This window comes from Listeria marthii (assembly GCF_014227425.1).
GTDB classification, from domain to species: domain Bacteria; phylum Bacillota; class Bacilli; order Lactobacillales; family Listeriaceae; genus Listeria; species Listeria marthii.
The window spans coordinates 1-56623 of sequence record NZ_JAASWB010000007.1; the positions used below are offsets into that span (position 1 = coordinate 1).

The 56623-nt window shown below is 38.3% G+C and carries 61 protein-coding genes, 1 tRNA gene and 1 riboswitch (1 of these 63 cut by a window edge); of the genes, 22 read left to right on the forward strand and 40 right to left on the reverse strand.

Annotated features, from left to right (window positions below; translation table 11 throughout):
* The 3 genes from HCJ55_RS12160 to HCJ55_RS12170 form a co-directional block, all read right to left on the reverse strand.
* Window positions 1–1823, reverse strand: a 1823-nt coding sequence (locus HCJ55_RS12160) for a LapB repeat-containing protein (RefSeq protein WP_185518381.1), incomplete at its 3' end; no start/stop codon positions are given.
* Window positions 1824–2033: 210 nt separating this feature from the next.
* Window positions 2034–2663 (reverse strand): endonuclease III domain-containing protein, encoded by a 630-nt coding sequence (locus HCJ55_RS12165; protein WP_185518383.1) that lies wholly within the window; start codon window positions 2661–2663, stop codon window positions 2034–2036.
* A 33-nt stretch (window positions 2664–2696) separates the two neighbouring features.
* Window positions 2697–3113: a hypothetical protein gene (locus tag HCJ55_RS12170; RefSeq protein WP_185518385.1), complete on the reverse strand. Its 417-nt coding sequence runs from the start codon at window positions 3111–3113 to the stop codon at window positions 2697–2699.
* A 120-nt stretch (window positions 3114–3233) separates the two neighbouring features.
* Here HCJ55_RS12170 and HCJ55_RS12175 point away from each other — a divergent pair, with 120 nt between their 5' ends.
* On the forward strand, window positions 3234–3797 hold the full coding sequence (locus HCJ55_RS12175) for a DUF420 domain-containing protein (RefSeq protein ID WP_008947079.1): 564 nt from the start codon (window positions 3234–3236) through the stop codon (window positions 3795–3797).
* Window positions 3798–3841: 44 nt separating this feature from the next.
* On the opposite strand, the gene HCJ55_RS12180 is transcribed toward HCJ55_RS12175, so the two are convergent.
* Both HCJ55_RS12180 and HCJ55_RS12185 read right to left on the reverse strand, forming a co-directional pair.
* Complete coding sequence (locus HCJ55_RS12180; protein ID WP_185518387.1) at window positions 3842–4549, reverse strand: metallophosphoesterase family protein; 708 nt, start codon at window positions 4547–4549, stop codon at window positions 3842–3844.
* A 67-nt stretch (window positions 4550–4616) separates the two neighbouring features.
* Window positions 4617–4826 (reverse strand): Lmo0654 family protein, encoded by a 210-nt coding sequence (locus HCJ55_RS12185; protein ID WP_008947077.1) that lies wholly within the window; start codon window positions 4824–4826, stop codon window positions 4617–4619.
* Window positions 4827–5015: 189 nt separating this feature from the next.
* On the opposite strand from HCJ55_RS12185, the gene HCJ55_RS12190 reads away from it, so the two are divergent.
* Window positions 5016–6014 carry a DUF975 family protein gene (locus tag HCJ55_RS12190; protein ID WP_185518517.1) on the forward strand — a complete coding sequence of 333 codons (999 nt, stop codon included), beginning with the start codon at window positions 5016–5018 and terminating at the stop codon, window positions 6012–6014.
* Entirely contained in the window at window positions 6001–6534 is a 534-nt protein-coding gene (locus HCJ55_RS12195; protein WP_185518389.1) for a GNAT family N-acetyltransferase, read from the forward strand. The genes HCJ55_RS12190 and HCJ55_RS12195 overlap by 14 nt, the downstream gene beginning before the upstream one ends.
* A gap of 11 nt (window positions 6535–6545) precedes the next feature.
* Here the strand turns inward: HCJ55_RS12195 and HCJ55_RS12200 are convergent, their stop codons facing one another.
* From HCJ55_RS12200 to HCJ55_RS12215, 4 genes are read right to left on the reverse strand one after another with little or no spacing between them, the layout of a single operon-like run.
* Complete coding sequence (locus HCJ55_RS12200) at window positions 6546–7193, reverse strand: GntR family transcriptional regulator (protein WP_008947074.1); 648 nt, start codon at window positions 7191–7193, stop codon at window positions 6546–6548.
* 46 nt (window positions 7194–7239) lie between these two features.
* Window positions 7240–9930: a YhgE/Pip domain-containing protein gene (locus HCJ55_RS12205; RefSeq protein WP_185518391.1), complete on the reverse strand. Its 2691-nt coding sequence runs from the start codon at window positions 9928–9930 to the stop codon at window positions 7240–7242.
* Between the two features lie 41 nt (window positions 9931–9971).
* Window positions 9972–10613 (reverse strand): GntR family transcriptional regulator, encoded by a 642-nt coding sequence (locus HCJ55_RS12210; protein WP_008947071.1) that lies wholly within the window; start codon window positions 10611–10613, stop codon window positions 9972–9974.
* A 23-nt stretch (window positions 10614–10636) separates the two neighbouring features.
* Window positions 10637–11587: a magnesium transporter CorA family protein gene (locus tag HCJ55_RS12215; RefSeq protein ID WP_185503174.1), complete on the reverse strand. Its 951-nt coding sequence runs from the start codon at window positions 11585–11587 to the stop codon at window positions 10637–10639.
* Window positions 11588–11684: 97 nt separating this feature from the next.
* Here HCJ55_RS12215 and HCJ55_RS12220 point away from each other — a divergent pair, with 97 nt between their 5' ends.
* Window positions 11685–11969 carry a hypothetical protein gene (locus HCJ55_RS12220; RefSeq protein ID WP_185518392.1) on the forward strand — a complete coding sequence of 95 codons (285 nt, stop codon included), beginning with the start codon at window positions 11685–11687 and terminating at the stop codon, window positions 11967–11969.
* Between the two features lie 84 nt (window positions 11970–12053).
* Here the strand turns inward: HCJ55_RS12220 and HCJ55_RS12225 are convergent, their stop codons facing one another.
* Window positions 12054–12893 carry a VOC family protein gene (locus HCJ55_RS12225; RefSeq protein ID WP_185518394.1) on the reverse strand — a complete coding sequence of 280 codons (840 nt, stop codon included), beginning with the start codon at window positions 12891–12893 and terminating at the stop codon, window positions 12054–12056.
* Window positions 12894–12982: 89 nt separating this feature from the next.
* Window positions 12983–14374: a branched-chain amino acid transporter BcaP gene (gene bcaP, locus HCJ55_RS12230; RefSeq protein ID WP_185503171.1), complete on the reverse strand. Its 1392-nt coding sequence runs from the start codon at window positions 14372–14374 to the stop codon at window positions 12983–12985.
* A 234-nt stretch (window positions 14375–14608) separates the two neighbouring features.
* Here bcaP and ltaP point away from each other — a divergent pair, with 234 nt between their 5' ends.
* Window positions 14609–16429: a lipoteichoic acid primase LtaP gene (gene ltaP / locus HCJ55_RS12235; protein ID WP_008947065.1), complete on the forward strand. Its 1821-nt coding sequence runs from the start codon at window positions 14609–14611 to the stop codon at window positions 16427–16429.
* 42 nt (window positions 16430–16471) lie between these two features.
* On the opposite strand, the gene HCJ55_RS12240 is transcribed toward ltaP, so the two are convergent.
* The 5 genes from HCJ55_RS12240 to HCJ55_RS12260 all read right to left on the reverse strand — a co-directional run bounded on the left by HCJ55_RS12240 (window position 16472) and on the right by HCJ55_RS12260 (window position 21751).
* Window positions 16472–17122 (reverse strand): transaldolase family protein, encoded by a 651-nt coding sequence (locus HCJ55_RS12240; RefSeq protein ID WP_185518396.1) that lies wholly within the window; start codon window positions 17120–17122, stop codon window positions 16472–16474.
* Between the two features lie 144 nt (window positions 17123–17266).
* On the reverse strand, window positions 17267–17995 hold the full coding sequence (locus HCJ55_RS12245; protein ID WP_185518398.1) for a DUF2238 domain-containing protein: 729 nt from the start codon (window positions 17993–17995) through the stop codon (window positions 17267–17269).
* Between the two features lie 95 nt (window positions 17996–18090).
* Complete coding sequence (locus HCJ55_RS12250; protein ID WP_185518400.1) at window positions 18091–19971, reverse strand: heavy metal translocating P-type ATPase; 1881 nt, start codon at window positions 19969–19971, stop codon at window positions 18091–18093.
* A gap of 265 nt (window positions 19972–20236) precedes the next feature.
* Window positions 20237–21154, reverse strand: a complete 918-nt coding sequence (locus HCJ55_RS12255; protein WP_185518402.1) for an aldo/keto reductase — start codon at window positions 21152–21154, stop codon at window positions 20237–20239.
* A 63-nt stretch (window positions 21155–21217) separates the two neighbouring features.
* Complete coding sequence (locus tag HCJ55_RS12260) at window positions 21218–21751, reverse strand: DUF3267 domain-containing protein (protein ID WP_008947060.1); 534 nt, start codon at window positions 21749–21751, stop codon at window positions 21218–21220.
* A gap of 84 nt (window positions 21752–21835) precedes the next feature.
* Between HCJ55_RS12260 and HCJ55_RS12265 the strand changes: the two genes are divergently transcribed.
* Window positions 21836–21925, forward strand: a tRNA-Ser gene (locus tag HCJ55_RS12265).
* Window positions 21926–22330: 405 nt separating this feature from the next.
* On the opposite strand, the gene HCJ55_RS12270 is transcribed toward HCJ55_RS12265, so the two are convergent.
* The 5 genes from HCJ55_RS12270 to HCJ55_RS12290 all read right to left on the reverse strand — a co-directional run bounded on the left by HCJ55_RS12270 (window position 22331) and on the right by HCJ55_RS12290 (window position 25088).
* Window positions 22331–22924, reverse strand: coding sequence for a class I SAM-dependent methyltransferase (locus HCJ55_RS12270; protein ID WP_185518404.1), 594 nt, complete (start codon window positions 22922–22924; stop codon window positions 22331–22333).
* An 11-nt stretch (window positions 22925–22935) separates the two neighbouring features.
* A complete protein-coding gene (locus HCJ55_RS12275; RefSeq protein ID WP_008947058.1) occupies window positions 22936–23352 on the reverse strand; it encodes an Rrf2 family transcriptional regulator in 417 nt (138 codons plus the stop codon).
* Window positions 23353–23456: 104 nt separating this feature from the next.
* Entirely contained in the window at window positions 23457–24161 is a 705-nt protein-coding gene (locus tag HCJ55_RS12280; protein WP_185518519.1) for an HAD family hydrolase, read from the reverse strand.
* A 75-nt stretch (window positions 24162–24236) separates the two neighbouring features.
* Window positions 24237–24767, reverse strand: a complete 531-nt coding sequence (locus HCJ55_RS12285; RefSeq protein WP_185518406.1) for a cysteine hydrolase family protein — start codon at window positions 24765–24767, stop codon at window positions 24237–24239.
* A 45-nt stretch (window positions 24768–24812) separates the two neighbouring features.
* A complete protein-coding gene (locus HCJ55_RS12290) occupies window positions 24813–25088 on the reverse strand; it encodes a hypothetical protein (RefSeq protein WP_185480820.1) in 276 nt (91 codons plus the stop codon).
* Between the two features lie 161 nt (window positions 25089–25249).
* Between HCJ55_RS12290 and HCJ55_RS12295 the strand changes: the two genes are divergently transcribed.
* From HCJ55_RS12295 to HCJ55_RS12305, 3 genes are all read left to right on the forward strand, one after another.
* Window positions 25250–26929, forward strand: a complete 1680-nt coding sequence (locus HCJ55_RS12295; protein WP_185518408.1) for a DUF6044 family protein — start codon at window positions 25250–25252, stop codon at window positions 26927–26929.
* 85 nt (window positions 26930–27014) lie between these two features.
* Complete coding sequence (locus tag HCJ55_RS12300; protein ID WP_185518411.1) at window positions 27015–27716, forward strand: SGNH/GDSL hydrolase family protein; 702 nt, start codon at window positions 27015–27017, stop codon at window positions 27714–27716.
* Window positions 27717–27746: 30 nt separating this feature from the next.
* Window positions 27747–28190 (forward strand): GNAT family N-acetyltransferase, encoded by a 444-nt coding sequence (locus tag HCJ55_RS12305; protein WP_008947052.1) that lies wholly within the window; start codon window positions 27747–27749, stop codon window positions 28188–28190.
* A 30-nt stretch (window positions 28191–28220) separates the two neighbouring features.
* Here HCJ55_RS12305 and HCJ55_RS12310 read toward each other — a convergent pair whose 3' ends face one another.
* The 5 genes from HCJ55_RS12310 to HCJ55_RS12330 form a co-directional block, all read right to left on the reverse strand.
* Window positions 28221–28481 (reverse strand): DUF3116 family protein, encoded by a 261-nt coding sequence (locus HCJ55_RS12310; protein WP_185504405.1) that lies wholly within the window; start codon window positions 28479–28481, stop codon window positions 28221–28223.
* Between the two features lie 15 nt (window positions 28482–28496).
* On the reverse strand, window positions 28497–28775 hold the full coding sequence (locus tag HCJ55_RS12315) for a hypothetical protein (protein WP_008947050.1): 279 nt from the start codon (window positions 28773–28775) through the stop codon (window positions 28497–28499).
* Window positions 28776–28859: 84 nt separating this feature from the next.
* Window positions 28860–29600 (reverse strand): sulfite exporter TauE/SafE family protein, encoded by a 741-nt coding sequence (locus HCJ55_RS12320; protein ID WP_185503163.1) that lies wholly within the window; start codon window positions 29598–29600, stop codon window positions 28860–28862.
* Between the two features lie 96 nt (window positions 29601–29696).
* Window positions 29697–30089, reverse strand: a complete 393-nt coding sequence (locus HCJ55_RS12325; protein WP_008947048.1) for a DUF1398 domain-containing protein — start codon at window positions 30087–30089, stop codon at window positions 29697–29699.
* A gap of 55 nt (window positions 30090–30144) precedes the next feature.
* Window positions 30145–30600, reverse strand: coding sequence for a hypothetical protein (locus tag HCJ55_RS12330; RefSeq protein WP_008947047.1), 456 nt, complete (start codon window positions 30598–30600; stop codon window positions 30145–30147).
* A 106-nt stretch (window positions 30601–30706) separates the two neighbouring features.
* Between HCJ55_RS12330 and HCJ55_RS12335 the strand changes: the two genes are divergently transcribed.
* Window positions 30707–31849: a serine/threonine-protein kinase gene (locus tag HCJ55_RS12335; RefSeq protein WP_185504406.1), complete on the forward strand. Its 1143-nt coding sequence runs from the start codon at window positions 30707–30709 to the stop codon at window positions 31847–31849.
* A gap of 79 nt (window positions 31850–31928) precedes the next feature.
* Entirely contained in the window at window positions 31929–32423 is a 495-nt protein-coding gene (locus tag HCJ55_RS12340; protein WP_185503160.1) for a DUF5067 domain-containing protein, read from the forward strand.
* Window positions 32424–32463: 40 nt separating this feature from the next.
* Here HCJ55_RS12340 and HCJ55_RS12345 read toward each other — a convergent pair whose 3' ends face one another.
* Complete coding sequence (locus HCJ55_RS12345; RefSeq protein ID WP_185518413.1) at window positions 32464–34215, reverse strand: glycerophosphodiester phosphodiesterase; 1752 nt, start codon at window positions 34213–34215, stop codon at window positions 32464–32466.
* A gap of 106 nt (window positions 34216–34321) precedes the next feature.
* Here HCJ55_RS12345 and HCJ55_RS12350 point away from each other — a divergent pair, with 106 nt between their 5' ends.
* Window positions 34322–34564, forward strand: coding sequence for a hypothetical protein (locus HCJ55_RS12350; protein WP_185480821.1), 243 nt, complete (start codon window positions 34322–34324; stop codon window positions 34562–34564).
* Between the two features lie 97 nt (window positions 34565–34661).
* Here the strand turns inward: HCJ55_RS12350 and HCJ55_RS12355 are convergent, their stop codons facing one another.
* Both HCJ55_RS12355 and HCJ55_RS12360 read right to left on the reverse strand, forming a co-directional pair.
* The gene (locus HCJ55_RS12355; RefSeq protein WP_185506738.1) at window positions 34662–35603 is read right to left on the reverse strand and encodes an NADP-dependent oxidoreductase; all 942 of its coding nucleotides are present in this window, start codon (window positions 35601–35603) and stop codon (window positions 34662–34664) included.
* Window positions 35600–36055: a MarR family winged helix-turn-helix transcriptional regulator gene (locus HCJ55_RS12360; protein WP_185506737.1), complete on the reverse strand. Its 456-nt coding sequence runs from the start codon at window positions 36053–36055 to the stop codon at window positions 35600–35602. The genes HCJ55_RS12355 and HCJ55_RS12360 overlap by 4 nt, the downstream gene beginning before the upstream one ends.
* Window positions 36056–36224: 169 nt before the next feature.
* Between HCJ55_RS12360 and HCJ55_RS12365 the strand changes: the two genes are divergently transcribed.
* From HCJ55_RS12365 to HCJ55_RS12375, 3 genes are all read left to right on the forward strand, one after another.
* Window positions 36225–36851, forward strand: coding sequence for an FMN-dependent NADH-azoreductase (locus HCJ55_RS12365; RefSeq protein WP_008947039.1), 627 nt, complete (start codon window positions 36225–36227; stop codon window positions 36849–36851).
* 159 nt (window positions 36852–37010) lie between these two features.
* On the forward strand, window positions 37011–38744 hold the full coding sequence (locus HCJ55_RS12370; protein ID WP_185518415.1) for a LapB repeat-containing protein: 1734 nt from the start codon (window positions 37011–37013) through the stop codon (window positions 38742–38744).
* A gap of 133 nt (window positions 38745–38877) precedes the next feature.
* A complete protein-coding gene (locus HCJ55_RS12375; protein ID WP_185518417.1) occupies window positions 38878–40608 on the forward strand; it encodes a LapB repeat-containing protein in 1731 nt (576 codons plus the stop codon).
* 34 nt (window positions 40609–40642) lie between these two features.
* On the opposite strand, the gene HCJ55_RS12380 is transcribed toward HCJ55_RS12375, so the two are convergent.
* The 4 genes from HCJ55_RS12380 to HCJ55_RS12395 form a co-directional block, all read right to left on the reverse strand.
* The gene (locus tag HCJ55_RS12380; RefSeq protein WP_008947036.1) at window positions 40643–40942 is read right to left on the reverse strand and encodes a rhodanese-like domain-containing protein; all 300 of its coding nucleotides are present in this window, start codon (window positions 40940–40942) and stop codon (window positions 40643–40645) included.
* Between the two features lie 115 nt (window positions 40943–41057).
* Window positions 41058–42875, reverse strand: a complete 1818-nt coding sequence (locus HCJ55_RS12385; RefSeq protein WP_185518419.1) for an ABC transporter ATP-binding protein — start codon at window positions 42873–42875, stop codon at window positions 41058–41060.
* Window positions 42872–44596, reverse strand: coding sequence for an ABC transporter ATP-binding protein (locus tag HCJ55_RS12390; protein ID WP_008947034.1), 1725 nt, complete (start codon window positions 44594–44596; stop codon window positions 42872–42874). Before HCJ55_RS12390 ends, HCJ55_RS12385 begins: the two co-directional genes overlap by 4 nt.
* 7 nt (window positions 44597–44603) lie before the next feature.
* Window positions 44604–45065 (reverse strand): MarR family winged helix-turn-helix transcriptional regulator, encoded by a 462-nt coding sequence (locus tag HCJ55_RS12395; protein WP_185503154.1) that lies wholly within the window; start codon window positions 45063–45065, stop codon window positions 44604–44606.
* A 167-nt stretch (window positions 45066–45232) separates the two neighbouring features.
* On the opposite strand from HCJ55_RS12395, the gene HCJ55_RS12400 reads away from it, so the two are divergent.
* The 3 genes from HCJ55_RS12400 to HCJ55_RS12410 all read left to right on the forward strand — a co-directional run bounded on the left by HCJ55_RS12400 (window position 45233) and on the right by HCJ55_RS12410 (window position 47504).
* Entirely contained in the window at window positions 45233–46573 is a 1341-nt protein-coding gene (locus HCJ55_RS12400; protein ID WP_185518421.1) for an MATE family efflux transporter, read from the forward strand.
* Window positions 46574–46720: 147 nt separating this feature from the next.
* Window positions 46721–47065 carry a magnetosome magnetite crystal formation protein family gene (locus HCJ55_RS12405; protein ID WP_185503152.1) on the forward strand — a complete coding sequence of 115 codons (345 nt, stop codon included), beginning with the start codon at window positions 46721–46723 and terminating at the stop codon, window positions 47063–47065.
* 52 nt (window positions 47066–47117) lie between these two features.
* On the forward strand, window positions 47118–47504 hold the full coding sequence (locus HCJ55_RS12410) for a hypothetical protein (protein ID WP_008947031.1): 387 nt from the start codon (window positions 47118–47120) through the stop codon (window positions 47502–47504).
* Between the two features lie 47 nt (window positions 47505–47551).
* Here the strand turns inward: HCJ55_RS12410 and HCJ55_RS12415 are convergent, their stop codons facing one another.
* The 4 genes from HCJ55_RS12415 to HCJ55_RS12430 form a co-directional block, all read right to left on the reverse strand.
* Window positions 47552–48052, reverse strand: coding sequence for a GNAT family N-acetyltransferase (locus HCJ55_RS12415; RefSeq protein WP_185503211.1), 501 nt, complete (start codon window positions 48050–48052; stop codon window positions 47552–47554).
* 105 nt (window positions 48053–48157) lie between these two features.
* Window positions 48158–49255: a DUF4097 family beta strand repeat-containing protein gene (locus HCJ55_RS12420; protein ID WP_185506732.1), complete on the reverse strand. Its 1098-nt coding sequence runs from the start codon at window positions 49253–49255 to the stop codon at window positions 48158–48160.
* Window positions 49248–49838, reverse strand: coding sequence for an HAAS signaling domain-containing protein (locus tag HCJ55_RS12425; RefSeq protein ID WP_185506731.1), 591 nt, complete (start codon window positions 49836–49838; stop codon window positions 49248–49250). The genes HCJ55_RS12420 and HCJ55_RS12425 overlap by 8 nt, the downstream gene beginning before the upstream one ends.
* Entirely contained in the window at window positions 49831–50163 is a 333-nt protein-coding gene (locus tag HCJ55_RS12430) for a PadR family transcriptional regulator (RefSeq protein ID WP_008947027.1), read from the reverse strand. The genes HCJ55_RS12425 and HCJ55_RS12430 overlap by 8 nt, the downstream gene beginning before the upstream one ends.
* Window positions 50164–50356: 193 nt before the next feature.
* Here HCJ55_RS12430 and HCJ55_RS12435 point away from each other — a divergent pair, with 193 nt between their 5' ends.
* Together HCJ55_RS12435 and HCJ55_RS12440 are read left to right on the forward strand one after the other, a co-directional pair.
* Window positions 50357–50905, forward strand: a complete 549-nt coding sequence (locus tag HCJ55_RS12435) for a biotin transporter BioY (RefSeq protein WP_185390738.1) — start codon at window positions 50357–50359, stop codon at window positions 50903–50905.
* Window positions 50906–50980: 75 nt separating this feature from the next.
* Complete coding sequence (locus HCJ55_RS12440; protein ID WP_008947025.1) at window positions 50981–51682, forward strand: Crp/Fnr family transcriptional regulator; 702 nt, start codon at window positions 50981–50983, stop codon at window positions 51680–51682.
* A gap of 45 nt (window positions 51683–51727) precedes the next feature.
* Here the strand turns inward: HCJ55_RS12440 and HCJ55_RS12445 are convergent, their stop codons facing one another.
* On the reverse strand, window positions 51728–52255 hold the full coding sequence (locus HCJ55_RS12445) for an HdeD family acid-resistance protein (RefSeq protein WP_185518423.1): 528 nt from the start codon (window positions 52253–52255) through the stop codon (window positions 51728–51730).
* A gap of 238 nt (window positions 52256–52493) precedes the next feature.
* Window positions 52494–52594, forward strand: a riboswitch (SAM riboswitch).
* A gap of 108 nt (window positions 52595–52702) precedes the next feature.
* On the opposite strand from HCJ55_RS12445, the gene HCJ55_RS12450 reads away from it, so the two are divergent.
* Together HCJ55_RS12450 and metX are read left to right on the forward strand one after the other, a co-directional pair.
* Entirely contained in the window at window positions 52703–53980 is a 1278-nt protein-coding gene (locus HCJ55_RS12450) for an O-acetylhomoserine aminocarboxypropyltransferase/cysteine synthase family protein (RefSeq protein WP_008947023.1), read from the forward strand.
* A 16-nt stretch (window positions 53981–53996) separates the two neighbouring features.
* On the forward strand, window positions 53997–55103 hold the full coding sequence (metX, locus tag HCJ55_RS12455) for a homoserine O-acetyltransferase MetX (RefSeq protein ID WP_185504417.1): 1107 nt from the start codon (window positions 53997–53999) through the stop codon (window positions 55101–55103).
* Window positions 55104–55142: 39 nt separating this feature from the next.
* On the opposite strand, the gene HCJ55_RS12460 is transcribed toward metX, so the two are convergent.
* Together HCJ55_RS12460 and HCJ55_RS12465 are read right to left on the reverse strand one after the other, a co-directional pair.
* On the reverse strand, window positions 55143–55943 hold the full coding sequence (locus HCJ55_RS12460) for a formate/nitrite transporter family protein (protein WP_185390733.1): 801 nt from the start codon (window positions 55941–55943) through the stop codon (window positions 55143–55145).
* A 225-nt stretch (window positions 55944–56168) separates the two neighbouring features.
* A protein-coding gene (locus HCJ55_RS12465; protein WP_008947020.1) for a DUF1269 domain-containing protein crosses the window boundary here: on the reverse strand, window positions 56169–56623 show its 3' portion. 88 nt of this gene lie beyond the right edge of the window; 455 of the gene's 543 nt are visible here — the last part of the coding sequence; the start codon falls outside the window, past its right edge; its stop codon occupies window positions 56169–56171.

Here is a 56623-nt window from a genome sequence, read left to right on the forward strand (position 1 = left end):
GGACTTTTCAAAATATGCACTACAAACGTTTTCGCTTCTGCTGCCACACCATCTTCATTCACCGCTTGCAAAGTGACTTCGTAATCACCCGGCACGCCCCATTTCACTTGCTCATCCATATCTGAAATAATTGCCGAACCATCATTCGTTCGCGCATTTACTTCATTAAGTAGCGTACTTTCGTCTTTCGTCACTGTTTTATCATAGGTTATCTCTGGGTCTACTGTAATAATTGGTGCTGGATTTTTAAGGATTTTTATCGTAACAGAAACAGGGTCAGCCGCCTGATTGTCTTCATTCACCGCGGTTAGCAGAACAGGATAATCTCCGGGAACTCCCCATTTCACATTGGATAAATCACTATTTATATCAGCCGGAATATCCGTGCTAGCCTCGACATCCGTAAGAAATTCTTCTACCGTGCGCGTCACCGTTTTACTATATTCCATTTCCGGAAGCGCGCTGATAACCGGCTTTTGAAGTGCTTTTATTTTATACAAGACATCATTTTGATAACCTCGCTTGATTTGTATATTTAAGTTGTCTGTCGTCTCAGAAAGCTTATTATTCGAAGTTACACTAAGCAATTTATATTTGTTCGCACTTAACAAATTATCAAACGCATGTTTATCGATATTTTGTGTCGAATTATATAAAAAAGGTTCCGTTATTTCATATTTGCCAGCTTGATTAACTTTTCCGGGAATAGTTGCCGCGCTATAGTCAGCAAAAGTAATCGGATTGCCTAATTCATCCTCAAACTGCGTAGTTACTTTGCCATAAAAAGTAGCGCTAATATTCGCATTCCCATTATTCACTGGATAAAATTGAAGTGATTTTGTTGCAGATGCCAGCGAAGAAAGACTAACAAGATATGGATCCGTTGTCCCAGGCTTCCCATCCACATTCGTATCAATATCAAAACTAACCCGCGTTCTCGTAGAAATCCCCTTGAACGGAATAGTACAATTCATTTGAAAAACTGGTCCACCCACAAATGGCGTTCCGACGTCATATGTAATCGTGCCGTAATCAACACCAGCTACACCTAACCGATATATTCCCTTCGCTTCATCCCAAATTTCAATTTTAATATTTTGGACATTGCCAAGCGGAATCCGTTTCTCAAAAAGTGGATAAGAAACTAAAATTTCCGTTTCATAATCTACTTTGCTTTTTGGCTTTTCATATACTAATATCGCATGGTATAAATCGCCGCTCACTTTCGAAAAATCACTTATCCCAACTGGCGGCCAATCACTTGCCATATCGACATTTAATTCAACGCTACTCGTACCAATGTTTTTAAAATTTTGACGAGCCCCATTATACGATAAGTTGATGAGATTTTTATCGCCATGCGCTGGCATTACTTGTATTTTAAACGTCCCATTAAAACTGTTCACGAATAAAGAATCCGAATCTTCTGTAAAATAAATGCGCAGTGTGTAAACATCATTATTTTGTATCACACGAACATTCCCGACCACTTGCTCATTTACAGCTGCAGTTGGATCAACATCGATTTTCAAATCATACACTTTATCCGTGTAAAACAAAGCATCCGTTGATAAGGTCACATCAAAATAATCGCCTTTCTTGAAAGAATTCCCGCCAAAAGCCACTTCCAAAAAATAATCTAGTTGTTCATTATATTTTTCCTTCGCAGTAAGACTTTGTCCATTCGACTTATAAAAACTCACGGACTTAATCAGGTCATCACGTTTATTACTTTCCTCCGCTTTCACAGGAATATCAACAGGGACGATGATAATAGAACAAATAACACTAAATGCTATTATGAGTTTCGCTAGTTTCTTCAATATAGTTCCTCCTTATGTTTAGTCTCTATGTATTAAAAACTGGCTTACTTAATTACTATAATTATACCTATAGGCTCATGCGAAAAGTCTATTAAAATAAGTGATTTCTTCTTAAAATATGGCAAAAAAGTGTCGGCGCCTTTTCAACCCAAAAAGTAATTTATCGGCACAAAAAAAAGAAGCCAAAAATCACGGCTTCCATTGCTATTATTAACTTTCCAATAACCACGTTTCATCCATCGTCTTATCCTTGCCAAAATACTTCCCATGAACATCGATAACGGAGTGCCATTCTTTGCATAATTTATGCGAAATTTTTCCTACAATAGGCATAAATTCTTCGCGCATTTGCTCATAGGTTTTATACTCACCAAAGCCTAACCGCGTAAATAATCGCCTTGCATACAAATCAGCAATAAACACATTCCGCTCAAAAATATACAGCAACATCGCGTCAGCAGTTTCTTCCCCGACGCCTTTTATGCCCAATAATTCTTTTCGCAAATCTTCCGTTGAATAGCGACGAAACTTATCAAAACTAGCTCCATGGTCATTAAACCACCTGACAAGTGCTTTAATATAGATACTTTTTTGTTTATAAAAACCGGCTGGATAGATTAATTCTTCCAATTTCGCCATATCTAGCTTAAGTAAGCTATCTAACTCTAAATATGGCGCCAAATTCGCTAATGCTTGTTTGGCATTTTTCTCTGTCGTACGCTGGATTAATATCATCGAAAGCCAATCAGCCAGACGATTATCCGCTTCCCACCAATCTTGATACCCATAATGATCCACTAAATTATTTAAAACTAACACTTTTTGCTCGTTCCCGCTCACCGCGTATCACCTCATCAAAAAAGCAGTTATTCCTCACCCAATCATCCGGAAACCATCCCGATTCCCTATCATATCAACCATTAACTCAAATAACATTTTACTATTATCCGGTTTATTCTGAACGATTACTTGCATAAAATAGTCATGCACCATAAATGTATAGCCATGCTCTTTCGATGTAATCGCGTAACCTTCTAAATCATTTTCAGAGACAAATAGCCATTTCCACTGATACTTTTCCCGCACCGCTTCTCCGTATAACGAGCCTAAAACATAACCAAGTTCTTCTGCCAAATCAGGGTCTGGCGAGGTATCTTTTAAGTATGCAGCAATTTTCTCGATGCGCTCTTCTGGAGTTCCGTCCGTTTGGAGCATTACTTCGCCTTCTTCTTTTAAACGGATAATTTCGGCTTCTTCCGCTTTTGTTAATTCTCGTGCAATTATCGACATAAGAAACACCCTTTCAAAACCTATTATACCTTAAAAGTTCAATCTTTCGCATCCGATATGTTCGTCATGTATAATGAAAGAAGTACAGCAATTTTTTATATTTAGGGGGCTATTTTTTTCATGGAACAAAATAAAGAAAAACTCACAAAGCCGACATCAGATAAAAACTATTTTTGGCCGATAATGATCATTTCATTTGTCGCGGTTGTGGTGATTTTGCTACTATTCTTCTCACCAATTGGTTATCAAGGAGCAGTGCATTTTGACATTACTATTTTCCCGCGGATGAACGCCATCTTTAATAGTTTTACCTTTGTATTTTTAGTTATTGCACTTTGGGCGATTATAAAAAAGAAAAACATTAAAATGCACCGTGGCTTCATTTTAGCAGCATTTACATCAACGTTATTCTTCTTAGTAACTTACTTAACATTTCACTATATTTCAGCAGAAACTTCCACATTTGGTGGAGTTGGAATTATCCGTCCAATCTACTTTTTCATCTTAATTACACATAGTTTCTTAGCGGCAATCGTCGTTCCACTCGCGCTATTTGCACTTGTATGGGGCTGGACGATGCAAATTGAGAAACATAAAAAAATCGTTCGTTGGACTATGCCAATTTGGCTATATGTCAGCTTAACTGGCGTACTAGTATACTTATTCATGGCACCGTATTATTAACTAAAAAAGCATCAAATGAGCTCTTAAAAAAGCCCATTTGATGCTTATTTTTTTACAGAAAAACTTTTGGTAATAAGATTTTCTTCCACAACAACTCCGTGAAGCTCCCCGCCAAAAACCGCGCCACCATCAATATCGAGCCTCGTTTTATCTTCCGAAACCCAAATACCCGAACTTCCATTACTATGTAAATTTTGCACTGGGGTATGCCCGAAAATAAAGACTTTCCCAGTGTTGTTCTTCCCAAATAAAAATGGTTCGCGAATCCAGAAAAAATCGCGCTCCTCGGTATCATGCCAATCTTTTTTAGAAAAATCCACTCCCGCATGCACAAATACATACTTGCCTTCTTCATGATAAAGTGGCAAATTCCGGATGAAATCAATCAGTTCCGAAGCCTCATTTTTAATCCGTTCTGCTAATCCTTCTGGTGTCATTTTTTTATCTAACGAATCTGCAATTAGCGATTGAATCGTTTCCATCCCACCTTGGCTTAAATAATAGTGCATTTTTTCTGTGGGATTCTCAAGAAAATCAAGTAGCATTTGTTCGTGATTTCCTTTTAAAACGATCACATCTGTTTGGTCCGCCAATGCTTTTACTTTTCTAAGAACCGCCGCCGGGTTCTCGCCGCGATCAATCAAATCCCCGACAAACAAAAGCCGTTCGCGCTCTCTATCCCAGTTTTCCAGCAATTCGTCTAAAAGCGTAATTTCTCCATGAACATCCCCTACAGCAAAAATTGGCTTCATCGCTATACCTCCAAATCTACGTAAAAGAAACGCCCCTTTGCTAAATTAACAAATGGACGCCTTTTTCTTATTCGGTTTCGCTCTCTGCTTTTTTGATTTTCTTCTCTACTTCAGCAATCTCGTGACGGATTGCACTTAATCTAACTTCCGATGCATTGATTGGTCCATTTTGGAGTTGTGGGTCTTCAAAATCTCTCGTTTCACTGATTACTTCTTGATACGTTTGTCGCAACTCAATTAATTGATCTTCTAATTCTCTTAAATTCTCATGGGCCATATGCGCCACCTCCAAATTAGTCATACTACATAGAATTACTTTTCCCCTAAAAATAGAAATGTAATCCTTTTTGTAGCATTTTTTTATCACGCCTCTTATTACTGTATTAGTCCTGAAAAGTATGCTATTTTAGGAGTAGGTATTTTTTGCTATTATACTAAAATAAACGAAAAAGGAGTTTTCATTATGATGACTATTTCACAAGTAAAAAGAACCGCGAAAGAGTCGCTACGTGGTAACTGGGGAATTGCCATTGGGATTTTTGTACTCGCTTGGTTAATCTTAACAGTGACTGGAGGAATACTTGGTTGGATTCCTTTCATAGGTCAGGTTGCTATGATACTAGTAACAGGACCACTATACACCGGTGTTGCTTGGGTGTACCTGGCAATTAGCCGCGGGGAACAACCTGATGTTGCTTATATGTTTAGTGGCTTTAAAGAATTTGGCCGTACATTTGTAGCTTACTTGCTAATTTTTATTTTCACTTTCTTATGGAGCTTACTACTAATCGTGCCTGGGATTATTAAAACTTACTCTTATTCACAAACTTTCTTCATTTTAAGAGATAATCCTAATATTTCCCCATTAGACGCTATCACAGAAAGCCGCCATATGATGAATGGACACAAAGGTAGACTTTTCGGACTATCTCTTACATTCCTACTTTGGTATTTAATTCCGATTGCTGTTGCGATTGTCGGATCTGTTATTGTATTTAGTGGAGCTGCCACTTCATCTTATTATTCTACTGATCCATCCCAAGTTATCTCCACAATTTCTGCCGGTGCTGCATTTGGTGGACTAGTATTGATTTTAGCTTCTTGGTTAATTGGACTTGGTATTTCGCTTTATGTGTATCCTTATCTAATCACTTCTTGTGCTGTATTCTACGATGATTTATTTGCAGCGAGCGAAGGCACTTTTACAGAAGAAACAGTAATCGTTGCTGACGAAGAAGTTGACCCATTCGGAACAACAGAAGCTGATCCATTTGTGGAAGATACACATCCAGAAGGCTTTGGACCTGACACAGCAAAAGAACCCGAAGTTCCAGAAGCTCCTGTGGCTCCTGAAACACCCGAGACTCCTGAAGTTCCTGAAACTCCTGAGGCACCTAAATCGCCTGAGAGTCCAGAAGCTCCTGAAAATCCTGAGGCTCCGAAAGACGAAAATGAACCAAAATAAAATCACGGCTGGCGGACTGGAATTTCTAGTCCGCTTTGCTTTGCCAAATGACCGTCAGATAATAATGGACTTAATGATGAATACGGCTCGCTGGTTAAAAGAATCGGGTTCAACCCAGTGGGGCGATATTTTGCATGGTTTTGATGTGCATAACATCGAACAACGCATTGAGCTTGGTGAAGTCGCACTTTTTGAAACGACTGATGGTGAACTTGCGGGCGCGATGATTATTCGGAAAACACCGAGCGATTGGGATACAGATTTATGGGGCAACTTGGCGAATGATAAAGCTTATTATTTGCACCGGATTATGGTTGCCCGTAGGTTTAGCGGTTTTTCTTTTAGCAAGGAAATGATTTACTTTGCTGAAAAATTGGCGGAAGAACGGTCGGTTCCGTTTGTTCGGTTGGATTGTATTGAAACGAATGAACAGCTAAATCAAATGTACTTGCGTTATGATTTCGCGTTTTCAGGTGAGAAAAATGGTTTTAATTTATATCAAAAAGAGCTGTCCATCTAGGACAGCTCTTTTTATCTATATGCTTGAATGGTAAGTTCCGCAAACAATGACTTAATCGTCTTTCTAGCGGCTTCTGTTTTTTCTTCCGCGAGTAGCTCATAAATCTGCTTACTCTTTTTGTTAGTCCATTCTCTAATTTCGACGGATTTAAAAATGTTAATTCCGTCAGAAAAATGAACCATTTGAAAGAAAATTTGCTTGGCGATGCGAACTTGATAGGGATTTTCAGCAAAACTAATTAAACAAAGAATAAAACGGTGATGTGCCTCAAAATAATTTTCCACATCTGTTAAATACGAAAAGCGCTCCATCTCAGCCACGCGCTCATGCAGTTTTTCGACATCCATTTCATAACCAAAATGGGCAGCCTTGACGATAGCAGCATCGACAAAAATATCGATGGTTTCCATTAATTGCACGTAGCGGGCTGCATCAATAAGGACATCATTTAAAACGGCGCCACTATTTTCGTGATAGCTGACAATGCCTTGAGCAGTGAGTGTTGCAATTGCTTTTCGCAGCGGTGAACGGCTCACACCGAATTCGGTCGCCAGTTTTTCTTCCGCTAAATGTTGGTTCACCACTAATTCGCCATTTTTAATTTTTTCAAGAAGTAAATTATAAACCATCTTATCTAGTGTTTTAAATTTATTTGCCACAAGTCTGCCTCCCCTCTTCGCTCGTAATTATATCACAGAAATTTTATTAATGGATGAGCTTGCTTCGTTTTGCTTTTTCCGAGAGTTTTGGCACTATTTTATCGAGTGGTTTTTTGAGTAAAATGCCTAGTGCAATAAACAGAATCGCAAATCCGGCAAGGACACTCATATCGATCCAGACTGTCGGCATATAAAGCCCTCCAACGCTCTCTCGGATTAAACTAACAGCATAAGTGAACGGCAAGAACGGATATATCGCTTGGAAAAACGGTGGCGAAACTTGAATCGGAAAGTTCCCGCCTGCTCCTGAAATTTGTAAAACGAGTAAAATAATCGCGATCCCTTTTCCGACATTATTAAATAGCGAGACGAGTGTATAAACTATCGTCATGAACACTACGCTGATGAACATGCTGAAGAGCACATGGAGTAGTGGTTCTGCAATGGAAACGCCGAGTAAGAAAATATTCCCGAGCGTCACGATGAGCGCCTGCATTAATCCAATTGATAAAAATGTTAATAGTCGGCCAAAATAGCGATGATAATGGCTAAATATACCGGCTGGCACTTCTACATCGACGCGGAGTAATGAAATCAGTAATAGTGCGCCAACCCACAGACATAGCGCCGTATAAAATGGCGAGCTTGCCGAGCCGTAGTTGGGAATTGGATAGTAGCTTGTTTCTTTTAAGTTCACCGGGTTGGCAATAAAGGAGCTATCTTTGTCGGCATCATTTCTGAGCATCTTAATAATGCTTTGTAAATCGTAATTTTTGTCGAAGTCGGTAATTTTATTGGCAGCATTATTGATGGCTTTTTCGAATTCTGGTAGCTCTTCTCTTGATAGATCGGCCGCAATTTTAATCGCTTTTTCGAATTCTGGCATTTTTTGTTGGATTAAGTTAGATGCTTGGTTAATTTCTTTTTCGAGCCCTGGTAAATCATTACGAATGAAATCGGCTGCTTTTATAATATTGGCTTTTACATTCGGATAATCGTTTTTGTAAAAGTTCGCCGCTTCGTTAATGCCCGCGATAATGGTGTCTAATTTAGTTTTGATAACTTCGGTCGCTTCATCCAACGTTTTCTGGATTTCTGGTAGCCGTTTTTGGAACTCTTTTAAATAGGTTTGGCCTGTTTGCAACGTTTCTCTGGAATCTTTCAACACCTGTGTAATTTCTGGGATTTTGGCTTGCAACGTTTCCAGTAGTTTTTGACTGTCTTTTAAATCCCCTTGAATTTGGTTTAAGCCGACTTTGATTGCTGGAACAATTTCCGAATCGTAGTTTGCTAAAATTTGGTCCAATTTCGCGCTAACATTTTTCGCTTGGTCATTTAATTGATTTAAAAGTTCCTCGGAAGGTTGCGCTCCGTTTTCCAGTTCTGTCCGGACTTTTGTAATCGTTGCTTTTTGCGCACCTAACTGGCCGTTAATTGCTTTTAAATCCTTGATTAAATCAGTAAATGGCTTGTTCGGCAACGTTTCGTTTAAACTTTCTAAAGTCGCTGTTTGTTTCGAAATCATTTGTTGTAAGGAATCAATATCTTGTTCCATTTTTTTCAATTCGGCAATCGCTTGATCTGCGCTAATCGAACCGTTTTTAATTGCTTCTGTAACTTGATAAATGTTATCCGCCATTTGCTTCATTAGCGTTAAGTTTTGTTTAATCGCAGGTGCTAACGTATCAAAAGACTTATTAATTTCATCCGCAAAATCGGATACTTTATCCACGTAGCCACTACCATTTTGAGCGATTTTTTCTACGGTTGGTATCGCCGCCATCGCCGTATCAATCACATCGAGCGCTTTACCAGATTCATTCACCGCGTCATTGACTGTTTTCTTAATCGTTCCGAAGTTTTCATCCACTTCTTTTACTGACTCTGCGATTTGTTTGATTTCTGGAATTTTCTTTTGAAGCACGAGAATATCTTGGCCAAGTTGGTCGATTTTCGGTAGTTGTTGCTCTACTAATAGGACATTTTCGGTCGCTTTATTGAGCTCTGGGATTTTCTCATTTAGCTCGACAACTTGATTGGCTTTTGCTTTTAATTCAGGTAGTTTGGCTTCAATTTTGACAGCCTCTGCGCCCATTTTTTTGAGCTCTGGTAACGCATCTTGCACTTGGAATACTTTGGTTTTCAAGCGCCTGATTGTCGGTAATTCGTTTTCAAGATCAATCCCGGCTTTATTAAACTCTTCTAAAACTGCCTTGCTCACCGTACCGACGAATTCCGAGCTGATTTGATTTACGATTGTTGTTGCTCCGCTTTCGGTCATTTTTGGCGCGATAGCATTGATTTTTTCGTTGACCGAATAATCGATAGTTGGTTTTGTGACGTTATCACTGACAACCGAAACCATATCTTCTGAAAAATCTTTCGGAATGTGAATCGACGCATAATATTTCCCGCTTTTCACGCCTTTTTTGGCTTCCGCTTCACTTACAAACGTCCAGCCCAGTTTTTTATTTTTCTCCAGCGTTTTCTTAAGCTCTTCCCCGACATTGACTTGTTGAGGCTTTTTCCCTGGCACATCTACTTCCGCGCCTTCATCATCAATCGAAACTGCCACTTTAATCCCCGAAGTATTCGAATACGGGTCCCAAAGTGCTTCAATATTAAACCACGCATACAAGGATGGCAAAATAATCAGTGCAATAACTAATAACAAAGCTAAAGGCGCTTTGAAGAGACGGCGCCAGTCTAAAATAAATATTTCGTATACTTTCCGCATCAAAAGCACCCCCTGTTTTCAAGCAAATCATTTTAGAAATACTATCTAAATGTACGGATAATATACAAATTCACTAATTTTTGCATTACCTCTTTTGCTGAATCATATTTCTTTTCAACCATATAATAAGATAATTGTTCTAACGCGTCCATCGTTTCGTTTTCCAAAAGGACTGGAATTATTTTAATATCTTTTTGTGCTTTATTAAAGAAATCACGCTTCATTTTCCGAACAATATCTTCGGCATAACTATTGGCCAACTGCGCTACAAATTGCAGCAACCATTTACTAAGCAAAGACAAGTAAGCATCCACGTCTTCTTCTCTTTGGATTTCTCGCATTTCTTTTAAAAGTTCGTTTCCTTGCTCTGGTTTATAAGTTAAATTTTTATTTTTACATTTTTCGATGGTTTGAGCGACTAAAATTTCTGCCATTTCTAGTAATTCGATAAAACGACCAGCGCTCATGCTGCTTTCGATTACAATTGCCCCCCGGTTTAGTTCGTATTCGATTAGTTCTTCGGATACTAAAACCGCAATTGCTTTTCTGACTGGAGTTCGACTAATAGATAATTCTTTTGCAATACCAGCTTCTGAAATATGTTGCCCTACATGAAGCTTTCCACTGAGAATTTTTTCTTTGATTGTATAATATGCTAATTTTTCGTATGTTTGTTTTTCCATGCTCATCCCTCGTTTTCTATATATTAAAAGTATTTTCTACGCCAAAAAATCACGGTTACTCCCGTCGTAATTAACAGCGTAAATAAAAGAATTAACGCAAACGCGTGCTCATTATGCATAAACGGTAGCTTAATATTCATCCCATAAATACTCGCCACAATCGTTGGTAATGACAAAATTATCGTAAATGATGTTAAAAATTTCATCACGATATTCAAATTGTTCGAAATGACCGAAGAAAACACATCCGACATGCCGCTAATTATTTGGGTATATGTATCCGTCATCGCAATTGCTTGCTTATTTTCAATAATAACATCTCTCAGCAAATCATGATTATCTTCTTGCTGCATAAAATGTTCCACATCTTCCATTTTATCGAGAATTGCTTTATTAGATTGAAGCGCTGTTGCAAAAAATACTAAACTTTTCTGAACCGCCATAAACGCATACAGTTGCTCGTTTTTCATCGACTGTTTAATCTGGATTTCTAAATTATTTGTCTGTTTAATGATTTGATTTAAGTATTTGAGGTAATAATAAGATACAGCATACAATAATTTTAACAAAAATTGTTTATGATTGGTTGTATCGTATTCTTCTAACTTCATAGATTGCACATCTTCTAGGATTGGCAAGTCGCGCAATGTTATCGTTACAAGATGTTTTCTAGTCAAGACAATCCCAATCGGAAGCGTTTCATACATCGCATAGCCTAGCTCATCTTTTGATTCGTAAGGGTAATCCACAATGACTAGCGAATGTCTGACATCTTGCTCCGCTCGTTTCAACTCAATTCTAGAACGCTCCTCAGAGTCCAGTGCATCTAAAATATATGGTTTTGGCACATCCATTTCTTTGCTTAATATTTCAATTTCTTCATCTGTCGGAGCAGTCACTTTTACCCAACAGCCGTCTTCTAAATCAGCAAGTTGCTCCATTTTTTCATTGGTCGTTTTAAAAAATTCAATCATCTGTGTATCTCCCTTCTTTGTATCTTCTTTACAAAATATTTCATTTATGTTACATTATTATTAATAATAATTCATTTATGACAAAGGAGCGATGAAAATGGAATTTATGTCTATGATAGTTACAGGAATTGTTTTAGCAGCAACTGTCTCTGCCCTTTCTTTTGTAGTAAGCAAACTTAGTGGTTTATCTTGGTTTTGGATAGCTTTTTGCGCCAATAGTGGCTTCTTTATTACCTTTCTCGCTGTACAAAATTCATTCCCAGACAATGCAGCCTTAGCGCTTTCTTATTTAACACTTGGAATTGGTGTCTTTTTAATCTTCCAAACGATTTTCCAATCAAGCAATTGGTTTTTCAAGAAAACCGTTCAACGTAAACATTAAAAATAATTAGTCTAATCTACCTTTCCCTTATTATCGCATCAAAAAACTGTTTAAGCTCATTTTTCGCTTAAACAGTTCTTTTTTTTATTTAAAATGAATCTTGATACCGTTCGAATCAGTCACTGAAATGGTATTTTCAAATCGTTTCACTGCATATCCTTGTTGTTTTAAATTAGCGGTTATTGCTTCTTTATCCGGCGTTATAATCGTAAACCAAGCCAGTCCCACTTCATTTTCCTGACGATTTTCCAATTGACGTCCAGCCCACATATTAGAACCAATATGATGATGATAATCGCCAGCCGCAAAAAATCTCGCTGACGGTATCGCTGTGGTCAAATTCATTCCAAGCGCCTCTTTGTAAAATGCTTCCGCCTTATCCGCATCTGCCACTTGCAAATGCACATGACCGATAATCGTTCCATTTGGCATTCCAGTAAAAGTTTTGCCTGACGCAATTTGAAGCAATCCATCCACATCAACTTGTTCGGTTACCATTGGCAAATTCCCATCACCATCACGCATCCATTCATTTTCCGGACGGTCGGCATAAATTTCAATGCCATTTCCTTCAATATCATGTAAATAAAGTGCTTCACTATAAGCATGATCTCCGGCACCATCAATCGGATAACCTGACTTCGCCAAATGCGTAAGTACATCCGCCAAACTTTCCCGTGTTGGCAAAAGAAACGCCGTATGAAACAACCCAATGCGCGGTACTTCTGGAACCACCGCATGATCGATTTTTTTAAGCACAAGTAGCGCCTCATCGGAACCACTTACACCAAGCCGAACCATCCGCTCGTTTTCCTCTAATAACGTTAAACCAATGACCTCTTGATAAAAACCTGCCATCTCTTTTAAATGACCTACATTTAATACAACTTCGCCAAGTCGTAATTTTTCATTAATTGCTCCCATGTTAAAAACGCTCCTTTTATTGTAATACATTCATTACAACACAAGGAGCGTTCGAATTCCAATAAAACGACTTACAAAAAGTAAGTTAATTATTTTTTAAGTAATTCACTGTGATTTCTACCATAAGCAAAATAAACAATTAAGCCGATAACGAACCAAATCCCGCAAAGAATCCACGTATGAACGGATAAACGGCTAATCAAAAACGCACATAATAGAAATGACACGATTGGTAATACTGGATAAAATGGCACTTTAAAACCTCGAGCTTGAATGCTTTTGTTTTTACGTAAGAAAATAATGCCAATCGACACCATCATAAATGCTAAAAGCGTCCCAATATTTACTAATTCTGCCAATTTATTTAATGGAACAAGCCCACTAATAATCGCGACTATTACCGCAAAAATCCAGGTGTTTTTAACAGGTGTTTTGTATTTCGGGTTAATTTCAGCGAGCACTTTTGGCAATAAACCATCACGCCCCATGGCAAAAATTAGTCGAGTCGCGCCGTAACTCATCACTAAAATAACCGTAATCATCCCAACGACCGCGCCAAGTGACACAATCCCAGCTACCCAATCTTGATTTATCACTTGCAAAGCATAGGCTACTGGATCCGTTACGTTTAAATCTGTGTAAGGCACCATTCCAGTTAAAACAGCCGAAACCGCAACATATAATACCGTACAAATAAGTAACGAACCGATAATTCCGATTGGCATAGTTCGTTGTGGATTTTTCACTTCCTCCGCCGCTGATGATACCGCGTCAAAGCCTAAATAAGCAAAAAAGACTAACGCAGCCCCGTTCATCACACCACTCATTCCAAATGGCATAAATGGTTGCCAATTATCCGGTTTAACGTAAAACACGCCTACTACTAAGAAAAGTAAAATAACCCCTACTTTAAGAGCAACCATGATTGTATTCACACGTGTCGACTCTTTTATTCCAAGTGTTAATAAAAATGCAATCACAAGCACGATAATAATCGCCGGCAAATTAATAAATGTACCTACTTCTGGATTAAAAGGCCCAGATATCGCTTGCGGAATCGAAATATGAAACCCGGAAAGCAGCGCATTTAAATAAGAAGACCAACCACTCGCAACAGAAGCCACAGCAAGCCCGTACTCCAAAATAAGCGCCCATCCAAGCAACCAGCCAATTAATTCCCCAAATACGACATAACCATATGTATAGGCACTCCCAGCAACGGGAACGCTAGACGCAAACTCGGAATAGCACATTGCCGCAATTGCACAAACTATCGCCGCAATCACAAAGGAAAAAATAATCGCTGGCCCGGCATTATTCGCAGCAACCGTCCCAGGTAAAATAAAAATCCCTGTCCCAACTATTGCCCCCACGCCAAGCAGCGTTAAATCAAATGGCCCTAAAGTTTGCTTTAAATGTGTACTTCCACTTTTATTTTGCATTAAATCTTCAATCGGTTTTCTTCTAAATAATGAATTCATTTTGTCTCCTACCTTTTTATTATCTTCTAAAATAGTATACTTTTACACTTTAAAGGTCAATAGAGTTGTGAAAAAAAACACAAAAACTAATTAATCTTTCCTAAACTAGAACCTATTACCCAAATATATCAGAATCATCTTTCATGATTTGCACTGTTCGCACGATTGAGCTAAAATTAGAAGGAATGGATTTGTGCGTATTCGTCACAAAGCATGCTAGAAAGAGGAATTCAGTTGATTTTATTTTATTTTCTATTAATTATTGGTAAGTTCACTTTTGCCTATTTCCAGATTTTTAAAGATCCTAACTTCTTGGCACTTGGAATGGACCTGCTGTTTATCGTTTTACTTCTTGGACTGATTCATTTATTTGCACCGGTTCGTTCGCATATTTATTGGTATGCAGGAATGTCTTTATTCATTGGGATTTTAATGCTCGTTTGTGTGCTTTATGCCCGGTTTTATAATGAAGTTCCGACTTACCACAGCTTCTCTCTTATCGGTGAAGTTGGCGTCGTTAAAAACAGTGCTACAAGTCTGTTAAACGGAACTGACTGGTTATACATTCTAGATATCGTTTTACTACCATTTATTCTTTACTTCAACATAAAAAAAGGGCACGAGTTCCCGTCATTTCGTATAACTAGCCGCGTTTATGGTGTATCTTTTGTGAGCACTTTGCTTGTTTTAAGTGGTTTTACTTATTTCATGATGCAGCAAAACATTATCAGTGACTCCAAGCGAGCAAAACGAATGGGGATTTTCACGTTTAATATTAGTACCGCACTTACTGGCGCCGACCATGTAAAAGCCGCTGATATAACCGCCAAAAACGTCAACGATATTAAAGGTGTGACCGTCAAGTCGAATCCCGATTATTTCGGTGCCGCTAAAGGTAAGAATCTTATCATTGTTCAACTCGAGTCGTTCCAGCGTAATTTAACGAACGTCAAAATTGATGGTCAGTCAATTACGCCAACATTAGACAGTTTACAAAACGAAACAATGTATTCCAACCAATTTTTCCAAACGGTTTCTAAATCCAATACAGCCGATGCGGAATGGTCGGTTTATACGTCGACTTTCCCAAGTGGTTACTACACCAACACCCAAACATACGGCGATCGGGTAATCCCGTCCATGCCACGTTTGCTTGGTAAAAATGATTATAAAACCGCGACTTTCCATACAAATGACGCTAGTTTTTACAATCGTGATGAATTTTATCCTGCAGTTGGATTTGATAAGTTTTATGATCGTAAATTCTTTGGTGATGAAGACGTGATTGGCTTCTCTCCAAGTGATGAAGTGCTTTACAATAAAGCCTTCCCGATTTTAGAAGAGCAATATAAAAATAACCAAAAATTCTATGCGCAATTGATTAGCGTAAGTAGCCATATGCCATTTGATATTCCAGAAGATAAGCGAGAAATTGCTTTACCAGATGATTTAAAAGATACCGAGCTTGGTAACTATTTTGAAGCAGTTCATTATGCGGATAAACAACTTGGCCAGTTCATTCAAAAACTGAAAGATAGCGGCATTTGGGACGATTCTGTAGTTGTTTTCTACGGCGATCACCACATTATCAAAACCGATCAACTACCTGAGGAACAAAAAAAATACGTCAATCGTTCTACCGAGCTTAAAGCTGACCCGGCTGATGATTACCGTATCCCGTTCTTCTTGCACTATCCAGGCATGGAAAACCCTGGCGAAATCAAAAATGTTGGCGGCGAAATTGATATTATGCCAACTGTGATGAATTTACTTGGTATTAAAACCGGCGACCAAATTATGTTCGGTACCGATATTCTCAATTCATCCAACAATTACGTTCCCGAACGCTATACGATGCCAGAAGGAAGCTATTTCACCAATTCGTATATGTACCAACCAGACGAAAGTTTTGAAACTGGTGCAGCAACGAACTATGACGGCACGAATAAAGAACTTTCAAGCGAAGTCAAGAAACGCTTTGACGCAAGCCGAAAACTCTTGCAGTATTCCGATAGCTACGTAAACAATTTACCATTACGGGACGAAGATAAATAAAAAAAGGAAGTATCCGGATTTGCTGGATACTTCCTTTTTTGCTTATTCTGGTAAAGCAGCTTGATGTTCGTTAAATTTTTCGATGCTTTCAAGCGCCAGTGGCTTGTTCATCATTTGTAAGAATAAGTCGTAACCAATTGTCACGGTATCCGCTCCACTTACTAGAGCCTGCATGATTTGGCGACTATTTTTAAAACTCGCTCCCATGATTTTCACGTCTTCAAGTCCTTGTAAATCTAGCACGAAGCGTAATTCTTCTATTGTTTTTGCTGCATCTAGCCCGCTCACTTCCATGCGATTGTAGTACGGCGCTAAATAATCTGCCCCGGAAAGTGCGGCAATGTAGCCTTGTTCGGATGAGAAAATCGCGGTTGCGAGAATGATTGCCTCAGGAAACTCAGCGCGCACTTTAGCAATCACTTTGATGCCAGCTTCATGGGCTGGAATTTTCAAACCAATCGTCGTACCTTTCGCTGGCTCAATTGCTTGAATTCGCGCTACGTCTTCCCAGATTTCAGCTTCCGTTAGCCCAGCAGCTTGAACAAAGACTAATTTCGCGGGAATGTTGGCAATATGCGTTTTTCTCGGCTGATTTTCCTTTAATAAAATGGTCGGATTAGTAGTCACACCTTCAAAAAACGGAAATTGAAGCGCTCTCTTTATTTCCTCTAAATTCCCCGTATCTAAAAACATTTCCTCACTCCTTCAAAGTTTTCTTCTCATTTTAAGTGTAGAAAAGTTCTAAGATCCAGTCAATTGTTTCTCAGCCCCAAAGTTGTTGGCGCTTTTGTACAACTAAAAAAGCATCTGCATAGACGCGCAGATGCTTTGTTGCGATTATTTTTTCTTCGGTTCTTTTTTCCAGTTTTTCCGTTTGAATTCAAAGCGTTCCATCCAAGGTCGGCCTTTTTTCAGTGCAAAATAGCCAACAATAACAATAAATAACGCGCCGATAATGTCGACAATAATATCTGTCATCGTGTCTTCTAATGCTGCACGACCAGTGAGCGGAGTGCCGTTAGATAGGTTATAACGCTGCATATTCAGATTGAGAAACCCGTCAAACGTATATTCATATACTTCCCAGAAAGCTCCCATCGTTACCGCGAAACAAAACGCGAATACAGCGATAAAACCCGGTTTCAGTTTCATCACTACTTTGTCGTTAGCGTTAAGCAAGCTGACAAACGAAAAACCAATTGCCCCAAGCATCGCCCCACTAAAAGTATGTAAAATTTTATCCCAATGTGGCACGGTTGAGTAGAATTTTTGAACAGTCCCAAGATAAATCGAGCCGTATAAAAAGACAATAAATAAAATGTACACAAGACCCGGTATTTCAAATTTAAAGCGACGTGCAATAATCGAAGGTAACAGCAAAATAAAAATTCCTAACAAAATTTCAAATAGTAAAAATATATAATCCCCTCGTAATGTCACATGCGGCCCGGTTGCCGGTTGCTTTATTGGTGCGGTGAAAATTTCGTAAATAGTAAAGACCACGGAAATCCCCATTGATGCAAAAACAAATAGTGCTACCCATTGTGTCCAGTTGATTTTCTTCATGCACTCATCTCCAATCTATCATGCAATACCCCTTTTTCCGCAAAAAGAAACTGCCCATCTATCTTAGACTAGGAATAGACGAGCAGTCAAATATATCAATGTTTTCGGTTTGATCTAAGAAGTCTAAGTCCATTTAAAATTACTAAAATCGTACTTCCTTCATGTCCCACAACCCCGAATGGTAAATTGATTAATTGGAAGACGTTTGCTGTGATAAGGACAAGAATAACCGCAATCGCGAAACAAATATTTTGCCAACTAATCCAGTGAAGCCGTTCGGAAAGTGTGTACGCGTAAGGGATTTTTTCTAGGTCATTTTTCATTAAGACGACATCCGCTGTTTCCATCGCAATATCCGTTCCCTCGCCCATCGCAATCCCAACAGCCGCATGTGCAAGCGCTGGAGCATCATTGATTCCGTCACCAACCATCGCCACACTGCCATAAGTAGCCGATAGTTCTTTTAATACATCTACTTTTTTCTCCGGTAGGCAACCTGATACGACATAATCCATCCCCAGTTCGGCTTGAATTGCCGCACCAGTTTGTTCATTATCTCCGGTTACCATAATCGTTTTAATCCCTTTCGCTTGAAGGGCTTTGATTGTACGAATTGCTTCCGGGCGGCAAGTATCTTTGAGAGCAAACATTGCTAAAACATCGCTATTTCGAGCAATATAAACAATCGTTTTTCCTTCACTAGCAAGTCGTTCAAACGCACCATTGGAAAATTTAGCAGCCGCTTCTGTGCCAACAAAGCCAGCCTTACCAACTTGCCAGATTTCCCCGTTATATTCAGCTTTCACTCCCCAACCTGGCACATCTGTAACTTCAATTTCTGCTAATTTTTCGGTAATTTCTGCTTCTAAATCTTGCGTTATCGCCGCAGCTAACGGGTGCAAAGACTGCCGTTCCATCGCAGCAACCACATTAATAACTTGCTGTTTGTTTACATTTTCCGCGAATAATCGGTCCGTAAGTTCAGGCGTTCCATTAGTTAGCGTTCCAGTTTTATCAAACGCAATTGCCTTTACACCGCGCAGATTTTCCAAGTGTACGCCGCCTTTAAACAAAATCCCGTGGCGCGCACCATTAGAAATTGCCGCTAAAGTCGCCGGGGTTACCGAAGCAACGAGCGCACAAGGCGAAGCAACCGTTAGTAAAACCATCGCCCGGTAAAACGTCTCGTTCCACGACCACCCTAATGCAAAATGAGGTAAAAACATCATCACTAACACAAATAATAGGACTGCTTTTACATAAGCATCTTCAAATCGTTCAATAAAACGCGCGGTTTTTGAAGGTTCACTTTGAGCCGTTTCCACTAAGCGGATGATCTTACTAAAAATCGTATTATCAAAAGTTTGCGTTACTTTGACCGTGATGGCACTGCTCACATTGACAGTACCGCCAAATACGTCCGCTCCAATCGTTTTCGTCGCTGGCACCGATTCGCCATTGATTGCCGCTTCATTTAACGTTGTCGAACCACGAACAATGACGCCATCAATCGGAACACTTTCCCCCGGCCGAACCAATACCATATCATCGAGTTGCAAATCTTTTGCTGCAACTTCTTCTAAATCGCCATTCGCAAGTAGCCGAAAAGCTCGTTCTGGTTGAAAAGCCATTAATTTCGTGATTTCACGTTTACTCTTATTCGTCGTATAAGCTTCCAACGCCCCACTAACAGAGAAAATAAAAATAAGTATTGCCCCTTCAAACCAGTACCCGATAATCGACGCACCAGTAGCCGCCAAAATCATCAAAAGTTCCACATTCAATTTTTTCGTTTTAATTGTTGCTTGAATTCCTTCTTTCGCTTGCTCAAAACCACCGATAATAAACGCACTCAGGAAAATGACTGCTGTCCAAAAGTCACCGACATCACTGCCGACTAAACAACCAATAATAATCAAAATCCCACTAATACCAGTCGTTACAAATTGCCAATTCTGCTTCATCCATGCTTTCATTATGCTCATCCTCTCCAAATGATAATGATTCCCATTACCCTAAAAAACACAAAAATCTGCTTTCGCAAGCGCGAAAAACAGATTAAACAATAATTATTATAATTAATTCCCAAGATAGGCGTCCCTAACTCACTTGTTATTATAGCACTTCCGAAAAGACTTTTCAAACTAATTGATAAAATTGTTTTGTAATTGAGAATGAGTTTCACTATCATTTTGTTGCGCAAAAAAACACTCGGGCACAGAGCCCAAGTGTCGGCATAAATCATGGTAATTGGTTGCCTGCAGCACGATAAATTTCGTACCATTCTTCGCGGCTAAGCGTTACATCAGATGCTTTAGCGATATCCGCAATTCTTCCCGGGTTCATTGTACCAACCACTGTTTGGAAGCTTGCAGGGTGACGCTGAATCCATGCAACAGCAATCGCTGAATTGGTTACACCTTTATCAGCAGCAATTTTGTCGATGGTTTTGTTTAATTCAGGGAACTTGTCATTATCTAAGAACACGCCCTCAAAGAAACCGAACTGGAACGGAGACCAAGCTTGGATAGTCATATTATTTAAACGACTATATTCCAAAATCCCGCCATCACGATCAAGCGAAGGATCAATCGTCATATTCACATTAAAACCAGTATCAATCATGCCAGTATGCATAATGCTAAATTGCAGTTGATTGGCGATTAATTCTTGGTCGACATATTTTTTAAGTAACTCAATTTGACCCGGGTTTTGATTACTTACACCGAAGTGACGAACTTTCCCACTTTTTTCAAGCTCAGTGAAAGCCGAAGCTACTTCTTCTGGTTCGAAAAGTGTATCCGGACGATGAAGTAAAAGTGTATCTAAATAATCTGTTTTCAGGCGCTTTAGGCTACCTTCTACAGATGAAATAATATGCTCTTTGGAAAAGTCAAAGAATCCTTGACGAATCCCACATTTTGATTGAAGAATCATTTTTTCACGAATCGTTGCATTCATATCGATTGCATCAGCAAAGACTTCCTCTGATTTACCGCCGCCATAAATATCCGCGTGGTCAAAAAAATCAATGCCATTTTCAAGTGCTGTATTAATCACTTTGTTTGCATCTTCTTTACTAAGATCCGCCATTCTCATACATCCAAGCGAAATTTCTGAAGCTGTTAAAGCGATATTACCAATTGTTATACGTTTCAAACCAAGCACCTCTTTCTAAAAGTATATCCTTATTCTAACACTTTGTTGTAATCGTTACCAAACTTAACCTTCTGAATAAAAATTAATTCCTTTATCCGTATCCTCGACAACGATTCCAGTCGGCTGATTAATCAAAAGAATGCAGTAATAAAAATCGCCCACACATCCTGACGTATGTAGCGCAAAGATCAAATAAAGAACTGCTTCATTCACACCAAGAAAGCGCAGAAAAATGAACAAACCCGTAAGCACAATAAATGGCGCAATCGAAATAATAAAAAATTGCGCTTTCGTATAAAACGCTCCCGGGCTGCCCGCATAAGCCATCCCATTTTTAAAACCAAATTTCACTTTTGCTTCTGGACGAAATGCTTTAAAGAATATCCCGTGCACCGCCTCATGAATAACAATAGCTACTGCATAACCACCAAACATCCAAATGATTCCCATAAAACCATTCGTAATTGCAAAACCGCCTGAAAAAACAATTCCTAAAACAGTTAATACGAGTACAATAACAATCGCAACAATATTCAAATTCATCACTAACTTTTTATTTTCCAGTAAATTTATTTCTTGAACCAATTTTCTTTCCATTCAGCCCGCTCCTTTTATAAAAAACACTGGTATTTTCGTTAATTTTATTATACAATACTTCTTGTCGGCATTCTATGTCACAGTGGAGAAATACCCAAGTCCGGCTGAAGGGGACAGACTCGAAATCTGTTAGGCGGTGTATGCCGCGCCGGGGTTCGAATCCCCGTTTCTCCGTTTGTTGAATTCGTTTAGCAAAGGTTATCTATTACAAAATGGCTTGAAATAGCCATTTCACAATAGATAACCTTTTTTATTTTTGTTTAGTTTGGATTGTTTTGGAAAATTTTTTCCACAAGTTTGCCACGAAAAATCAAATAGAATAAGAATATATTATCACTGTTTAAAAATCATATAATAATATGCACATAAATGATTGAATTCGTTCAATTCTGTCTTTCATTCATATTTTTTTGCGTAAAAAAAGCCCTAACTGGTGGGTTAGGGTGTTACACATTCGATATTAATGTTTCTTTTATTACATTAGGAAAGTATTTTCCCCCTTTCCTAATCCATTATAGTTCTTTTCATCCTATACCATAGAGTGATATTGGCTTTAGGAGTAATATATTTAATTTCGTTCTACTTCTTCACCGCAATACTCACATACATCCCCTCATCCAACTGCCAATTCTTCACCACTTCAAACCCAAATCCCGCAAGCTCATCCTTCAATTTCTCCGCCGAAATTTGAATTTCCATTGGTGGTCCCTTCAAATCAGTCCCTTTCGTATCAAACTCCAAACTTGCAAAATAGCCGCCCGTTTTCACAACTCTACTTACTTCACGCAAAACATCTGCAAGTGACTCCGCTTCATGCAACACGAGCGATGCAAGCACAACATCCACCGAACTGGCTTCAAGCGGAATATCATCCATGCTCGCTTCTAACGTCTCTACATTAGCCAACTCCGCATCTTTCGCTTTCTCCTCAATTAACTCCAACATTTTCGCATCTAAATCTAATGCAAAAACAGTATTATCAACCAATTTTGCAGCTGGGATCGTTAAAAATCCTGTTCCCGCCCCTAAATCTAAAATGCTCGTGGTTTTTTCGATTGGCATAGCTTTCAAAAAGTCCTCTGGCGACAACACTTCGCTCCGCTCTGGTCGATCCAAATAATCTACTTTTCGTTTAAATCCAGCTTCCCCGTGATGATTATGATGATGTTTCATTTTAGCACTCCTTAATGTTGATGTTTTTCAATTTCTACGACAATACTGCCTACTGTCTGCTTGCTTAAATAGTCATCCATCTGTTGCTCCGCCTTATTCATCACTTCGCCAATTAAGCAGTGTGGCTGGCTTTCGCTATGGTTTTTAGGGTCACAATGGAAAAATGCACCCTTTCCCTCAATTGCTTGAATGACATCTAGAAAACTAATGCTACTTGCAGGTTCTGCTAGCTTATAACCGCCATTGACGCCAGTTACTGACTCAACAAAACCTGCTTTTACTAACATTGTTAACACCTTAGATAGATACGTTGGTGATACATTTTGCTTGGTCGCAAGTTCTTTCACGCCAACAGATTTTTCTGGTGATAAATTCGCTAAATAAACCATCGTATGTAACGCATAATTCGTTGCTTTCGAGAATTTCATATTTTCACCTTCTCAATTAAAGACTTAATAACTCTATAATATCCCTGTTAATCAAAATTGTCAATTTATAACTAAAAAACCTTTTCCCAAAATGGAAAAAGGTCTTAAAATATCTCCTGTAAAAGTGCAAATAATTCTTGCTCATTTTCAACGCAATGATCCGGACGGTACGCTGCATCTTTCGGCTCCAAATGACCTCGTCTGTTCAACCAAATCGAATGCCAGCCAGCATTTTTCGAACCGATAACATCATTTTCAAAGGAATCACCAATATAATACGTTTTCGCACCATCAATTCCAATTTGCTTTGCTACTAGATCAAATATTTTTTTATCTGGTTTTTCAATCCCTACTTTCCCAGAAATAAAAGTGTTCGCTACAGGAATCCAATCGTTTATTTGTAAATCATTTATTTTATGTTGTTGGTGTTCTTTCGGGCCATTCGTAATAACACCCATAGTAATATGGTTCTTTTTCGCCCATGTAAGAATTTCTTTAATCCCCGGTGAAAGTTCAATTTTACGTTGATTTTGTTCGTAAGCAATTTGAAAGTTCTCGGCTTCTTTTTTCGTGATTTGGTAGTCAAAATCAGCTAACGCCTGCGTAATTCGGTAAACGTGCATTTCCGCTTTTGGCATTTCGCCTCGTACAACTCGGTGATATACTTCATCGCTATAAAATCTACTTTTAATATATAAACTTTCGATTTTCAATTGATTAACTGTTCCAAAAACAGTTTTAAAGGCTTCTTCAAATGGTTTTAGTTGGTCATAGGCAGTATCGTCAATATCAAAAATTAAATTAATCATCATTTCCTCCTGCAAAATTCACTCCTTTCACTCTATCATTAAATCGAAAAAGTAGAAAGAGCCTAAGCGTAATGCCTAGGCTCTCTTGCTCATTTCATTAATCGTTTCTTCTATAGAAAGGCAGTTGGCGTACCTATCAGGCCACATCCATTCGTTATAGTATTTATAACTATTTTCGGCTGTCATAAATTCATTTGCTTCTGTCGAGTTCGCGAAAGCTGGGACAATCATTTGAAAACCATGTTCAAATCCACATTTTACTGTTGCGTCAATACAAAAATCTGTTTGCAACCCTGCTACAATAATTGTTTCTGTGCCTTTTTCTTGTAGATATTCTAGCAAGCCAGTCCCTTTAAAAGCACTATTTACTGTTTTATCAAAAATTCTTTCGGTATTAGCTGGTGCAAATTTTTCGTAAATTTCAAAGCCGTCTTGGCCATTGGTGAGATCTGTTTCAGGTCCATCGTTATGCCTGACATAAACGACTTCCACCTTATTTTTCCGAGCAGTCACTATTAATTTTTCGATATTAGGTACAAGTGAATCAAAATTATACAGCTCATTCGTCATAATTAATTTTTGCGTATCAACAATTAGTAAAATCATTTTTTCTAACCTCCGCGCTTTTTTCATTCATTATAGCATACCTGTTTACCCTGCTGTTGGTGCCACATATGCTTTCCAGCCGCCAATCATTTCCGCTTTCTCAGCCTTACTTAATAGCTGCATTCCAATGACTTGATTGACATTCACGGCTAGTCCTCGGCTGAAACGGTTTACTCGCGAGGCAGAAATACAATTAATATACACATCACTCAAACGGATTAGTTCTCCTTTCGTTTCCACGATTCCAACAATGTAACCAATTGCTGTTACGAGTAAAACTGGCTCGCCGACTTCGATTGCTTGTAATAATTCTTCTTTCATCATGAAGCCCCCCTTAGTTCATTTCTCTCTTTATACCCCGATTACAAGCAGGCGAAAACTGGCTGTCCCCCTTTTGAATGAACAAATGGTATTTCTTTTGTTATAATTGGAGTTGGCTTTCTTGGGTATACATAATATAGAGAAAGAAAAGGAGGAGAATTATGTGGAAGAAGCATAAGTGGCTAATTGTCGCACTTCTATTATTGGCAATTTATGTCGCTCCATTATTTATTCTTGGCGGGAATAGTCATGTGAGAATTCATGATAACTTGGATTCCAATATGACCTGGTACAAAATGGTTTTGGATAGCGGAGATTATACTGCAAAAGTGGGGACGGCAAATATCGATCAGATAATGGATGATAGTGTCCCGAGAGATTCTTTTGATTCAGAGTTTGTTGGCATTGATTGGCTTTATATGATTTTCAGTGCACCTATTGCGTTTGCGGTGAGTCAATTGATTACACGTGTGTTTGCATTTTTAGGGTTATTTTTATGGGCAAGGGATTATCTTATTAAAGACAAAAAATATCTCGTGCCGCTTTATTTTGTTTCCTTGGCTTTTGCGCTGACGCCATATTGGCCATCTGGTATGCTGAGTACGCTTGGAATGCCGCTTGCTTTATGGGCATTTTTGAACATTAGAAATAATCGGCGACGCATTTGGAATGTGGTCATACTGACATTGCTTCCATTTTACTCAAGTTTAATATTAGGATTTTGTTTCTTTTTAGTGATGGTTGGGTGTATTTGGCTATATGATGTGATTAAGAAAAAACAAGTAAATATTCGCTTTTTACTCAGTATGATTTATATGGGATTGCTTTACGCCTTGGTGAATTATCGCTTTATCTATGCGATGTTTTTGCACCCCGAGCCAGATTCGAGGAGTGAATTTAGTTTACCGCAGTTATCTTTTTTAAGTTCGATTCGGCTGAGTTTTAAAAATTTCATTAATGGGCATACGCATGATCAGGCGCTGGCTGGATTTGTTATTTTGCCGATTTTACTTCTTGTTCTTGTGCTCATCCTTATAAAACGCGAATGGGTGAAAGAAAAGCTATTTTTATGGTTGTTCGGATTTAATTTATTTTTATCTTTTTGGTATGGTTTCTGGTGGTACAAGGGCTGGAATGTCATTAAAGAGAACGTGGAAATCATGCGGACGTTTAATTTTTCGCGGTTCCATTTTCTACAGCCATTTCTATTTTATGGATTATTTGCACTTGCGATTGTTTACTTAATCAAAAAAGGAAATTGGTGGCGGAAGTTGGCGTATGTAGCAATCGTGTTGCAACTCGTAGTCGTTTTCGCTAATAATTCTGAGATTTACTATCGCACAGGAAATGGTTCGCCAAGCATTAATCAATTTTATGCGACGAAGCAATTTGAAGAAATTAAAGATTATATTGGTAAACCGCAGTCAAGTTACCGCGTTGGTAGCATTGGGCTGCATCCGTCTGTCTCTCAGGAAAATGGTTTTTATACGGTGGATGGCTACGTTAATTCCTATCCGCTTGCTTATAAAAAGGCCTTCCGGAAAATTATTGCTGGTGAGTTAGATAAGAGTCCTGTTTTAGAAGATTATTATGATAATTGGGGCAATCGTTGTTATTTATTTTCTGCTGAGTTAGGGAAAAATTATGACTTCGGGAAGGCTTCAGATAAACATATTAAACAGCTAGATTTTAATTCCGAGGCATTTAAAGCGGTTGGCGGTGAGTATATTTTGTCCGCTGTGCCAATTGATAACGCATCGGACGTCGGACTCCAATTTGAAAAAGCGTTCAACAACAAAGAATCTTACTGGAAAATCTATTTGTACAAAGTAGCTAATTAAAAAGCGTGAGGCGCGATTTTTCCCTAGAGAACAAATCGCGCCTTTCGCTTTTTTTGTGGTATGATTAATAAAAGGAGTGATGATTATGAAGAAAACCATTCAGTCAGTTGGTGTTTGGGGCGATAGTATTATGAAAGGCGTTCTTTTCAATCCTGAAAAAAATCGCTATACATTGCTTAAAAACAACTGCATTAAACGAGCATCAGAAAAACTTGGCCTGACTTTTCAAAATCATTCCACAATGGGTCGTACGATAACTAAAGGCCACGAAATTCTAAAAAAAGACTTAGCAAAAGATGCAACAAATGATATAGCCATCATCGAATTTGGTGGAAATGATTGTGATTTCAACTGGGCGGAAGTATCTGAAAACCCGACAGCTGAGCATATTCCTAGCACACCAATTGCTGTTTTTGAAACGCAACTGCTCGAAATGATTGCACGTCTTAAAAAAATGGATATTAAACCTGTTTTAATGACCTTGCCTCCCCTTCACGCGAAACGTTATTTTGACTTTATTACGCGAGATGGGCTGAGCAAAGAAAACATTTTGCAATTTTTAGGCGGCGACGTGCAAATGATTTATCGCTGGCAGGAACGTTATAGCAATACTATTTCGCGAATTGCCACAGAAACTGGTAGCCATATTATCGATATTCGCGATAGTTTTCTTGCCGAATTCCATTATGAAAAGTTGCTATGCGCAGATGGAATTCACCCGAATGAAGCTGGTCATATAGCCATGTCGCACAAATTTATTCAGTACGCAAATTTCCACAAAGTATAAGGAGGGATTTTTATTTTACAATTACAAAAAATGACTACTTCTGATTTGGAAGATTTTTTATCCACGGCAATTACCGATTATGCAAAGGAAAAAGTTGAAGCTGGCACATGGGATGAAGCAGAATCCTTAGCAAAATCCACTGAAAGCTTCAATAAATTACTATACGATGGCATCACTACACCAAACGAGTACCTTTGCAATATTGTCGATGAGGAGAAAATTGGCTATTTATGGTTCCATGTAGATGAAACACTTTCCGGAAAAACGGCTTTTATCTATGATTTTGTGATTTTCGAAGCATTCCGTGGTAAAGGCTTTGGCACAAAAACATTAGCTGCATTAGATACACTCGCGAAAGAAATGGGAATTACGAAAATTGAACTTCATGTTTTTGCACACAATCAAACAGCGATTGGTTTGTATAATAAAGTAGGTTTTCAAAACACGGATATTACAATGGCAAAATATTTATAAAAAAATGACTTTATTTCCTAGGAAATAAAGTCATTTTTTGAACCGCTCAAATTCAAGCAGTTTTTCATACCCTTTCGGCGTTCGGTAATATCTCGTAGCTTGCCCTTTTGTACTTCTGAAAATATAATGTTGTGATTCGAGCCAGTATACGCCGAACAACAACTCATTTTTAGTAAAAGCTGCAGCTCCTGGAAATTCCATCATTTCAAAAACCAAGTGATCCATCGTCGCACTCGGTTCCTCTGTTTTAGATAAAATTTGATAGATTACCGCTTTAGTTGGTTCGTCCATCCAATCAACTCCCGCTTAAAACATCCCTATTTCCCCAATATGATACACGAAATAAATTAAAATTAATAATAATATGTTAAATCCAAGCAACATCCATTTGACCAGTTTTTCCTTCACAAAAAAGACACTTATGGTGGAAATAACACCTAAAAATAGCGGAATTATTTTATACCATACACCTTTTTCTCCTCCTGGTACAATGTCAGAAATATGTAATCCCCAAGTTAAAATTATCCAAGTTACAGTTAGGATTGTTAGTAAAAATGCAGCAAAATCTTGCGGTTTCCGTTTCATCTTAACCCCTCCTACTCTTGTTAAGCTTAACATAAAATCGCTTAGGACAACAAAAAACAAGCTACCTGAGCAGCTTGTTTCGAACTAAATTTTTATTAAATTTAAAGCAAATAGGGCTACAAGTAAAATGTTGAATAAAATCGCAATCCATTTTTCATCTAGGAGTTTATTTAATCGCGTCCCAATCAAGGCACCAATTATCGCCCCTGGTATCATGTAAATTCCAATCGAAAAATCACTTCCACCAATGAGAGCATATGAGCCGATGCTTGCGAGTGATGTCAGCAGGGTCACATAACTGGATGTCGCTGATGCTGTCTTTTGATTCAACATGAAAATGAGTAATAAAATCGGTATGACAATAGGTCCTCCGCCAATCCCAAATAAACCAGCTAAAAACCCAATAATCACCCCGAATACATAAGGAATTATACGATATTCACTTAAAAAATGTGGCTTTTCATTGTGTCGTTTCTTTTTCCAAATCATTACCCCTAGTAAAACAACTATTAGCGCTCCGTATAAGAAACGATAAACGGCTTCTGGTAACATTTGGTTCACCATTGCGCCAAGAAAAGTCGTCGGAATACTAGTTACCGCGATTTTCAGCGCCAGTCCTACATTCCCTTGCTTCCGTTTATAATAAATACTACACGTGAAAATCGCCATCGTGAATACGGTAAGCGCCGAACTGAATGCCGCAGTCCCCTGAGAAACACCCATTAAGAGTAGAATTGGCAAAAGAATAACTCCCCCACCAATCCCTAAAAAACTCCCTACAACACTTGTGCCTAGTGCAATCAGAAAGTATGTGATAATATCCATTGTCCTTTACCTCTCTTCTTTCAACCTTCTCAGCATAACATAATTTCTATATTTAAAAATACTAAAAAAAGACAATAAATTATTGTCTTTTACAGTTTAAACGCTTGGAATTGGTTCAATTACTAAATCATTTCCAGCATTATCTATATAGGTTACTTTCATTGCAGTTAAATCAGCTTCCCACAGTCTGACACCTGCCAACCCAGCTAGTTTAATAAATGTTTCAAAATCTATTTTCCCTGCTTGTGCTTGTTTGATGGCATCTTTCATTTTCTCGCTGGAAATTTCTTCTACAACTGGCATAGAAACACCATTTAATTTAGATTCTACTCGAGTATCCGTTTCATCCCAAAAGACATAGACGCCCTTTTGGACTAAAAATTGATATTTAGTTACACCTAGATCTTTGAAACCTTGAACTACTTTAGGAAAGTCTCCGGCGTTTTTTTCGCTTGTTGCTGCTTGTAAAATCGATTGTTCATTTATCATAACTAGTCTCCAATCATTTAGGTCTCCCTAAATTATACACGATTTCTAGTTAAATCTAAATAAGCGGTTTTTCCTCTTTGTATGTTTCAATTAATGCTTCTTCTAAATCGTATAAAGAATCATTGGTTTGGTCTAGTGTGTAGCCATGGTCTAAGGCGAAAATAATAATCGCATCCCGCCGATTTTTTGCATAGAGTGGCGGATATTCTGTATATTTTAGCAATCTACTTGCCTCTAACCCTGATAGTTGAAATCCAAAAGAAAGAGCAATTGTCCGGTCGCGTGATGGCCTTCTAACCCCACTAAAAATTTGATATCCATATGTTTCATGGAGTCTAGCCGCACGAATGACGGTTGCTTTTGTTAATTTTTTCTCTGCTAGTAATTCTTTTAAATATGTAACCATTTCACTTGATTTAAATTCCGCCTCATTTTCATCTAATACTTGGCGTAAATTGGTCGCTTTTTTTAATTCGTGAAGTAATTTACTTGTCTCTTTTTCCCCATCCATAAGGCACACCCCCGACTGTTTTTTTCATTATAGCACGAAAGATATACCCGACTACTATGCTTCATGCTATAATTTTACTATAAAGTGTAGAAGGGATTTTAGATAAATGGGAGAAATGACACTCGCTTTTATAGAAGAACAATATAAAGAATTAGATAATCTAAATAATAAAGAAAACCCTGCTGTGCTAACGAGAAATACATCCACTGGGGAGCTATTTGTACGTAAAATAATTCCAATCAGTTTTGCTCCTGTTATTGAACAGCTTAAAAATCTATCAAGCAAGTACTTACCAAAAATCGAAGTAATGATTCCAAGCGGCAATCAATTAATTGTTTATGAAGAATACATAAACGGTAAAAATTTAGCAGACTTAATGAAAACAACCACTACGTTTGATGCAGATGAAGTGACGCGGCTGATGTTGATGTTGTCTGACGCACTCACCGAATTGCACGCGAATGCGATTATCCACCGCGATATTAAGCCATCCAATATCATGATTTCTAGCGATGGCGTTTTAAAATTAATCGATTTTGATGCATCACGCGTTTTTGAAGTCGGCAAAAACCAAGATACTGTCAATCTCGGTACAATCGGTTATGCGGCCCCAGAACAATATGGCTACTCGCAGACAGATGCGCGATCAGATATTTACAGCATCGGCGTTCTTATGCTGGAACTACTACTCGGAAAAAATACTTTACCTGATAAAGAGCAAGCAACTTCCTTGGAAAAAATAGCGATGCAAGCTTCTGCATTTGATCCTGAGCAACGCTATCAATCTATTCAAGATTTCCGAACAGCAGTAAAAAACGACTCGCTTGGACCAAGCTACGTTTCCGAACTATCTAATTTCACCCCTTCTGATGATTTCAGCACTGATTCCGACTGGGAAAGCGTGACAGATGATTACGAGCACGACTTCATCCCATGGTACAAACACATTCCTGGTTTCAGAACTGGTCAACCGTGGAAAATGGTCGTCGCTGTACTTGGTTATATTTTTATGGCCTTTGGTTTATTCACCCCACCAACTGAAGGCGTTAAAATGTCTCCCACAGTAAACTTTTTTAATAACTTTTTCCTAATCGTTCCTGCTTTTATCATTTTTACTAATCTTTGTGGTATTTGGGCCAAATTACCATTACTTAAATCACCCTCTCCTAGAACAAGAAAAGCGGGTATAATCGTTTATATTATTGTTTGTATAAGTATTTATGGTGTTTATAATGAAATCTTTTCCTAGTCCTATGCCCACTGCATAGGACTTTTATTATCTCCGCATGGTCTAATAGAGACAGATAAAAGATGAAGGAGAGAAGAAAATGAAAAAATTGAAAAGCGTTTTATTATTAATGGGGATTATTACTTTTGCCCTAGCACTAACTGCATGTGGTGGGACAGAGGATAAAGCAAGCACAGAAAAAACAGAAACAGCTAAAGCCGAGACGAAAAAGAAAGCAGATTCCAATGAACTTGGGGATTACAAAGTAGAAATTCTTAGTTCAGAAGTAGTTAAGGATTTTGAAGGGAACGATGCTATCGCAATTAAAACTAAATTCACGAATAACAGTAAAGAAAATATTTCTTTCATGGTAGCTATTGATCAACAAGCATTCCAAAATAGTACCCAGCTAGAAACAACTGTATCAGCTGATGCTAGTATGGGTGGCTCTGAAAAAGACGTACAACCTGGTGGGACTTTAGAAGTAACCGAACTTTACAAACTACAAGATACCCAAAACAAAGTCGATGTAGAAGCAAAAGAATTAATCAGCTTCAGCAAAAACTCTGTTAAAAAATCATTTGAGTTAAAATAAGAATTGCCCGCAAACAACCACTGTTTGCGGCTTTTTTTATTTAAAATCCTAACCTATTTTCAATACGACTTCGCAAAGAATCATTTTCGTTAAACGACTCTCTCAGTTCTATCGCCTTTTTAGGATAATTGGTAATGATTCCATCTACATTTTTCCGCAAATACATTTGCATTAATTTTTCTTTGTTTACTGTCCAAACGAACACCATTTTGTTGTTTTGTTTGGCTTGTGTTAGTAATCGTTTATTGATGGAAAAATCTTCTAAAACAATAAAATCAGCTGATGTTTTTGGTAGGTTTCCAATATTGAGTGCTAAAATGATGCCCGTTTTCAGCGTTGGGTCGGCTTGTTCTATTTTCTCCATAACAGGCTGGTTCAATGATTGGACTAGATATTTATCGGTTACTTTTTCTTTCTTTAACAATGCAACAAGTCGTTCTACCATATCGCTCGATTCCCCGCCGTGCAGCTTCACTTCCACGAGTAAATCTATCTTATTCTTTTTCGCTGTCTGGATAATTTCATCGAAAGAAGCTATGTGAGATGAATAGTCGCCACTTGTCACTTTGGTTTGCTGTAACTCTTTTAAAGTCATATCGGCTACTCGCTTAGAACTTGCAGCAAGTCTTCTCAGCGTCATATCATGGAAAACTACAAACTGATGGTCTTTGGTTTCTTGAATATCAATTTCGCTGTAATCGGCTCCTGCTTTTGCAGCTGATTCAATGGCTTCCACCGTATTTTCAACTGCATTCATCGTATCACCGCGGTGAGCAATTATTTTCGTGTTTGGCTCATATAAAGTCGCGTTCACAGCATAAATATTAAAACTACTAAAAATAAGGAAAACGATTATCCCAGCAATAATAAAGCGTTTTTTATGTGGAAACTGACTACGTGATACAGAAGCCGACTGCCCATCTAAATCAAAGGCGTTTTTCACTAATAATTGCGCAATAATTCCTTGGAAAATCCCTGCCACAAAGAAACCTATCACTTGAAGTATCGTTAAAGTAACGCCAGCTAGTAGCACCGCAATTCTTGGAGTTATTTTTTCTACCAAGAGTAGCGGCAACATAATGATTGTCGCGATAATAGATACTAAAAAGCCAATCGCTATAATAATTAAAACCCATTTTAGCAGCATGGAAAATAATTGTTTTTGCGGGTATTTCCAACTTTTTCGGATAGCTCCACTTATTTTAAGCGATTTATCTTCAATGAAATACGGCAAAGCAAATACAAGGCGCGCGCTAATGTAGAAAATAAGCGCGATTGCAATAACATAAAGCCACGTTCCCATTGTCGTTTTCATTAGTTCATCTGTAATAAAATGCGGTAAATAGAGATTTTCTGTTATTGTAATTGGTAAAGATAATCCAGCAATCGGTAAAAGTAAAAAGAAATATAGTAGAAAGTAAATTGCTTGATAGCTAAGAAAGTATTTCGCTTTTACATTGAGCCTTTGAATAATTTTGAAAACGGTATAGCTTTCTCCCCGCAATTGATAAATCGCCATCATTATAAAGAAGCCCAGTTCATAATATACAAATAGTAAAATAAGTAAAGCTAAAACCAGCAGCATAACAACGGCAACAGGACTCGAAAAAACCTCTCCTAGATTGGCGTCTGTTATACCTGGCACTCCGATAACCCGGAGAATAAAGAAAAAGAAATAATAAATAAATGGCCCAATCACAAATGCCTGCAAAATCGTTAATAATAATGTTACTTTAAGATAATCTGTCTTAAACTGATATAAAACTTTAAAACTGGCTTTTAAATCGTTCATCTGCTTCTCCCTTTTTTGTTCAATTTTCAAGGCTTTATAGTTTATCCAAGAAGCAAATTTAGTTATAATTAATTCATAAAGTTAACTATTGAAACGAGGTGAAATGATGCATCCGATTGAACAATTGTTAGCAAATAATCACATTACTGCCACCGATATTGAATCAAATACTCGCTTAAAAAAAGGCACTTTGCAGAAACTTATCGACAAAGATATTCGCACTTCTGACATTAGTCTCCGCACGCTCAGTCAAATGGCTATCTTTCTAAATACTGGCGCGGATATTATCGCGAAACAACTTAGTGATTTAGAAGTAGCGAGTGACCTTGCCTTTCTTATAGAAGACTGAAATCCCCGTCCCACCTTTTTTGCTATTATAGCCCATCTACCATATTCCAGCAAACAACAAAAAAAGCTAGATGATAGCATCTAGCTTCTCGAAAATCTTATTTATTAAATGAAATGACTATTTTTCCTACCGCATGGTGCGTTTCACTCAATGCATGTGCGTCGAAAACACCTTTTTCAGAGAATGGGAAAGTTGCGCCAACAATTGGTTTAACCGTTTTATCAGCAAGCAATTTGCCTAGTTCTTTCAACTGTTCGCCGTTTGGTTGAAGCCAAATTCCAGTTGCTGTTACATTTTTTTCTTTCGCACGTTCTTCATTGGAAATACCGACGATACTAACTAAACGTCCTGTTCCTTCTTTTAATACATCGTAGCTGTCTGTTTCGATTTGGCCGCCCATTGTGTCAAACACGACATCGATATCAGAAAGGACATCTTTAAAATTAACTTCTTTATAATCAATGACTTGGTCTGCTCCAAGCGATTTTAGTAGTTCATGATTTTTCGCACTAGCTGTTGTGATTACTTCTGCTCCAGCATGTTTTGCAAGTTGAATCGCCAGTGTTCCAACGCCGCCAGCACCCGCATGAATCAAGACTTTTTCACCTTTTTGTAGTTTTGCGTGATCGAACAATGCTTGCCATGCAGTTAAGCCAGCCAGTGGAATCGATGCCGCTTCGTCAAAACTAATACCTTCTGGAAGTGGTGCAAGTAAGTGATCATCTACTGCTGTATACTCAGCATACGTACCAAAACGCGTTGTTTCAGGGCGAGCAAATACTTCATCGCCAACTTTCCAATCGGTTACGCCTTCACCAACTTCGGAAATAACACCCGCTACGTCCCATCCTAAAATAATTGGGAATTCCCAGTCCATCATTTGTTTTAAATAGCCTTCACGAAGTTTCCAATCAATCGGGTTAATCGAAGTTGCTGCTTCTTTTACAATCACTTGATTTTTTCCCGCTTTTGGCATTGCTACTTCTTTTTCTTTTAACTCTTCTTTGCCACCATAATTTTCAATTACAACTGCTTTCATTTTAACTTCTCCTCCATTTTCTCTACATTATTCATCATTTTTGTGACTGATTTTAGTAATGCACTCACTTCTTCCTCTGAAAAGGCTTCTAAAGCTTCGTTCTGGAATTTTTCTTTTTCCAAAAGCAAAGTGGCTAGTTCTGCCTCGCCAGCTGGTGTTAAAAATAAATACGTATAGCGTTTGTTGTCATCTTGCTTTTTCCGAACGATGAGCCCTTGCTCTTCCATTCGCTTCAAATGACGGGTAATACTCGCCGAATCAATGTAAAGCTTTTCTCTTAGCCGATTTTGGCTTTGGCCGGGTGTTTGTTGAATATGAAATAAAATCTCCACTTTCGTAAAGCTCATATTCGTTTGTTGTTCAAACACATGGCTAATTTCCTTGGATAACAAGTGCATCCGGTAAAGTAATTCTGATCGTTCTGTACATGGTTTCAGCGTTTCCACCTCCATAGTTGACACGTCAAATGATATATCAACTATTATACGCTTCCTTTCTAAAAGCACAAAACATCTGCTCAAATATTAGTGGCTAATTTTTTGTAAGCAATTTACTTGCTGTTGCTATCCAAAATACGCTACACTTAATAGATAATTTAATTTAAAATGGAGGCAAGATGTAATGACAAACGTACTTTTCATCAAAGCAAATGGTTTACCTGCCGAACGCTCAGTCAGCGTGGCACTATACGAAATTTTCCTAACTGAATACAAAAAGTCCCACCCGGACGATAATGTAACAGAATTAGATTTATTCGAAGCAGATCTACCTTATTATGATGTAACAATGATGAGTGGATTACATAAAGAAGCAGCTGGTGAAGCATTAAGTCCAGACGAAAAACGCTTAGCTGATATTGCGAACAGCTACTTAGACCAATTTTTAGCAGCTGACAAAATCGTGATGGCGTTCCCACTTTGGAACTTCAGTATTCCAGCCCAATTTTTAACGTACTTATTCTATTTAAATCAAGCTGGCAAAACGTTCAAATATACTGCAAACGGTCCAGTTGGCTTAGTTGCTGATAAAAAAATCGCTCTGCTTAACGCTCGCGGCGGGATTTACTCTGATGGCCCAATGCAAAGCTTTGAAATGTCCCTTAGCTATGTAAAAAATGTATTAGCTCACTTCGGCATCTCTGAACCAGAAATGGTTATTGTAGAAGGTCACAATGCAAAACCTGACCAAGCAAAAGATATTATCTCTGCTGGTGCAAAAGAAGCTGTTGAGTTAGCTAAAATCTTTTAATTAATCAAAAACCGTGAAAGTAGCTCTCTACTTTCACGGTTTTTTTGTGCTGTTTTCGGGGTACCTTTTGTTTAGAAAAGAACTAAAAGAGGAATTGGTTAAGATATAGCATTTTGTATAAAAATAGACTAATGGTTATTTTTTAGGAGGGTTAATTTCATGAGAAAAATTGGACTAAAAATTGGTTTATGTATTCTTTTGATGGCTCCACTTACTATACCAATTTCTACACATACATTTGCAGATGAAACGATTGACGCAAAAGCAGCACAAGATATCGTAAATATTCCTGATCCTGTTTTAAAAAGCTATCTAAATGGGCTTTTAGGTCAAGCTAGTACAAGTGATATCACCGAAGCTCAAATGGATACAATCACAAATGTTGATATTAGCAATGCTAGCTTAACAGATTTAACAGGTCTTGATTATGCTCATAACTTGTCTGTTTTGCGCTTATCTAACACAGGTGTGACTGATTACTCTATCGTTGCCAACATCACGAGTTTGACTAATCTTAGTATTTCTGGAAACAATTTAACCGATAGTTCCCTACCTGATTTAAATGGCTTAGTAAACGTAACCAACCTCAATTTAAGCCCAGGTAAATTAGATAACAACTCCTTAACTAAAATAAATAAACTTCCTAGCTTAACTTTCTTAAACCTAGATAGTAATTTTGCGATTACGAATGTGATGCCCCTCAAATCCATACCAAATTTAACTACTTTATTTATCCAATTTTGCGGAGTGAATGACTTTCGCGGGATTGATACCTTTCCAAAATTAACCAATCTATCAGCATACGGTCAAAATGTCGGACGTAGCGTTCCTATCGAAAGTACGATTAAAAGTTCCGCATTAAACTACGATGAAGCCAATCAAACACTTTTTGTTCCATTTGATTTAATGATTGGACGCGGTGTTAACTTTGATGGCGTTGCATTTCCTTTTACCACTTCAAATAGCGGTTCATCTACTATCTTTGCGCTAAATGATGAACAAATTAATGGCACTCGTTTGAGTATTGATAATACAGGGATAACGGTTAGCGGCGTAACAAAAGCGTACTTCGATTCCATTGAAACCATGTACTATAATGCTCTTTATAATAATCCCGCTGGCAGTTACGCAACACCGCCTAATTTTTCTAGCTATTCCGTATCTGGCGGAACGTATCGACAATCTTTCAACGTCGATCACACACTTACCATTACCAATGATTCTGCCATAAGCTACACCGAAAAAACGACTGTTACAGAAGCACAATTTTTACAAGATATTCAGGCTGAGACAGACGACGGTACCCCGGTTACGAGTGATTTTGATAGCGTCGTCGATTTGAACACGCCCGGCGTCTATACTGTCACACTAAATGCCGAAAATGCTGCTGGTTTAAAAGCAACACCAAAACAAGTGACTGTAACCATCCTTGAGAAACCCATCATTACAGCGGATAAAACGATTACTTATTCAAAAGGAACAACGAAAACTGCGGAACAATTTTTACAAGATATTTCTGCTACAACAAGTGATGGTAGCGAAGTGACAAGTGATTTCGATAGTATGGTTGATTTAACTAAAGTTGGAACCTATACTGTCACGTTGCGCGCGGTTAGTGCAGATGGGGTAGAAGCAGATCCAGTAACTGTCACCGTAACCGTTGTAGCAGGCGATGAACCACCCACACCGCCAGGACCAAACCCAACACCTGACCCAGACAACCCCAATGTTCCAAATGAAAATGGCCAATCTGTTATTTCGGAAAACTCAGCAGAGCAAGCAAATGCCACTTTACCATACACTGGTGACGAGAGCTCAGCAACTACTGTATTAATCGGAATTATCCTCGCAGGCGTCGCAATTAGCTTTTTCCGTAAAAGAAAACATAGCTAAACTAGAACCGTAAAAGAGATTTTCCTCTTTTGCGGTTTTTTATTTAGAATTCGACTAAAAAAGGAATTGTTTTAAATTCTAAAATTTTGTATAATTAAACACTAAGCACCAATTTTTTAGGAGGATTACATACATGAAAAAAACTGGGATAAAGATTGGTTTATGCATTCTTTTATTAGCACCCTTGACTATACCTAATTTCACACATACTTTTGCTGAAGAAAATACGGAAACAAATGTACCGCAGGATGTGGTTAATATTCCTGATCCTGTTTTAAAAAGCTATCTAAATGGCTTATTAGGACAAGCTGCAACAAGTGATATTACTGAGGCGCAAATGGACAAGATTAAACTAGTTGATATTAATGGAAGTACTTTAACAGATATAACTGGACTTGAATTTGCTCACAATTTAACATCTTTGTCTTTATTGAATACAGGTGTGACTGATTTTTCTGTGATAGCGAATATAACTAGTTTAAATAGGTTAATTATCTCTGGGACTAGCCTAACGGATGATACGTTACCTGATTTGAATGGCCTAATAAATTTAAATACCATGGATTTAAGCAATACCAACATTAATGATAACTCATTGGATAAAATAAATAGACTTCCTCAGTTAACAGACTTAACTTTAGGATATGATTATGCTCTTACAGATATAATGCCGCTCCAATCATTACCTAACCTAACAAGTTTGGATATTCAGTTTTGTGGTGTTCACGATTTCCGTGGCATCGAGAATTTCCCCAAATTAACGAGCTTGTCTGCGCATGGACAAAACGTCGGCCGGACTTCTTTAATTAACAGCACGATTAAAAGTTCAGTGTTGAGCTACGACGAAACGAACCAAACTATTTTTGTTCCTTTTGCCTTAATGAAAGAACGTAGCGTTAATTTTGATGGCGTTGCGATTCCTTTTACAACTTCTAATAGTGGCTCTTCTACTTTCTTTTCACTGAATAACGAACAGATTGCTAGCACGCGTCTAACGATTGATGATACAGGGATAACGGTTAGCGGAATCACAAAAGAATACTTTGATTCAATTGAACAAATGAAATATAATGCACGTTATAATAACCCAGCTGGAGCTTATGCAACGCCGCCTAATTTTACTAGATACACCTTAACTGGCGGGACATACACTCAATATTTTGCGGTGGAACATACGCTGAATATTGCTAGTGACGAGACTATGAGTTATGTAGAGCAATCGACCATTTCAGAAGAAAAGTTTTTACAAGATATTCATGCCGAAACAGATGACGATGCACCTGTTACGAGTGATTTTGCTAGTGTCGTTGATTTAAATACACCTGGCGTTTACACTGTTACATTAAATGCAGAAAACTCAGCTGGTTTAAAAGCGACGCCGCAACAAGTGACAGTAACTATCCTTGAAATTCCAATCATTACAGCAATGCAAAGTATCACCTACCTGAAAGAATCAGCTGTAACGGAGGAACAATTTTTATTAGATATTATCGCTGAAACAAGTGATGACAGTAACGTAACAAGCGATTTCGAAAGTGTCGTTGATTTAAACAAAGTTGGCACATACACGGTCACTTTACATGCAGTAAGCGAAAGTGGCATTGAGGCTGATCCAGTTACTATTTCCGTAGAAGTGGCCGAGGAAGATGTTCCGGTAGAACCAACGCCAGATCCTGATAAACCAAATGATCCAGCTGATAAAAGCGAGTCTGCGAATGCAAACACGCCTGAAAAAAACATAGCTGATCCATTGAACAAGACTTTACCAAAAACAGGTGACTCCAACCAACTAGCTACCGTTTTAATGGGTATTGCGCTAGCTGGAATAGCGATGAGCTTTTTCCGTAAAAGAAAACATAGTTAAATAAAAAGAAGCTACGATTAAGTAGCTTCTTTTCTTATTGAGTAACTGTCCCGTGAAAGGCACCCATACCGCCCATTACATTCGTTACATCAAAGCCTTCTGCCGCTAAAAATTGACTCGCGCGCTCAGAACGACCTCCCGCGTAACAAATAATCGTATAAGCTTGCTCTTTATCAAGAGTTGCTAGCTTTTCTGGTAGTTCATTGATTGGAATATTGATTGCATCCGGAATGTGCCCCTCAACAAAAGCATCCGCATCTCTGACATCTAGTATATTAAGCTGCGAGTTTTTTAATTCTTGCTCTAAATCATTTGCCGTAATCGATTGATACATCTATTTTCACCTCTTCAATTTCTTCTTTACTTACCATACCGCCTAATCCACCATCAAACAAATTTTCTGCTCAAAAAAAGACAATGCAGCGACTAGCCACATTGTCTTTATAAATTTAAACTGCTTGAGCTCCGGTAAACTGACTGTTGTAAAGATCAGCGTAGAAGCCTTTCGCGTCAAGTAATTCTTGGTGTGTTCCTTGTTCGATAACGCTACCGTGATTCATAACGAGAATTAAGTCTGCATCGCGAATGGTGGAAAGTCTGTGGGCAATAACGAAGCTTGTACGCCCTTCCATCAGATTCCCCATCGCAAGTTGAATATTTAATTCTGTCCGAGTATCTACGCTAGAAGTCGCTTCATCTAAAATTAGGATAGATGGATCTGATAAAATCGCGCGGGCAATTGTTAGAAGTTGTTTTTGACCTTGCGAAATGTTAGAACCTTCTTCATTCAAGACGGTATCGTAGCCATTTGGAAGTCGGCGAATGAAATCATCTGCGTATGCTGCTTTTGCCGCTCCGATAACTTCATCTTTCGTTGCCCCTTCACGACCGTATGCGATATTGTCTGCAATCGTTCCGTTGAATAACCACGTATCTTGCAGTACCATTCCGAATTTTTCACGGACAGCATCTTTGGTCATATCGCGTGTATCGATACCTTTCATGCGAATCTCACCGCCATCTACGTCGTAAAAACGCATCAGCAAGTTGATAATGGTTGTTTTACCAGCACCAGTTGGACCAACAATCGCCACCATTTGACCTTCTTCGACATGAATATTCAAATCAGTCATCAGTGGTTTATCCGGAGTGTAACCGAATTTCACGTGGTCGAATACAATGCTGTGTTCTTCGCCAGCAACTTGGTTAATATTTGCTGGAATTTCGTCTTTTTCTTCTTCTTCATCCATCATTTCAAATACACGTTCTGCCGAAGCAATGGTGGATTGAATGATGTTCGCGATGTTTGCTACGCTGGAAATTGGTTGCGTAAATAATTGGACATATTGCGTAAATGATTGAATATCCCCAACTTGAAGTGTTCCGTTAGTAACAAAAATACCACCGGCCACACAGACACCTACATAACCTAAGTTACCAACGAATTGCATTACCGGCATCATAATCCCGGAAATAAATTGCGCTTTTTTAGCTGCTTTAAAATAATCTTCATTTACTTCATCAAATTTTACTAAGGTTTTCTTTTCTTGACCAAAGGCTTTAATGATTGTTTGGCCGCCGTAAGTTTCTTCTACAGTATCATTTAAAATACCAAGATTACGTTGTTGTGCGCCGAAATAGCGTTGTGATCTTCCGGCAATAATTGCCACTAGAATAATACTAATTGGAACAGTAACAAGCACGATTAGCGTCATTTGCCAGCTGATTGTTAGCATCATGATTAATACACCGATCATTTGAACAATCGCGGTAATCGCTTGCGTTAGTGATTGTTGCAGCGTGTTCGCGATATTATCCATGTCATTAACAGAACGACTTAGAATATCACCATTTGAGCGCGTATCATAATATTTCAGCGGAAGTCGGGCCATTTTCGCCTTTAAATCTTTCCGCATATCATAAACGGTGCGTTGCGCAACACTCGACATCACGTATTGCTGAATGAAGCTAAATAAGGAACTACCAAGATATAAGACTAAAACAATCATTAATATATTGAAAATCTTATCGTTGTTAATACCATCTTGGCTCATAACGCCTTTAAAAATTTCGGTTGTTGCTTTCCCGAGTTCTTTCGGGCTGAAAATATTGAAAATCGTGGATAAAATCGCAAAGATAAATACGATAATGATTGCGACAGAACGAGGTTTCATATAGCCAAGAAGTCGAAATAGTGTTTGTTTAAAGTTTTTTGGTTTGGCGGTTGTTTGCATTCTCATTCCACCACCGGGACCTGGACCACTCATGCGATTTCCTCCTCTGACAGCTGTGACCTCATAATTTCTTGATAAATCTGGTTAGATTCTTTTAATTCTTCATGTGTTCCAATGCCGGCAATTTTACCTTCATTAAGAACGATGATTTGGTCGGAATTGACAACTGATGTAATCCGCTGTGCCACAATGAGTGTCACGGCTTCTGTCGTTTCTGATTTCAAAGCCTCACGTAATTTCGCATCCGTTTTGAAATCGAGCGCGGAGAAGCTATCATCAAAGATATAAATTTCTGGTTTTCTAATTAATGAACGCGCAATCGATAGTCGTTGTTTTTGTCCACCAGAGAAGTTATTTCCGCCTTGTTCTACGCGACTTCCCAGCCCATTTGAAAGTTTGGATACAAAGTTTTCGGCTTGGGCAATTCGAAGTGCTTCCCAGATTTCTTCATCGGTCGCATCTTCTTTCCCGTAGCGCATATTAGAAGCAATCGTTCCAGTGAATAAAACGGCTTTTTGCGGTACAAGTCCGATTTTTTGTCGCAAGCTGGATTGATCCATTTCACGAACATCTATCCCATTAATTTTTACAACGCCACTTTCGACATCGTAAAAGCGTGGAATCATATTAATTAAAGTAGACTTACCAGCACCGGTACTTCCGATAATCGCGACTGTTTCACCAGCGTTAGCCTGAAATGTAATATCTTCAATCACTGGTTTTTCAGCGCCTTCATAACGGAAAGTCACATTTTCAAAAGAAAGTTTTGCTGGTGGTGTACTTGTTTTTGGATTTTCAGGGTTAAGAATTTCTGCTTCCATGTCTAGCACTTCGTTGATACGTTCCGCGGAAGCTCCAGCACGTGGAATCATGATAAATACAGCAGAAAGCATCATGAAGGACATCATAATTTGCATCGCGTATTGAATAAACGCCATCAAGTCCCCTACTTGCATATCACCATTACCAATAAAAATGGAACCAATCCAGACAATCGCAATGGAAGTTAAGTTCATAAGTAGCATCATTAACGGACTCATTAGAGAAAGCAAGCGGTTGACTTTAATTGCAGTTGTCGCATAATCCGCATTCGCTTCTTCAAATTTTTCAAGTTCATCTTCGTTACGGTTAAAGGATCGAACAACGCGAATCCCTGTTAACCCTTCACGAATAACGCGGTTTAATTTATCCATTTTCTTTTGTAGCGATTTAAACATTGGCATTGCTTTCCCACCAAGAACAACTACTAATAGAAGCAGTAGTGGTAAAACAACGACAAAAATAAGCGATAGTTTCGCGTCACGTCCGACAGCCATAATAATACCGCCGAGTAACATGATTGGCGCCATTACCATTAGACGCATCATCATATAAAGAACGTTTTGGATTTGAACAACGTCATTTGTCGTTCTCGTAATCAGCGAGGAAGTCCCCACTTTATCAAATTCTTGTAAGGAAAAGTCCTCTACTTTTGTAAAAATTTTGTCGCGTAAGTCTTTCCCGAATCCCATCGAAATTTTCGACGCGAGATAAACTACGATAACCGACAAGATAACCGAGGCGAACGATATGAGTAGCATCTGCATTCCAGTGCTCCAAATATAATCTGTGTCGCCATTTACAACGCCTTTGTCAATAATGTTAGACATCAAGGTCGGCAAATACAGCTGTCCGATAACTTGCCCGAAAGTAAGGACTAATACGGCCGTAATACTCAGCCAATAAGGTTTTAATCTTTTCATTAATTTCATCATTTGCGGTTTATGCCTCCTTATTTTCGGATTTTGTGTTTAAGTAATCTGTAAGTTTCTCTAGGAGTGTGATCAATTTTTTCATGTCGTCTTCGCCTAAAAATTCTTGCATATCTTCAAAACTAGCTTGAAACTCATCGAGCATTTTTTCTGATACTGCCGCGCCGACATCGGTTAATTCTACGTACATCGAGCGCTTATCTTCTGGGTTTTGAACACGTTTAATGAGTCCTTTTCCTTCTAAAGATTGCATCATTTGCGTTACGCTTGGTTTTGAAATTCTAAGCATGTGACCAAGATCGGAAACACGAATTTTCGGCCCTTTGCTTTTAAGCCCACGAGATAAAATAAAAATAAATCTTGTTTCAGATTTACTGTAACCTGGAATTTGGAAACTTTTTAATTCAGCATGCTTAAAATTCATGAAAGCCTTAATTACTGAGTGCCCCAAGTCTTGATTTTCCGAAGACATTTCTCCACTTCTTTCTATCATTTGATTAGTTTACCTAACTAATTATATAAAATATCTATTTTTTGTCAAGCAATATCTTGGCGTCTTTTTGAAATTAATCTATACTTTTAACTTTAATTGCCTTATAATGACTTTAATTGTATTTAAAAATGAAGGGAGGGAAATAAGTGAATTCAGTACATAAGGTCGCCAGTCTAAGTCTTTTTACACTTGCTTGGCCGATCTTTTTAGAGCAATTTTTACGACTGATGATTAGTTATATCGATGTCTTTATGTTGGGGCATTATTCGGATGATGCGGTTGCTGCGACTGGGGTTGCTAATCAGATTCTTGTTATTTCTATTATTATTTACGGCTTCATCAGTGTTGGTGTGCAAATTATCGTTGCGCAAATGATTGGTGCGAAAAAACATAAAGAAATCGAGAATGTGATTACAAATGGTTTAGTGGTGGCTTTCTTAATTGGCATTGTGATGAGTATTATTTTCATTTTTATGTCAAAAAATTTCCTGACTTGGATGGGAATTGATCCTCATTTAGTCCAAGTTGGCGCGCCGTTTTTAGAAATTATCGGTGGGAGCTCGGTTGTTATCGCGATTCATGCTTCGATTTTGCCGATTCTCCGGGCGCATGGTTATGTTAGACAGTCAATTATCGTTCCCGTGACAATTAGCATTATCAATGTTGTCGGTAATTACTTATTTCTTTACGGCCCGCTTGCATACTTAGATTACGGCGTGGCAGGTGTCGGAATTTCCACTGCTGTCGCTAACTTCGTCGGAATGGGTCTAGCCATTTGGATGCTAAGAAAATACATCGGCTACACCTTCCATTTCAAAAAATTGGAGCAAGTTTCCAAAAAACTACTTTATTCGATTTTACGACTGGGACTTCCGTCTGCTGGGGAAAATTTATCCTATGCTGGCTCGCAACTTGTTGTTACGGCGATTATTGCGATTTTAGGTACAGAAGCGCTGACGACAAAAGTGTATGCCTCTACTGTCAGCCAGTTTGTCGCACTCTTTGCTATCGCGCTCGGTCAGGCCTCGCAAATTATTATCGGTCGCGCGGTTGGTGCCAAAGAAATTGATAAAGCTTACAAACAAGGTATACGCAGTTGGAAAATTGGTTTAGTCGTCGCAATTGTAGTTAGTGTTTCGATTTATCTGTTTGCTGAACCGATTATGCGACTATTTACAACGAATACCGAAATCATTGCGATGACGAAAGAATTGTTCTTACTTTCGATTTTCCTTGAGCTTGGACGTGCCACAAATATTATTATCATTAGTAGCCTTAACTCTACAGGTGACGTCCGTTTTCCATTTATATGTGGGCTTATCGTCATGTGGATTGTTAGTTTGCCGTTCTCCTATGTACTTGGTATTTCTGCCGGGCTTGGGCTCGTAGGTGTTTGGCTTGCTTACATTATTGATGAAGGCATTCGAGCCGTTCTAATGTACCGCAGATGGCGCAGTAAAGTTTGGTCTTTAAAATCAGTCATATAAAGAAACGTCTCTTTGATTTTTTTCGAAGGGGCGTTTTTACATGACAAAACTGTCATTTTCATTTACATATCGTCACCTAATTCGATGGTTTCATTTCTCTTTCCCCGCTATACTAGACTTATAAACAAATGAGAGGATAGATGAGAAATGTTTGATAAAAAGATTATTAGTGCGCTTAGTTATTTCAGTCTTTTCTTTGCCCCTGTTATTACTCCGGCGATTATCTGGTGTACAAACAAAGATAAAGAAATTCGACATCATGTCAAATGGGCACTCCTCACGCAGACAACATTTGTCGCTGGTCTTATTGTTATAATTTCACTTTATAATAATGTTCCTTTTAGTACCAATAGTGCAGATACCATTCACTTTCTTGCTTTAGCCACTGTATTTTTTATCGTTTTTCTTAATGTATCGATACTCATTTTCAACTTGATTCGGGGTATTACGCGTATCGTAAAGAGGAATGACGATAATTGGGCTAGATGTTAAGCTAACTTCCTAATTTATGCTATAATATAGTGTACTTTAGGAGGTTTTTTTCATGCGTTTTATTATCGCTTATTTATCGATTTTTGTTTTAGGTATTTTTTCTGCACTGTTAGTCGAAACCATCCTCTATGAAAATGTCACACCACAACTTGTCTTTTCAGCAATACTTTTTGCCGCTCCCGTAATTTTAGTAGCCTCTACGCTAGGTGAAATATTTTACGGCTTTAGCAAAAAAGCTAGCTACTTCACATTTGCCATATGGGGCTTTGCTTACGGGGTTGTCGCAGCAGTCATCATCCTAAGCATTATCCAAGTTTCCGGCATGCTCATTTCGGTTGGTGTATCCGTTCTTGCAGGAGTTATTATGGCGTTACTAGCCGTGATTTTCTTCTTTTTACGCGGCGGAAAAACGACCAGTGGGAAAGCCGCTACGAAATAAAAAAATGTCTATCCTAATTGATTTTTTCAACTAGAATAGACATTTTTTTATTCTTCTTCATACGCATGGTGACTCAAATTAAAACGAATCGTTTCCAGTGGATAGCCGTAAAAATCCTCGGTAAATTCCTCCACTTGAACAAACCCTTTTGCCACATAAAAATGGATCGCTGTTTCGTTTCCTTTTTCGACGTTAACAAACATTGGTAATGGCACGTGAAATAACGTCATACCCACTTCCAAAAGCTCCGTACCAAGTCCGCGTTGTGTTACTTCCGGCAATAAATAAAAAGCTGCGAGCTCACTTTTCCCCTTTTCAAGTTCAATAAAATTCGCAAATCCAATCACTTTGCCAGCTTGTTCCAAAACAGCAAACGGTGTCGCTGAAATACGGTTATGAAGCGTTTCAACATTATAAAATCTTTCCAAAAAGTCGTCTTGTACATCATTTGGAATTAAATCTTGATACGTATGATGCCACGAAGTAATCGCTACATGCTGAATGGCCTCGGCATCGCTATTAGTTGCTTTTCTAATTTGAAAATCCATCATCCATTCTCCTCCCCATTGCGCAAATTGATAAAACAGTTTATCTGACTTTACCCCTTTTTAACAAAAAGAATGCGCTAATTAAATAATTAGCGCACGGATTTTTTATTTTTTGATTTTAATATCACCTGAACTTGTTTTCACTGTGACACGGTTCGCTGTATTAGAATCACTTGTTGGTGCTTTTACACTACCAGAATTACTACTTGTTTCGTAAATAGCTTTAAAATCGCCTGGTATCTCTAGTTCTACTTCACCAGAATCTGTATTGATTTTGATGTTTCTCACTTGCTTGATAAATGCTGCATCCACATCACCTGAGCTTGTTTTAGCAGTTACGTTATTCGTTACACCCTCAAGTTCAATTGAGCCAGAATCTGATTCTGTTTGCAATTCGCCATTTGTATTCGCATCAATATCGCCAGAACTTGTTGTTAACACGGCCAAATCTGTAACACTATCAGTCAATTCAATATCACCAGAATCGATTGCAATTTTAAGTTTTTTCGCTTTAACTCCGCTAGCAGTAACATCACCAGAACCGCCATTCACTTCTAAATCACCAGTTAAACTCGTGATTTTTGTCTTCCCTGAACCTGTTTCAATCGCTGTATTTGCTTTAATAGTAGCTAATTCTAAATCACCAGAAGAAGTCGCCATTTGAGCAGTATCCGCTTGGAGATTAGTCACTTTCAACTCACCAGAATTAGTCGAACTAACAAATTTCTTTACGTTAAAATCGGCTACACTAATATCTCCTGAATGAGATTTCACTTCTAAATCAGCCACTTTTGTATCTTTCGTTAAGTAGACAGTTACTTTTTGTTTTCCGTAAGCATAGATTTTACCAAAGTTGTTATACCAATCATCTTCTTCTGGAACCGTAATATTAAATGAAGTTCCATCTTCGGAAACTGGTTCTAATTTTTGGATTGCTTTTTTATCATTTGCGGAATAATTCCCTTTTAATTCGATATAATTTTTTCCAGTTGTGCTTTCTTTCCATTCAATTGATACATCTCGCTCGGAAGAAAAAGCAATCGTGTTAATATTTTCATTTGCCAAGTCCCACTGTTTTGTAAGTGGTTCTCCTTTTTCAATCATATCGCCTGTGTTCATTGTGATAGCCACGCCGATAGCACCGATAATAAATAGCACCAAACCGGCGAAAAATAGTTTCTTACTTAATTGATGTTTACGCATTGCTTCCGCCTCCTTTGACTGCATATTTGTGCCACTCGATAATCGCCATTGTAGCTTTAGTTGTAAACTTCGTCAGTGCATTTACAACAAACAGAAGCATCAGTCCCAAGCCCACAAGTCCAATAGATACAAACATTTGATAAAATTCGAAATCAGCGCCAAATAAAAGCATTACACCAAATAATAATGGTGAAAGGAAAAATGAAGCAACAGTCGCCCAAAGTGAAATCACTAATGACCATAGCGAAACCATAATTGGAATGATAAGGCAGATGTCTAGGAAAAACAAACCTACTCCAATTAAAATTTGCTTACTTACAGATCGATTTGCATTTTGATTTTTGCGTGGTACATAATAATATTCCGCTTCCACTTGTTCTTCACGGATATTACGTTCACTTAAAATATCTGTCGCAATTTCTTCCGGCGTTCCTAGGTCAAAGACGATTTGTTCTTCGCTTTTCCCCGCATCAATCCCATTTCTGAAATGCTCTTGATAATCAGATAACAGCTCTCTCCGTTCTTTGGGATCAAGCAATTCTAGGCGTTGGTTTAATTCATTTAAAAAATCTTGTTTATTCATTTACGGCTTCCCCCTCTGTTAAAAGCTTTGCAACACTGTCTGTAAAACTATTCCATTCAGAAATAAGTTCGTTCAAGTAAATTTCCCCTTTGACAGTTAGTTGATAATATTTTCTTGATGGACCTTCATTCGATTCTACTAAATAAGTGGAACAATATTCTTCTTTCACTAATCTTCTAAGTACTGGATAAATAGCGCCTTCTGCTACCTCAATATATTTAGAAACTTGATTTGCCAACTCATAGCCATAACAATCTTTCTTTTGAATTAAAAATAAACAGCAAAGTTCTAACACACCTTTTTTGAATTGTGGGTTAACCTCCATGCTAACTCCTCCATTCTGTTGAATTGCACACTAGTATTAAGTAATCACTACTATATATTGTTCACTACCGCTATAGTTTATCATACACTAGTGTTCAATGCAAGGTACTGATTAAAAAAACTAGTATTGTTTTTTTTACCGATAAATGTTAACCTATTTTAGTATTAAGTTTACATTAAAAGGAGATATGTTTATGCGCGATCAGAAATTGAAATTTTTAGTTGTAGATGCTTTATTTGCAGTCATCATTGCTTTGCTTGCACAAGTTGCTATTCCACTCGGTCCGATTCCACTTACTGGACAGACATTTGCGATTGGCTTAGCAGCAACGATCCTTGGAGCTCGTCATGGCACGATATCTGTGTTAGTTTATATTGTTCTTGGAGCTGTAGGTATTCCCGTTTTCCAAGGAATGACAGCAGGAATTGGGATTATTTTTGGACCAACTGGCGGATTTATTATCGGATTTATTTTTAACGCATTACTTACAGGCTGGTTGCTCGAAAAAACCAAATTCACGGTTCCTTATGCTATTGTTGCCAATATACTTGGCGCAATCGTCACGCTTATTTTCGGCGTGTTATGGCTGAAAGTTAGCACTGGGCTTGACTGGCCAGCTGCCTTTTTAACAGGAATGGTGCCATTTATTATTCCTGGTATTATTAAAGCCGTTTTCGCGGCGCTTTTAGGGATTCTTATTCGTGATCGCCTCATCAAAGCAAAACTTCTTAAAGCAACATAAGCCCCATTGATACACATTTGAAGTTAACTCCTATATAATGATAATGATTACCACTGAGAAAAGGGGACTCGGTATATGTCATTACTAAATGAGGAAAATAGCTTTTACAACGTAGATTTACTTAATTTATTAAAAGATTCTAGTGAAGCAGTTCTTCCATATAAAAGAATTCGCTTTAGGCGCAATCAACAGATTTTAGCAGAAGGCGCGGAAACGGAGTACTTCTATATCATTGAAGAAGGCGTAGTTGCGATGAGCAAAAATACTTGTAAAGAAGATAACATTATCAGCTTCTTAGGCAAACAAGATTGCATCGGACCGCTTACACTACTTGGTGGCGCGATATCACCAGTAAATTACACAACGATAAGTGAGGTTAGTCTTTATCAATTTGAACGTAAATATGTTCTGAATAAATTCTTAAGTTCACCAGATGTATTTTGGCAGATGAACGCACTTATGCAAAGTATGGTTACACCAATGCTAGAACGCGAAGCTTATGCAAATTTACCTTCTAATGAGAAAGTTTTAGCTGGATTAATTGCTTGTGGAGAACGATTTGGCCGAATTGAAACAGATGGCTCTTGTTTGATTCCATATTATTTTACGCAAAAAATCTTAGGAAATTATCTAAATTTAGCTCGAGCTTACGTGGCGACGAATTTACGAAAATTAGAGGAAGATGGTATTATTGCCCTTTCGCCTAAACCTTGGCGTATTAATAATTTTGAAATTCATAAGCAAAAACTGAAAGATACATATAATCCATACATATAAATGCAAAAAAAGGCGCTATCCTAGTGGATAGCGCCTTTTTATTTTTTAATAATTTTTACCCATAAAGAAGAATGTTGCAATTGCACCGATACCTTGAACGATGAAGAATGTTGCGACAACGATTATAACACCGATTACAGAAACAATTGGATTAAACAAAGCGATAAAGCCAACAACGATACCAATAATACCGATTGTTAAAATCCAGCCCCATCCTTGTACATTATTTTGTTTAGCAGTAAATGCACCTACTGTACGCATAATACCAGCAAACAATACCCACATACCAAAAAGTAATACAATTATTTCTGGTCCAGCAAATTCATTAAATAATAGCAAGAAACCTAGTAAGATGGATAAAATCCCGTCCGCTAGCACCCAACCAGACACACTTTGTGATTTTCTGTCTGAAAAATAAGAGATTGTGTGGAAAATACCAGAAATTAGTAATAAGAAACCTAGCATTAATGCCGATGTTAATAATGAAATCCCCGGATGGAACAAGAACCAAATCCCAAGAATAAGCATTGCAATCCCTGCTAATAAAACAAGAATTCGTGTAAAAGTTTTCATTTTTTATTTCAACTCCCCTTTGTTTTTTCTAATTCGACCCCATGTTTAATGAAATATAATTAGTCTTAACTATAATAGCCTAAAAAAGCGGATTTAAAACCTTTCGCGCGTAATTATTGCCCTAAAAAAAGGCCTTTTTCACAAAAATATCATAAAAAGTACTAATTTTAGCCTTTTTTAATACATAGTTGACAATTCATAGCATCCAGCGTAATATATAACTTAATTTAATAGTATTTTCTTATCACGAAAGGTGGAGGGACTGGCCCTTTGAAGCCTTAGCAACCGGAATTTATTTTCACGGTGCTAATTCCAGCAGTATATTCTGAAAGATAAGTCGGAAATCCATGTTTAGGAAACTCTATCCTCTCTGGCGGCTTATATACTGCTAGGGAGGTTTTTTGATGGAAATTACTGATAAATACATATTAAAGAGGAGTGGATTTTATGAGTAATGAGTATAAATTCGAAACAATTCAAGTACACGGTGGACATACGCCCGACGGAGATACGCATTCTAGAGCCGTGCCAATTTATCAAACAACATCGTATACATTTGATAGCCCGGAACATGCCGCAGCCTTATTTGGTTTACAAGAAACTGGAAATATTTATACCCGCATTATGAATCCTACTACTGCTGTTTTAGAAGAACGGTTAACTTTACTTGAAGGTGGTATTGGTGCCGTTGCAACTGCTTCTGGCATGGCCGCTATTACTTACTCTATTTTAAATATTGCTGGTTCCGGGGATCATATCGTCGCAGCAGCAACACTTTATGGTGGAACGCACACTCTTTTCTCTCATACATTTAAAACATTTGGGATTGACGTTACTTTTGTTGACCCTAACGAACCTGAAAATTTCGAAAAAGCGATTAAAGAAAATACGAAAGCTGTCTTTATTGAAACGATTGGAAATCCTGATATTAATATTGTTGATATCGAAAAAGTGGCGGACGTTGCGCACGCAGCCGATATTCCGCTCATCGTTGACAACACATTCGCAACCGCTTATTTAAATCGCCCATTTGATTTTGGCGCTGATATCGTCGTTTACTCGGCAACAAAATTCATCGGTGGTCATGGGGTTGCGATTGGCGGAGCGGTCATTGACTCAGGTAAATTCAACTGGGCAAATGGCAAGTTTCCAAAGTTAGTTGTGCCAGATGATAGCTATAATGGCCTCTCCTACACAAACGATGTTGGCGCTGCGGCTTATATTACCAAACTGCGCGTCTCGCTCCTTCGTGACACTGGCGCAGCACTTTCCCCATTCAACGCTTTCTTGCTTATCTTAGGCCTAGAAACACTATCCCTTCGCCTAGAACAACACGTTAAAAATGCTAAACAAGTCGCCAATTTCTTAAACGACCATCCAAAAGTAGCTTGGGTAAACTATCCCGGTTTAGCAGATAATAAATACAACGAGCTAGCCCAAAAATATTTACCAAAAGGCCCGGGTTCGATTTTCACTTTTGGCGTTAAAGGCGGCTATGAAGCTGGTAAAAAAGTGATTGAATCCGTAGAATTATTCTCACACCTAGCCAATGTTGGCGACGCAAAATCGCTTATCATCCATCCAGCATCCACGACCCACCAACAACTAAGCGAAGAACAGCAATTAACAGCTGGCGTGAAACCAGAATCGATTCGCTTATCGATTGGAATTGAAAACGCCGATGATATCATTCAAGATTTAACGAAAGCACTAGAGCAAATTTAGGAGGAAGTGAAGAGAAGTGACCTTACAACAAAAAGAACTATTTCAAAAAAGTCCTCTTCTACTTGAAAATGGAGAAACATTAAGCCCAGTTTTAGTTGGCTATGAAACATACGGGACACTTTCTGAGTCACGCGATAATTGTATTTTGTTAGAACATGCACTCACTGGGACTGCTCATGCGGCGAAACATTTTGACGACGATGCACCTGGTTGGTGGGATGATTATATCGGACCGGGGAAAACGATCGATACGGATAAATATTTCCTCGTTTGCACGAATGTATTTGGTGGTTGTAGTGGCACGACCGGCCCTTCTTCTATTAATCCAAAAACGGGCGAATCTTTCCGATTGCAATTTCCCGGTTTTTCGATTAAAGATATTATTAAAGTCCAGCGTGAGCTTTTGGAACAGCTTGGGGTTACGCGGATTGTTTCGGTGATTGGTGGATCGATGGGTGGAATGCAGGCGACAGAATGGGCGATTGATTATGCGGATATTACAGATAGTATTATCAATATCGCCTCCCCGCTTGCTGCCGGACCTGATGCGATTGGTTATAATCTGATTATGCGTATGGCGATTTTGAATGATCCCGACTTTAATGGCGGTAATTATGTTGGTCAACCTGAGGGCGGGCTTGCGACGGCTCGAATGGTCGGAATGATGACTTACCGGACGAGCGAGCTGTTCTCGAAACGATTTGAACGCTTCACTGTCGCCGAGTCTTCCCCTGCTGCTTTCTCAAAAGAGCATTTTCAAATCGAGTCGTATTTGCAATATCAAGGCGATACTTTTGTCGAGCGGTTTGACGCGAATAGTTATTTGTATTTAACGAAAGCAATTGATCTATTTGACGTTACGGCGCCTGCGAAAGACGATTTGCCCGCTTTTTCGAAAATCAAAATTCCGTATTTGCTTATCGGCATCACGACCGATCAACTTTTCCGGATTCACGATTTACGCCGTGGCTACGAACTTTTAAAAGAATGGGATGTGCCGGTTACTTACCATGAAGTGGCTTCCGAATACGGCCATGACGCCTTCTTAGTCGAGAAAGAAGTGCCGAAATTCGAACCACTGATCCGCTCATTTTTAAGCAATTTACCCGTTAAAAGCATATAAAAAAAGTGACCTCAGAAATTTTCCGAGGTCACTTTTTTATTAGTCTTTATAAATTGATTTCGTTCGGTTAAGCCAAGCATAGCCGAGCCCGATAACAAGGCCTCCGCCTACAAAATTCCCTAGTAAAGCAAGTACTAAATTGACGGTCACATTGCCCGCTGTCATTGCAGCAAGTGTTCCACCAGAAGCGAAAAATGCTAATGAGAATGATGAGAAGTTGGCGATAACGTGCTCGAATCCTAAGAATGCGAAGATGAAAATAATGAAAACCATCGCAATGACTTTCCCAGCATCATCTTTCATTCGAAGCGTACAAAGCACGGCGGTATTTACAACAATATTAGCGAAAATACCTTCCACAAAAATTTCTAGTGGCGCTTTTTCAAGTTTACCGCTAACGGCAGTAAATAAGAAATGGTCTGCAGGTAAATTATGGAAAACAGATGTCAAGGAAACTAAGTACCCAGCAAGAATTCCACCAAATAAATTACAAACAATACATAAAAGCAAAATTTGTAATGCTTTTCCTGGTTTAACAATTTTTTGATAAACACCAGTTGTCATATACATCATGTTAGAAGTACCAAGCTCAGCATTCATATAAATAATCATTACGAGCGACCAACTAAACATAAATGCATACGTGATTTTACCAAGTCCTGGCGCAAAATGATCGACTTTATCACCAATCATTACAGCAACCGCAGTCCCTAGTGTCAAGAATAAACATGCTAACATCGCGCGCACGATATAACGAAGAATACTATTATTTACTAAATCAATTTTTTTGCGCGTACTATAATCAATTTTCTGCATTAATGGACTATTTTCCACATCCAAATTATTTCATCTCCAAACAAAAAAATTTTCTTGTGAAATTCACAACTTGTTTATTGTAGCATGTTTTTAATTTGATGCAAATAGTTTTCAGAAAATAAAAATCAGTTAAGCGTTACCATCTTGAAAAATTTCTCATTTGTTGTTTTATGGTGTTAGTTTCCCCGTTTTTATAAACTTAAAACAAAAAAACGAGAACAGATTTCTCTGTCCTCATTTCAACTTTTTTTATTTACCAAACCAATGTTTTTTAGCGGAATCTTTTGCTTTTCCTTCTGTTTCTTGTGCGCTTTTGATTTCTTGGGCTACGATTGCTTCATCCATACGTTGCACGCGACCATGTAACTCATCCATTGCTACATCGTTTACATTTGCTAATTCTTGTTCTGTTGCAATAAGGATAACGCCTGTAGAGCCTTCTGGAATCGTTTTTAACGTTCTTTCGAATACGCTTAAAGCATTTTTCACTTCACCAGCGTCTTGCATAGAACCAACGATTGCGCCAACCATCCAACCGATTAAAATTCCGAATGGTCCACCTAAAATACCTATTAACATCCCAATAAGGCTATCTTTCATATTTTTGTCGGCACCAGTAAAATCAAGAAAATCTTGTGCAACAAGTTTATTTCCTGGCTCATGTTTTACAACCGCCATTTGATAACCAATAATTTTGCGCTCTT

What these genes read in the sequence shown, in the direction of transcription:
- HCJ55_RS12170 (WP_185518385.1), bottom strand. Translation starts at nt 3,113, where the DNA reads ATGTCGATAATTGCACGAGAATTAACAAAAGCGGAAGAAGCCGAAATT.
- HCJ55_RS12175 (WP_008947079.1), top strand. Translation starts at nt 3,234, where the DNA reads ATGGAACAAAATAAAGAAAAACTCACAAAGCCGACATCAGATAAAAAC.
- HCJ55_RS12180 (WP_185518387.1), bottom strand. Translation starts at nt 4,549, where the DNA reads ATGAAGCCAATTTTTGCTGTAGGGGATGTTCATGGAGAAATTACGCTT.
- HCJ55_RS12185 (WP_008947077.1), bottom strand. Translation starts at nt 4,826, where the DNA reads ATGGCCCATGAGAATTTAAGAGAATTAGAAGATCAATTAATTGAGTTG.
- HCJ55_RS12190 (WP_185518517.1), top strand. Translation starts at nt 5,016, where the DNA reads ATGACTATTTCACAAGTAAAAAGAACCGCGAAAGAGTCGCTACGTGGT.
- HCJ55_RS12195 (WP_185518389.1), top strand. Translation starts at nt 6,001, where the DNA reads ATGAACCAAAATAAAATCACGGCTGGCGGACTGGAATTTCTAGTCCGC.
- HCJ55_RS12205 (WP_185518391.1), bottom strand. Translation starts at nt 9,930, where the DNA reads ATGCGGAAAGTATACGAAATATTTATTTTAGACTGGCGCCGTCTCTTC.
- HCJ55_RS12210 (WP_008947071.1), bottom strand. Translation starts at nt 10,613, where the DNA reads ATGGAAAAACAAACATACGAAAAATTAGCATATTATACAATCAAAGAA.
- HCJ55_RS12215 (WP_185503174.1), bottom strand. Translation starts at nt 11,587, where the DNA reads ATGATTGAATTTTTTAAAACGACCAATGAAAAAATGGAGCAACTTGCT.
- HCJ55_RS12220 (WP_185518392.1), top strand. Translation starts at nt 11,685, where the DNA reads ATGGAATTTATGTCTATGATAGTTACAGGAATTGTTTTAGCAGCAACT.
- HCJ55_RS12225 (WP_185518394.1), bottom strand. Translation starts at nt 12,893, where the DNA reads ATGGGAGCAATTAATGAAAAATTACGACTTGGCGAAGTTGTATTAAAT.
- bcaP (WP_185503171.1), bottom strand. Translation starts at nt 14,374, where the DNA reads ATGAATTCATTATTTAGAAGAAAACCGATTGAAGATTTAATGCAAAAT.
- HCJ55_RS12240 (WP_185518396.1), bottom strand. Translation starts at nt 17,122, where the DNA reads ATGTTTTTAGATACGGGGAATTTAGAGGAAATAAAGAGAGCGCTTCAA.
- HCJ55_RS12245 (WP_185518398.1), bottom strand. Translation starts at nt 17,995, where the DNA reads ATGAAGAAAATCAACTGGACACAATGGGTAGCACTATTTGTTTTTGCA.
- HCJ55_RS12250 (WP_185518400.1), bottom strand. Translation starts at nt 19,971, where the DNA reads ATGAAAGCATGGATGAAGCAGAATTGGCAATTTGTAACGACTGGTATT.
- HCJ55_RS12260 (WP_008947060.1), bottom strand. Translation starts at nt 21,751, where the DNA reads ATGGAAAGAAAATTGGTTCAAGAAATAAATTTACTGGAAAATAAAAAG.
- HCJ55_RS12270 (WP_185518404.1), bottom strand. Translation starts at nt 22,924, where the DNA reads ATGAAACATCATCATAATCATCACGGGGAAGCTGGATTTAAACGAAAA.
- HCJ55_RS12275 (WP_008947058.1), bottom strand. Translation starts at nt 23,352, where the DNA reads ATGAAATTCTCGAAAGCAACGAATTATGCGTTACATACGATGGTTTAT.
- HCJ55_RS12280 (WP_185518519.1), bottom strand. Translation starts at nt 24,161, where the DNA reads ATGATTAATTTAATTTTTGATATTGACGATACTGCCTATGACCAACTA.
- HCJ55_RS12285 (WP_185518406.1), bottom strand. Translation starts at nt 24,767, where the DNA reads ATGATTTTACTAATTGTTGATACGCAAAAATTAATTATGACGAATGAG.
- HCJ55_RS12290 (WP_185480820.1), bottom strand. Translation starts at nt 25,088, where the DNA reads ATGAAAGAAGAATTATTACAAGCAATCGAAGTCGGCGAGCCAGTTTTA.
- HCJ55_RS12295 (WP_185518408.1), top strand. Translation starts at nt 25,250, where the DNA reads ATGTGGAAGAAGCATAAGTGGCTAATTGTCGCACTTCTATTATTGGCA.
- HCJ55_RS12300 (WP_185518411.1), top strand. Translation starts at nt 27,015, where the DNA reads ATGAAGAAAACCATTCAGTCAGTTGGTGTTTGGGGCGATAGTATTATG.
- HCJ55_RS12305 (WP_008947052.1), top strand. Translation starts at nt 27,747, where the DNA reads ATGACTACTTCTGATTTGGAAGATTTTTTATCCACGGCAATTACCGAT.
- HCJ55_RS12310 (WP_185504405.1), bottom strand. Translation starts at nt 28,481, where the DNA reads ATGGACGAACCAACTAAAGCGGTAATCTATCAAATTTTATCTAAAACA.
- HCJ55_RS12315 (WP_008947050.1), bottom strand. Translation starts at nt 28,775, where the DNA reads ATGAAACGGAAACCGCAAGATTTTGCTGCATTTTTACTAACAATCCTA.
- HCJ55_RS12320 (WP_185503163.1), bottom strand. Translation starts at nt 29,600, where the DNA reads ATGGATATTATCACATACTTTCTGATTGCACTAGGCACAAGTGTTGTA.
- HCJ55_RS12325 (WP_008947048.1), bottom strand. Translation starts at nt 30,089, where the DNA reads ATGATAAATGAACAATCGATTTTACAAGCAGCAACAAGCGAAAAAAAC.
- HCJ55_RS12330 (WP_008947047.1), bottom strand. Translation starts at nt 30,600, where the DNA reads ATGGATGGGGAAAAAGAGACAAGTAAATTACTTCACGAATTAAAAAAA.
- HCJ55_RS12335 (WP_185504406.1), top strand. Translation starts at nt 30,707, where the DNA reads ATGGGAGAAATGACACTCGCTTTTATAGAAGAACAATATAAAGAATTA.
- HCJ55_RS12340 (WP_185503160.1), top strand. Translation starts at nt 31,929, where the DNA reads ATGAAAAAATTGAAAAGCGTTTTATTATTAATGGGGATTATTACTTTT.
- HCJ55_RS12345 (WP_185518413.1), bottom strand. Translation starts at nt 34,215, where the DNA reads ATGAACGATTTAAAAGCCAGTTTTAAAGTTTTATATCAGTTTAAGACA.
- HCJ55_RS12350 (WP_185480821.1), top strand. Translation starts at nt 34,322, where the DNA reads ATGCATCCGATTGAACAATTGTTAGCAAATAATCACATTACTGCCACC.
- HCJ55_RS12355 (WP_185506738.1), bottom strand. Translation starts at nt 35,603, where the DNA reads ATGAAAGCAGTTGTAATTGAAAATTATGGTGGCAAAGAAGAGTTAAAA.
- HCJ55_RS12360 (WP_185506737.1), bottom strand. Translation starts at nt 36,055, where the DNA reads ATGGAGGTGGAAACGCTGAAACCATGTACAGAACGATCAGAATTACTT.
- HCJ55_RS12365 (WP_008947039.1), top strand. Translation starts at nt 36,225, where the DNA reads ATGACAAACGTACTTTTCATCAAAGCAAATGGTTTACCTGCCGAACGC.
- HCJ55_RS12370 (WP_185518415.1), top strand. Translation starts at nt 37,011, where the DNA reads ATGAGAAAAATTGGACTAAAAATTGGTTTATGTATTCTTTTGATGGCT.
- HCJ55_RS12375 (WP_185518417.1), top strand. Translation starts at nt 38,878, where the DNA reads ATGAAAAAAACTGGGATAAAGATTGGTTTATGCATTCTTTTATTAGCA.
- HCJ55_RS12380 (WP_008947036.1), bottom strand. Translation starts at nt 40,942, where the DNA reads ATGTATCAATCGATTACGGCAAATGATTTAGAGCAAGAATTAAAAAAC.
- HCJ55_RS12385 (WP_185518419.1), bottom strand. Translation starts at nt 42,875, where the DNA reads ATGAGTGGTCCAGGTCCCGGTGGTGGAATGAGAATGCAAACAACCGCC.
- HCJ55_RS12390 (WP_008947034.1), bottom strand. Translation starts at nt 44,596, where the DNA reads ATGATGAAATTAATGAAAAGATTAAAACCTTATTGGCTGAGTATTACG.
- HCJ55_RS12395 (WP_185503154.1), bottom strand. Translation starts at nt 45,065, where the DNA reads ATGTCTTCGGAAAATCAAGACTTGGGGCACTCAGTAATTAAGGCTTTC.
- HCJ55_RS12405 (WP_185503152.1), top strand. Translation starts at nt 46,721, where the DNA reads ATGTTTGATAAAAAGATTATTAGTGCGCTTAGTTATTTCAGTCTTTTC.
- HCJ55_RS12410 (WP_008947031.1), top strand. Translation starts at nt 47,118, where the DNA reads ATGCGTTTTATTATCGCTTATTTATCGATTTTTGTTTTAGGTATTTTT.
- HCJ55_RS12415 (WP_185503211.1), bottom strand. Translation starts at nt 48,052, where the DNA reads ATGGATTTTCAAATTAGAAAAGCAACTAATAGCGATGCCGAGGCCATT.
- HCJ55_RS12420 (WP_185506732.1), bottom strand. Translation starts at nt 49,255, where the DNA reads ATGCGTAAACATCAATTAAGTAAGAAACTATTTTTCGCCGGTTTGGTG.
- HCJ55_RS12425 (WP_185506731.1), bottom strand. Translation starts at nt 49,838, where the DNA reads ATGAATAAACAAGATTTTTTAAATGAATTAAACCAACGCCTAGAATTG.
- HCJ55_RS12430 (WP_008947027.1), bottom strand. Translation starts at nt 50,163, where the DNA reads ATGGAGGTTAACCCACAATTCAAAAAAGGTGTGTTAGAACTTTGCTGT.
- HCJ55_RS12435 (WP_185390738.1), top strand. Translation starts at nt 50,357, where the DNA reads ATGCGCGATCAGAAATTGAAATTTTTAGTTGTAGATGCTTTATTTGCA.
- HCJ55_RS12440 (WP_008947025.1), top strand. Translation starts at nt 50,981, where the DNA reads ATGTCATTACTAAATGAGGAAAATAGCTTTTACAACGTAGATTTACTT.
- HCJ55_RS12445 (WP_185518423.1), bottom strand. Translation starts at nt 52,255, where the DNA reads ATGAAAACTTTTACACGAATTCTTGTTTTATTAGCAGGGATTGCAATG.
- HCJ55_RS12450 (WP_008947023.1), top strand. Translation starts at nt 52,703, where the DNA reads ATGAGTAATGAGTATAAATTCGAAACAATTCAAGTACACGGTGGACAT.